The 57671-nt window shown below is 57.9% G+C and carries 49 protein-coding genes and 5 pseudogenes (2 of these 54 running past the window's edge); 34 read left to right on the forward strand and 20 right to left on the reverse strand.

What is annotated here, in order from left to right:
* A protein-coding gene (locus G6M89_RS13420) for an extracellular solute-binding protein (RefSeq protein ID WP_241175341.1) crosses the window boundary here: on the reverse strand, positions 1–861 show its 5' portion. The gene continues 708 nt to the left of window position 1, outside the view; the window shows 861 of its 1569 coding nt (coding positions 1–861); the start codon lies at positions 859–861; the stop codon falls past the left edge of the window.
* A 208-nt stretch (positions 862–1069) separates the two neighbouring features.
* Between G6M89_RS13420 and G6M89_RS13425 the strand changes: the two genes are divergently transcribed.
* Positions 1070–1261 carry a hypothetical protein gene (locus tag G6M89_RS13425; RefSeq protein ID WP_165162151.1) on the forward strand — a complete coding sequence of 64 codons (192 nt, stop codon included), beginning with the start codon at positions 1070–1072 and terminating at the stop codon, positions 1259–1261.
* Between the two features lie 47 nt (positions 1262–1308).
* Positions 1309–2970 (forward strand): TCP-1/cpn60 chaperonin family protein, encoded by a 1662-nt coding sequence (locus G6M89_RS13430; RefSeq protein ID WP_165162343.1) that lies wholly within the window; start codon positions 1309–1311, stop codon positions 2968–2970.
* On the opposite strand, the gene G6M89_RS13435 is transcribed toward G6M89_RS13430, so the two are convergent.
* Together G6M89_RS13435 and G6M89_RS13440 are read right to left on the reverse strand one after the other, a co-directional pair.
* Positions 2951–3634, reverse strand: a complete 684-nt coding sequence (locus G6M89_RS13435; RefSeq protein WP_165162344.1) for a hypothetical protein — start codon at positions 3632–3634, stop codon at positions 2951–2953. The two genes, G6M89_RS13430 and G6M89_RS13435, sit on opposite strands and share 20 nt — an antisense overlap.
* Positions 3635–3685: 51 nt before the next feature.
* Positions 3686–4894 (reverse strand): ABC transporter ATP-binding protein, encoded by a 1209-nt coding sequence (locus G6M89_RS13440; protein ID WP_165162345.1) that lies wholly within the window; start codon positions 4892–4894, stop codon positions 3686–3688.
* A gap of 218 nt (positions 4895–5112) precedes the next feature.
* Here G6M89_RS13440 and G6M89_RS13445 point away from each other — a divergent pair, with 218 nt between their 5' ends.
* Together G6M89_RS13445 and G6M89_RS13450 are read left to right on the forward strand one after the other, a co-directional pair.
* Positions 5113–6078 (forward strand): sugar phosphate isomerase/epimerase, encoded by a 966-nt coding sequence (locus G6M89_RS13445; RefSeq protein ID WP_165162346.1) that lies wholly within the window; start codon positions 5113–5115, stop codon positions 6076–6078.
* 127 nt (positions 6079–6205) lie between these two features.
* On the forward strand, positions 6206–7297 hold the full coding sequence (locus G6M89_RS13450; RefSeq protein ID WP_165162347.1) for a Gfo/Idh/MocA family protein: 1092 nt from the start codon (positions 6206–6208) through the stop codon (positions 7295–7297).
* Positions 7298–7726: 429 nt separating this feature from the next.
* Here G6M89_RS13450 and G6M89_RS13455 read toward each other — a convergent pair whose 3' ends face one another.
* Both G6M89_RS13455 and G6M89_RS13460 read right to left on the reverse strand, forming a co-directional pair.
* Positions 7727–8128: a pyridoxamine 5'-phosphate oxidase family protein gene (locus G6M89_RS13455; RefSeq protein ID WP_165162348.1), complete on the reverse strand. Its 402-nt coding sequence runs from the start codon at positions 8126–8128 to the stop codon at positions 7727–7729.
* Between the two features lie 65 nt (positions 8129–8193).
* Positions 8194–8580, reverse strand: coding sequence for a hypothetical protein (locus G6M89_RS13460; RefSeq protein ID WP_165162349.1), 387 nt, complete (start codon positions 8578–8580; stop codon positions 8194–8196).
* 1215 nt (positions 8581–9795) lie between these two features.
* Here G6M89_RS13460 and G6M89_RS13465 point away from each other — a divergent pair.
* Positions 9796–10257 carry a response regulator gene (locus G6M89_RS13465; protein WP_165162350.1) on the forward strand — a complete coding sequence of 154 codons (462 nt, stop codon included), beginning with the start codon at positions 9796–9798 and terminating at the stop codon, positions 10255–10257.
* Positions 10254–12005, forward strand: a complete 1752-nt coding sequence (locus tag G6M89_RS13470; protein WP_165162351.1) for a bacterio-opsin activator domain-containing protein — start codon at positions 10254–10256, stop codon at positions 12003–12005. Before G6M89_RS13465 ends, G6M89_RS13470 begins: the two co-directional genes overlap by 4 nt.
* Before the next feature lie 348 nt (positions 12006–12353).
* Here G6M89_RS13470 and G6M89_RS13475 read toward each other — a convergent pair whose 3' ends face one another.
* Together G6M89_RS13475 and G6M89_RS13480 are read right to left on the reverse strand one after the other, a co-directional pair.
* Positions 12354–14168, reverse strand: coding sequence for a transposase (locus tag G6M89_RS13475; RefSeq protein ID WP_165162713.1), 1815 nt, complete (start codon positions 14166–14168; stop codon positions 12354–12356).
* Between the two features lie 175 nt (positions 14169–14343).
* Positions 14344–14565, reverse strand: coding sequence for a hypothetical protein (locus tag G6M89_RS13480; protein ID WP_165162352.1), 222 nt, complete (start codon positions 14563–14565; stop codon positions 14344–14346).
* A 518-nt stretch (positions 14566–15083) separates the two neighbouring features.
* Between G6M89_RS13480 and G6M89_RS22370 the strand changes: the two are divergent.
* From G6M89_RS22370 to G6M89_RS13540, 13 genes and pseudogenes are all read left to right on the forward strand, one after another.
* A pseudogene (locus G6M89_RS22370) lies at positions 15084–15194 on the forward strand (DUF4157 domain-containing protein); the annotation flags it as partial.
* A 95-nt stretch (positions 15195–15289) separates the two neighbouring features.
* Entirely contained in the window at positions 15290–16765 is a 1476-nt protein-coding gene (locus G6M89_RS13485; protein WP_241175364.1) for a DUF4157 domain-containing protein, read from the forward strand.
* Positions 16758–17471 carry a hypothetical protein gene (locus tag G6M89_RS13490; RefSeq protein ID WP_206335558.1) on the forward strand — a complete coding sequence of 238 codons (714 nt, stop codon included), beginning with the start codon at positions 16758–16760 and terminating at the stop codon, positions 17469–17471. The genes G6M89_RS13485 and G6M89_RS13490 overlap by 8 nt, the downstream gene beginning before the upstream one ends.
* A 4-nt stretch (positions 17472–17475) precedes the next feature.
* Positions 17476–18240, forward strand: coding sequence for a hypothetical protein (locus G6M89_RS13495; RefSeq protein ID WP_165162353.1), 765 nt, complete (start codon positions 17476–17478; stop codon positions 18238–18240).
* On the forward strand, positions 18230–18874 hold the full coding sequence (locus tag G6M89_RS13500) for a hypothetical protein (RefSeq protein WP_165162354.1): 645 nt from the start codon (positions 18230–18232) through the stop codon (positions 18872–18874). The genes G6M89_RS13495 and G6M89_RS13500 overlap by 11 nt, the downstream gene beginning before the upstream one ends.
* Before the next feature lie 4 nt (positions 18875–18878).
* The gene (locus G6M89_RS13505; RefSeq protein WP_049896398.1) at positions 18879–19646 is read left to right on the forward strand and encodes a hypothetical protein; all 768 of its coding nucleotides are present in this window, start codon (positions 18879–18881) and stop codon (positions 19644–19646) included.
* A 149-nt stretch (positions 19647–19795) separates the two neighbouring features.
* A complete protein-coding gene (locus G6M89_RS13510; RefSeq protein ID WP_241175342.1) occupies positions 19796–20548 on the forward strand; it encodes a hypothetical protein in 753 nt (250 codons plus the stop codon).
* A 22-nt stretch (positions 20549–20570) separates the two neighbouring features.
* Positions 20571–21212, forward strand: a complete 642-nt coding sequence (locus G6M89_RS13515) for a hypothetical protein (protein WP_165162355.1) — start codon at positions 20571–20573, stop codon at positions 21210–21212.
* A 4-nt stretch (positions 21213–21216) separates the two neighbouring features.
* Positions 21217–21996, forward strand: coding sequence for a hypothetical protein (locus tag G6M89_RS13520; protein ID WP_165162356.1), 780 nt, complete (start codon positions 21217–21219; stop codon positions 21994–21996).
* A gap of 61 nt (positions 21997–22057) precedes the next feature.
* On the forward strand, positions 22058–22468 hold the full coding sequence (locus G6M89_RS13525) for a hypothetical protein (protein ID WP_241175343.1): 411 nt from the start codon (positions 22058–22060) through the stop codon (positions 22466–22468).
* On the forward strand, positions 22461–22733 hold the full coding sequence (locus G6M89_RS13530; protein WP_241175344.1) for a hypothetical protein: 273 nt from the start codon (positions 22461–22463) through the stop codon (positions 22731–22733). The genes G6M89_RS13525 and G6M89_RS13530 overlap by 8 nt, the downstream gene beginning before the upstream one ends.
* Before the next feature lie 285 nt (positions 22734–23018).
* Positions 23019–23669 (forward strand): annotated as a pseudogene (locus G6M89_RS13535) (IS6 family transposase).
* 266 nt (positions 23670–23935) lie between these two features.
* Positions 23936–24168 (forward strand): annotated as a pseudogene (locus G6M89_RS13540) (DDE-type integrase/transposase/recombinase); the annotation flags it as partial.
* Here the strand turns inward: G6M89_RS13540 and G6M89_RS13545 are convergent.
* Positions 24161–24307, reverse strand: a pseudogene (locus G6M89_RS13545) (IS701 family transposase); the annotation flags it as partial. The pseudogenes G6M89_RS13540 and G6M89_RS13545 overlap by 8 nt on opposite strands.
* Positions 24308–24415: 108 nt before the next feature.
* On the opposite strand from G6M89_RS13545, the gene G6M89_RS13550 reads away from it, so the two are divergent.
* Positions 24416–25522: a DUF753 domain-containing protein gene (locus G6M89_RS13550; RefSeq protein ID WP_165162358.1), complete on the forward strand. Its 1107-nt coding sequence runs from the start codon at positions 24416–24418 to the stop codon at positions 25520–25522.
* 132 nt (positions 25523–25654) lie between these two features.
* Here the strand turns inward: G6M89_RS13550 and G6M89_RS13555 are convergent, their stop codons facing one another.
* A complete protein-coding gene (locus G6M89_RS13555) occupies positions 25655–26035 on the reverse strand; it encodes a hypothetical protein (RefSeq protein ID WP_165162359.1) in 381 nt (126 codons plus the stop codon).
* 792 nt (positions 26036–26827) lie between these two features.
* On the opposite strand from G6M89_RS13555, the gene tnpA reads away from it, so the two are divergent.
* Both tnpA and G6M89_RS13565 read left to right on the forward strand, forming a co-directional pair.
* Positions 26828–27220, forward strand: a complete 393-nt coding sequence (tnpA, locus tag G6M89_RS13560) for an IS200/IS605 family transposase (protein WP_165162360.1) — start codon at positions 26828–26830, stop codon at positions 27218–27220.
* A pseudogene (locus tag G6M89_RS13565) lies at positions 27220–28450 on the forward strand (RNA-guided endonuclease InsQ/TnpB family protein). Before tnpA ends, G6M89_RS13565 begins: the two are co-directional and overlap by 1 nt.
* Before the next feature lie 65 nt (positions 28451–28515).
* Here the strand turns inward: G6M89_RS13565 and arcS are convergent.
* Positions 28516–30267 carry an archaeosine synthase subunit alpha gene (arcS, locus tag G6M89_RS13570; protein ID WP_165162362.1) on the reverse strand — a complete coding sequence of 584 codons (1752 nt, stop codon included), beginning with the start codon at positions 30265–30267 and terminating at the stop codon, positions 28516–28518.
* A 56-nt stretch (positions 30268–30323) separates the two neighbouring features.
* Positions 30324–30686, reverse strand: coding sequence for a TRAM domain-containing protein (locus G6M89_RS13575; protein ID WP_165162363.1), 363 nt, complete (start codon positions 30684–30686; stop codon positions 30324–30326).
* Between the two features lie 146 nt (positions 30687–30832).
* Between G6M89_RS13575 and G6M89_RS13580 the strand changes: the two genes are divergently transcribed.
* Positions 30833–31159, forward strand: a complete 327-nt coding sequence (locus G6M89_RS13580; RefSeq protein ID WP_165162364.1) for a HalOD1 output domain-containing protein — start codon at positions 30833–30835, stop codon at positions 31157–31159.
* Between the two features lie 51 nt (positions 31160–31210).
* Here G6M89_RS13580 and tgtA read toward each other — a convergent pair whose 3' ends face one another.
* Complete coding sequence (tgtA, locus tag G6M89_RS13585; protein WP_165162365.1) at positions 31211–32686, reverse strand: tRNA guanosine(15) transglycosylase TgtA; 1476 nt, start codon at positions 32684–32686, stop codon at positions 31211–31213.
* Positions 32687–33012: 326 nt separating this feature from the next.
* Here tgtA and G6M89_RS22150 point away from each other — a divergent pair, with 326 nt between their 5' ends.
* Together G6M89_RS22150 and G6M89_RS13595 are read left to right on the forward strand one after the other, a co-directional pair.
* Positions 33013–34470, forward strand: a complete 1458-nt coding sequence (locus tag G6M89_RS22150) for a hypothetical protein (RefSeq protein ID WP_206335559.1) — start codon at positions 33013–33015, stop codon at positions 34468–34470.
* Positions 34471–34911: 441 nt separating this feature from the next.
* Positions 34912–36207: a hypothetical protein gene (locus tag G6M89_RS13595; RefSeq protein WP_165162366.1), complete on the forward strand. Its 1296-nt coding sequence runs from the start codon at positions 34912–34914 to the stop codon at positions 36205–36207.
* Positions 36208–36368: 161 nt separating this feature from the next.
* On the opposite strand, the gene G6M89_RS13600 is transcribed toward G6M89_RS13595, so the two are convergent.
* Positions 36369–36929: an NUDIX hydrolase gene (locus G6M89_RS13600; RefSeq protein ID WP_165162367.1), complete on the reverse strand. Its 561-nt coding sequence runs from the start codon at positions 36927–36929 to the stop codon at positions 36369–36371.
* A gap of 202 nt (positions 36930–37131) precedes the next feature.
* Between G6M89_RS13600 and G6M89_RS13605 the strand changes: the two genes are divergently transcribed.
* Complete coding sequence (locus tag G6M89_RS13605; RefSeq protein WP_054862577.1) at positions 37132–37407, forward strand: PadR family transcriptional regulator; 276 nt, start codon at positions 37132–37134, stop codon at positions 37405–37407.
* A 663-nt stretch (positions 37408–38070) separates the two neighbouring features.
* Here the strand turns inward: G6M89_RS13605 and G6M89_RS13610 are convergent.
* Positions 38071–39342, reverse strand: a complete 1272-nt coding sequence (locus G6M89_RS13610; protein WP_165162368.1) for a DUF4397 domain-containing protein — start codon at positions 39340–39342, stop codon at positions 38071–38073.
* A gap of 373 nt (positions 39343–39715) precedes the next feature.
* On the opposite strand from G6M89_RS13610, the gene G6M89_RS13615 reads away from it, so the two are divergent.
* Positions 39716–40378 (forward strand): hypothetical protein, encoded by a 663-nt coding sequence (locus tag G6M89_RS13615; RefSeq protein WP_165162369.1) that lies wholly within the window; start codon positions 39716–39718, stop codon positions 40376–40378.
* 67 nt (positions 40379–40445) lie between these two features.
* On the opposite strand, the gene G6M89_RS13620 is transcribed toward G6M89_RS13615, so the two are convergent.
* A complete protein-coding gene (locus tag G6M89_RS13620; protein WP_165162370.1) occupies positions 40446–41678 on the reverse strand; it encodes a proteasome-activating nucleotidase in 1233 nt (410 codons plus the stop codon).
* Positions 41679–42075: 397 nt separating this feature from the next.
* On the opposite strand from G6M89_RS13620, the gene G6M89_RS13625 reads away from it, so the two are divergent.
* Complete coding sequence (locus G6M89_RS13625; RefSeq protein WP_165162371.1) at positions 42076–42999, forward strand: CPBP family intramembrane glutamic endopeptidase; 924 nt, start codon at positions 42076–42078, stop codon at positions 42997–42999.
* A gap of 56 nt (positions 43000–43055) precedes the next feature.
* On the opposite strand, the gene pepF is transcribed toward G6M89_RS13625, so the two are convergent.
* Positions 43056–44876, reverse strand: a complete 1821-nt coding sequence (gene pepF / locus G6M89_RS13630; RefSeq protein WP_165162372.1) for an oligoendopeptidase F — start codon at positions 44874–44876, stop codon at positions 43056–43058.
* A gap of 97 nt (positions 44877–44973) precedes the next feature.
* Between pepF and G6M89_RS13635 the strand changes: the two genes are divergently transcribed.
* A complete protein-coding gene (locus tag G6M89_RS13635; RefSeq protein WP_165162373.1) occupies positions 44974–46401 on the forward strand; it encodes a M28 family metallopeptidase in 1428 nt (475 codons plus the stop codon).
* Between the two features lie 27 nt (positions 46402–46428).
* Here G6M89_RS13635 and G6M89_RS13640 read toward each other — a convergent pair whose 3' ends face one another.
* Positions 46429–47217 (reverse strand): DNA-directed RNA polymerase subunit epsilon, encoded by a 789-nt coding sequence (locus G6M89_RS13640; protein ID WP_165162374.1) that lies wholly within the window; start codon positions 47215–47217, stop codon positions 46429–46431.
* Positions 47218–47428: 211 nt separating this feature from the next.
* On the opposite strand from G6M89_RS13640, the gene G6M89_RS13645 reads away from it, so the two are divergent.
* Complete coding sequence (locus G6M89_RS13645; RefSeq protein WP_165162153.1) at positions 47429–47671, forward strand: hypothetical protein; 243 nt, start codon at positions 47429–47431, stop codon at positions 47669–47671.
* Between the two features lie 214 nt (positions 47672–47885).
* Here G6M89_RS13645 and G6M89_RS13650 read toward each other — a convergent pair whose 3' ends face one another.
* Complete coding sequence (locus tag G6M89_RS13650) at positions 47886–48821, reverse strand: DNA polymerase beta superfamily protein (protein WP_165162718.1); 936 nt, start codon at positions 48819–48821, stop codon at positions 47886–47888.
* A 658-nt stretch (positions 48822–49479) separates the two neighbouring features.
* Here G6M89_RS13650 and G6M89_RS13655 point away from each other — a divergent pair.
* The 3 genes from G6M89_RS13655 to mptA all read left to right on the forward strand — a co-directional run bounded on the left by G6M89_RS13655 (position 49480) and on the right by mptA (position 54982).
* Positions 49480–51540 (forward strand): ABC transporter ATP-binding protein, encoded by a 2061-nt coding sequence (locus G6M89_RS13655; RefSeq protein ID WP_165162375.1) that lies wholly within the window; start codon positions 49480–49482, stop codon positions 51538–51540.
* Positions 51537–53417 carry an ABC transporter ATP-binding protein gene (locus G6M89_RS13660; protein ID WP_165162376.1) on the forward strand — a complete coding sequence of 627 codons (1881 nt, stop codon included), beginning with the start codon at positions 51537–51539 and terminating at the stop codon, positions 53415–53417. Before G6M89_RS13655 ends, G6M89_RS13660 begins: the two co-directional genes overlap by 4 nt.
* Positions 53418–54046: 629 nt before the next feature.
* Positions 54047–54982 carry a GTP cyclohydrolase MptA gene (gene mptA / locus G6M89_RS13665; protein ID WP_165162377.1) on the forward strand — a complete coding sequence of 312 codons (936 nt, stop codon included), beginning with the start codon at positions 54047–54049 and terminating at the stop codon, positions 54980–54982.
* 6 nt (positions 54983–54988) lie between these two features.
* Here the strand turns inward: mptA and G6M89_RS13670 are convergent, their stop codons facing one another.
* Together G6M89_RS13670 and G6M89_RS13675 are read right to left on the reverse strand one after the other, a co-directional pair.
* A complete protein-coding gene (locus G6M89_RS13670; RefSeq protein WP_165162378.1) occupies positions 54989–55792 on the reverse strand; it encodes a TrmB family transcriptional regulator in 804 nt (267 codons plus the stop codon).
* A 68-nt stretch (positions 55793–55860) separates the two neighbouring features.
* Complete coding sequence (locus tag G6M89_RS13675; protein ID WP_165162719.1) at positions 55861–57543, reverse strand: DUF255 domain-containing protein; 1683 nt, start codon at positions 57541–57543, stop codon at positions 55861–55863.
* A 114-nt stretch (positions 57544–57657) separates the two neighbouring features.
* Between G6M89_RS13675 and G6M89_RS13680 the strand changes: the two genes are divergently transcribed.
* On the forward strand, positions 57658–57671 hold the 5' portion of the coding sequence (locus G6M89_RS13680) for an ABC transporter substrate-binding protein (RefSeq protein ID WP_165162379.1). It continues 976 nt past the right edge of the window; 14 of the gene's 990 nt are visible here — the first part of the coding sequence; it begins with the start codon at positions 57658–57660; the stop codon falls past the right edge of the window.

Raw genomic sequence — 57671 nt, forward strand, 5'->3', positions numbered from 1 at the left:
CCAGCCGCCGGGTGCAATATCCCACTCTTCTTGGAAGCTTGCCATCCAGAGGTGGCTGAACAGCGATGTTGGACTGTCAAGTTCGACCGACCACTCGTCTCCGTCGTGGTCGAAGAACTCGCCGCCGGATTGGACGGTGGCCCCGTAGAGAATCTGTCCCGTTCCGGTGTCTTGTGCGGCACCCGAGACGAGACCGTTTTCGTCGGTTTCGTCCGTGACATCGATTGCCGCGTTGATCATCTCCTCCCACGTCTCAGGGATGCTGTCGTGGCCAGACTCCTCGAGGAGGTCCATGTTCGCGTAGAAGTTTCGCACTTCGATGAACCACGGGAAGCCCCACTTTTCGTCGTCGTACAGCCCCCAGTAGGAGGGCGTTTCGTACCAGTCGTCGTGGTCTTCGTACAGTTCGGTATTTGGCTGGACGACGCCGCTTGCACCGTAGTCGACGGCGTGCTCGTTAGCCATCTCACTGACGTTCGGCGTGTTCGCGCCCTGAATGGACGAGGTCCACTGCTCGAACACCTGGTCCCACGTGATGACGTTCGTCGTGAGATTGACTTCCTCGTCGGAATAGTCTTCGAACCCATCGGCAGTGTCTTCGATTGCCTCTGTTTCCTCTGGAATGTATCCCCGCATCGTCCACCAGAGGAAGTCACCATCGCCTGTTCCCTCAGTATCGTCGCTTCCGAACCCATCGAGACAGCCAGCAAGTCCCGCAGTGGCACCGGCAGCCCCCATTGCACCGGCCGTCTCCATGAATCCCCGCCTCGAGTAGTCCTCAGCGTCTGCATCGGAGTGAGCTGCTGATGGCTCACTCGAGTCAGCACTCTCCCCCTCGTTGGGCATGTTCGTTCCTGACATAGTTCTACTCACAAGATACCGAGGACGGTATAAATATCTTTGTGATTTATAACCTGTATTTCGACAAGGAGCAGTTGAGGTGTGTGACGTATCCGAATTCGAGGAAAACCTCATCGAGGTGGTGAGCAGAACGTTCGAGTTTCGATCGGGAAGAGGGGGTGTCGAAGGCAATCTTTTATTATGATTCGAACGAACCTATTGAACGATCATGGCGGTACGAAACCTTTCGTCGCAGACAACGAGCATAGCTGGGGGGCTGCTGGCCGGATTCATCGTCCTTGCAGCTATTGGTGTCTGGTTTATTTATCAACAGGCCTGGGGGCTCGTGTTCGAGCTTGCATACGTTCTTGGGTTATTAATCGTGTTTTTGATCGCAGCCGATCAGTTGCTCGTTCGATAATCGTCAGACGAAAGGACTTATGAGACAGATACGCCACCTCCAGAGAGATGCCGGAGCATAACGCGACGTCGATTGGCAGTTGGGAACGGCTACCCCCCGAGGAAACGAGACAGGGGATCAAAGCGGCTGCAGCCGAGATGGGTGGGCTGGTTCGGACCACACTGGGCCCAGTCGGCGTTGACAAGATGATTGTCCGCCGGATGGACGACGACCGACTCCGTACGTTCATCACCAACGACGGCGTTGCGATCATCGAAGAGTTCGAAGGCGAAACCGACCATCCGATCGCAAACCAGTTTATCCACCTCGCTGAGGCCCACGAAGACGAACTCGGCGATGGAACGACGACGATGACGCTGCTCGCTAGTGAACTCGCAACCGCCGGAATCGACCTCATAGAAGAGGGCGTCCCACCGGCTGCTGTCGTTGATGGCTTCTCGATTGGTGCCCAACGCACCCTCGAGGTCTGGGACGAAATTGGCATCCCAGTCGCCGATACACCCCAGCCAATGAGTCGCGGATCGTTTGATGAATCGAAACTCGAGCAGATCGCTCACTGCGGGATGACGAACGGCCGGCAGGGCGAGTGGCGACTTGAGGAACTATCGAGCGATGTCGTCGAAGCAGTGCTTCGCGCGTGGGAACCACAACGTGGAACGGTCCACCTCGGTTACGTCTCGATTGAGGCGATTCCCGGCGGAGACGCCGGCGCATCCGAGTTGATCCCCGGTACGCTCCACCCATACGAGCCGATGGCCGGCAACAAGCACTTACCTGTCGACGGTGGGGTTCTCGTCATCGAGGGCTCACTCGAGCCGCGTTCGATCCGAGCGAACGTCACGATCAGCGGCGACTACGACGGCTCGCTCGGTGGCCTCGGCGACGACGCCAGTACAATCGCAGACGCAGTCGCCCAGTCGAACGCCGACGCCGTGTTCGTTACTGGGGATGTGACCGCTGCGATCGGAACGGAACTCGCCACCCGTGGGATCGTCTGCTTCCGGAACGTCAAGGAATCCGACCTCGAGCGCCTCTCGCGGGTGACCGGCGCGACGATTCGCGGGCCAGTCACGCCGACGGCACCTGGGAGGCTCGACGACTGTGGACGCGGACAGGTCAGACTGCGCGACGCCGAGGGCGACAAAACCTGGCTTGAGGTTACGGCACCGGACGGCCTCGAGCCACGAAGTCTCGGATTCGTTGTCCGTGGTGGCACCGAAAGTACGGCAGCCGAGACCCGACGCCGGATCAAAGTTGGCCTCAACGCTGTTCGTGCAGCGGTCAAACGACCGGTTGCACTCCCCGGCGGCGGTGCAGCTGAACTCGAGGCTGCCCGTGCAGTCACTGATCTGGCACCGAAGTTCGACGGTCGCGAGCAGTTAGCGATTGAGCGATTCGGGGCGGTCCTCGAGTCACTGCCGCGGACGCTTGCGCGAAACGCGGCACACGATCCGATCGATGCGATGGCTGAGTTGCGTGCGCGCCATGACGCCGGGCACGGACGAGCCGGAATCGATGCGAACGGACGGCTCGTCAATGATGTCGTCGCCGAAAGTGATGCTCTCGATGCCCAACTCGTTCGAACGAGTTGTTTGACGCGCAGCGTCGAGTTTACGAATTCGCTGTTGACGATTGATGGTGTTGTGTTCAACACCGCGCCGCCGTTTGATCCCGACGAGGTGCCGACGCCTAGACGAGGAATGCGATAATCACGCCGGCAAGCGTGACCGGCAACACACTCGCAACACTTCGTTTTTCGTCGATTTCGTACAACTGCTGAACGATTGGCAACATGAGAAAGCCGGTGACGATCCACGCGCCAGCTTTCAGTATCTGGACGGCGTGCATCTGGGGGGTGTCGTGGACGTACGAGTACGCCGTCGTCGCAAACTCGGTAAACTCATCGCCGCTTTCAGTCGTCACTGCCGCACTCTCAGCGGGAGCGCTCACGGTCAGGATGATGACTGACCCGATGAGAAAGACCGGAGCGAAAATCGCTGTCAGATACCCACCGAACTTGAACGTATCGAGGGCTAGATCGTGTTTTGACGAGAAGAAACCGGCGATAACGCCGATTAGCCCGAAGTAGACGAACCACGAAAACATGACAACGAAGGTTCCAAAGAACAGACTGACGACGAACGCCAGCGGCCACCAGGCGAACACGTATCCCTCGGCAATGACAGTCGGATCGCTCAGATACTCGAAGACGCCTCGCGTGAGCGCGTGCAATGCGACCCCAAACAGCGCCGGAAGCCATCCGTACTGCCGGATAACACTGATCATGGCCGAGATGTCATCTGCATCTAACAGTTCGCGCCATGGTCGAACTATCGTCCAATCCGACGTGCTGGAACCCGCGCGCTGGCTCATACTCGCTCCTGCGCCCTATCAGCAAAAAAGATGGCGTTTACCGACTCCCAATTAGGCCGTTGGCGGCGCTTCCTGTTCTTCCTCGGCAACGTGTGCGATGTTTGCCCCGGTGTCCGCGTCAAAGAGGTGCGCCTGCTCGAGGCTAAGATCGAGGTACACCTCGTGTGCATCGGGCGAAATCGATTCGGGATCGATGAACGCCTTTCGCTCGTTCACTTCGCCTTCCGGTGAGGATTCGTCTTCCTCGAGTGCTGCAGCATCACTTGAGACCAGACTCTCGTCGTCCGTCTCAGCCTCGAGTGTGAAGTACAGCAGGTCGCGTGCACCGAGTGGTTCGATGATGTCGATGAAGGCGTTGACGTGGCCCTCGCCGCTGGTTCGGTTCACGTTGACGTGTTCGGGGCGGACACCGAGTTTGAGATTCGATGCACCGACGGTTTCGATCTGCTGTGCTCGCTCGGCGTCGATTGGGATGGTGACGTCACCGGTGAGTCGACCGCCGTTTTCGGTTGCTTCGTACTGCACATCGAAAATGTTCATCGACGGACTGCCGATGAACTGTGCGACGAACAGGTTGCGCGGGTCGTTGTAGACCTCACGCGGCGTGCCGACCTGCTGGAGTTCACCGTGGTTGAGAATCGCGATTCGATCGGACATCGTCATTGCCTCCTCTTGGTCGTGAGTGACGTAGATCGTCGTCGTATCGAGTTCTTGCTGGATGCGCTGTAGCTCCGTGCGCATGTGTTTCCGGAGTTTAGCGTCGAGGTTCGACAGCGGCTCGTCAAACAGGAACACTGCGGGTTCACGGACGATTGCGCGCCCGGTCGCGACACGCTGTTGTTGCCCGCCCGAAAGCTGTTTCGGACGATCGTCAAGCAGTTCCGGAATCCCCATCAGTGCTGCAGCCTCCTCAACGCGGTTGTAGATCTCGTCGTCTGGCAGATCGGTCGACCGTTTCAAGCCAAACGCCATGTTCTCGCGAACGCTGAGGTGTGGATACAGCGCGTAACTCTGGAACACCATTGCGATGTCGCGATGGCGAGGTGGGAGCATGTTGACTACCTCATCGCCGATCGCGATTGTTCCCCCCGAGATATCCTCGAGTCCCGCCACCATCCGGAGTAGTGTCGACTTCCCGGACCCACTCGGTCCGACCAGTGTGAGAAACTCACCGCTTCGAATTGTCAAATTGAAGTCCTCGACAGCGACAATCTCGCCACCGTACACCTTCGTCACGTTCTCGAAATCGATCGAACTCATTGGTACACACGTTCGAAAGCAAAAGATAATATTCTTTGGGGTGGGTTCTGATGGTAATCACCATGGAGAGGACTCGAGTATATTCCAGTATTCTAACTGCTCACGCAGAGAAAGCAGTCAACACGGTAGAAGAACAGCACACTTGAGGCGGCCACGACCTGCACAGATGTCGCTGTTGTATACACTTATGTGTCAGGACACCTCACCACATGGTACAGATGAACGTTGGTGTACTTACGGCGCCCCTGTATGATCAATCCGTAGAAGAAGCAATCGAGTACTTAGATAGCATCGACGTCGACGCCATCGAACTCGGCTGTGGTGGCTTCGTCGGCGATGAGCACCTGAGTACAGACGCGCTGGACGACGAAGAAACGCAGGCTGAACTGCTCGAGGCTGTCGACCAGTACGAGATGGAGATTAGCGCGCTGGCGACACACAACAACCCAATTCATCCGGATGACGAGCGAGCGGCCGAAGACGATCAGCAACTCCGAGATGCAATTGCACTCGCTGGCCAGCTTGGGGTCGATGCGGTCACCTGCTTTTCGGGTCTCCCCGGCGGAAGCCCGGATGACGAGACGCCAAACTGGATCACCGCCCCATGGCCACCGGAGCATCTGGAGGCACTCGAGTACCAGTGGGACGTTGCCATCGATTACTGGAGCGAGATTAACGACCACGCAGAAGAGCACGGCGTCGATGTCGGTATCGAGATGCACCCGAACATGCTGGTGTATGAACCTGAGGGCATGTTGAAACTCCGTGAAGAAGCCGGCGACCGTATCGGGGCGAACTTCGATCCGTCACACCTCTACTGGCAGGGAATCGACGTAACCGAAGCGATTCGCGTCCTCGGCGAAGACGATGCAATTCATCACTTCCACGCCAAAGATACCAAGGTCTACGACACCAACGCTCGAGTGAAAGGCGTACTCGATACGGCATCCTACACCGAGGAGGCCGACCGCTCGTGGCTGTTCCGCTCGATTGGCTACGGCCACGGCGAAGAACACTGGAAAGATGTCGTCTCGACGCTCCGAATGGTCGGCTACGACGGCGCGCTCTCGATTGAACACGAAGACTCGCTGACCAGCGGTCGAGAAGGTCTCGAGAAAGCAGTTGACGTCCTCTCTCGGGCCGTCTTCGAGACGGAACCTGGCGACGCGTACTGGGCCGAATAACACCATCAAGCAGCGATCGTTTTTTCGCAGTCACTGACTGACAGCAACCAGCACAGCGGTGTCGGTCGACTCCCTATTCAGAAGTCGGAATCTATTTGCGAATCGAAATAGGTGAGATAGTCAATCGATGACATACGACATTATTCAGGTTGGAACGGGTGGCCAAGGGGAACGCTGGTGCCGTGAGTATTTGCCACCAAACGTCGAGAACGGACTGCTCAACGTCGTTGCCGCAGTCGATACGGACGACTCAGCACTGGAAAATGCTAAAGACGGTCTCGGCCTAACCGACGAACAGTGTTACACGGACACAGAGACGGCCTTTCGAGAACAGGATGCCGACTGCTGTGCGATCGTTGTCCCACCGCAGTTTCACGAAGCGATTGTCGACCACGCACTCGCACACGACCTACACATCCTCTCGGAGAAGCCCATCGCAGACACGCTCGAGGCGGCCGTCCGAATCGCAAAAAAAGTCGACCGCGCGGGAAAGCGAATGGGCGTGACGATGAGTCATCGGTTCGACCAGGACAAAACAACACTGCGGCAGGAACTGCAATCCGGCGAGCACGGGCCGCTCGATTATCTGCAGCTTCGCTTTACCTGTAACTGCCGCTCGTACGGCAGTTGGGGTGCGTTCCGACACGATATCGAGGATACGCTCCTCATCGAAGGCGGCGTCCATCATCTCGATATTCTCGCTGATCTCGCAGGCGCGCGATGTGAGACGATCTACGCCCAGACGTGGCTCCCCGAGTGGGGTGAGTACGCCGGTGATGCACAGGCGCTCGTCAACATGACGTTCGAGAACGGTACCCGCGCCGTCTACGAAGGGGCGAAAACCAACGCCGTTGCCCTCAATGGCTGGGGCAACGAGTACATTCGTGCCGAATGCCGTGACTCGACACTCATCCTCGATGAACGAGCCCTCGAGCAGTACGCCTACGATCCCACTGCCGAACCGCAGTTAGGCAACGGCGTCGACGACGGTGCAGCCGAATCGATTCCACTCGCGACGGATGGGCCATGGGCGAACACCTGGCTCATCGAGCAGTTCGTTGAGTGGCTCGAGGGTGGCGATCCGATGGCAACAAACGTCCACGACAACCTCCAATCGATGGCACTCATCGAGGCCGCAATCAAGAGTAGCACCACTGGCGAACCCGTCGCAGTGCAAGAACTTCTCACAGAAACGAACCAACTTGTGTCGCTCGAGTGACTGGTCTGGAACGGTAATTCTATCATACAGCAGGTAAAATCATTGTGAACACTGGGTGAGAAAGAGTGGATCACCGTTCTTACGCAACGCCTCGGAGAAATGTTGGTAAGAGAAAATTACGAAATAACTATTATTGTACTCAACAATTCAGATAGAATGTAAGTGTGTTCTCAACAATTACGGCCATACATTCGTAAATACAGTGAACATAAATATGATGTTTTTTCACAATCAGTCGTTAGAATATGCGCATTGGTGCCGTTGTTCATGTAGCAAAGCTATTGGTAGACTAACCAGACAGAAATAATGACTCGTGCAGCGTTTTCATTACTTACACATCAGTATACATGCCTGGACACTAGCTGTGTCAGGGAAAACACCAGTGAGCATTGGACAACGCAATACAGCAGGAATACGATAGCCCGGTACTCAATCGGTGCGGGGTGCGAGAACCTCATCCGGTCGGATAGAGAGAATAACGCGTTCAGTCTCAATCGGGTTGTCGTACGCAGATCCCGTATACCGGTGGGCAAGTTCATCGATGTGCTCGCGTGCTCCGTCGGTTGTTATTTCCTCAACCTCGCCAAGCACCGAGAGGTACTCGTAGGGGTTCTCTGGATCGACCATGCTGAGCCCGACAGCGGGAGTAGCCTGTACGTTGCGTTCTTTCTGCCGACCGCGCTCTGTGTTGACCAGCAAGCGATCTGACTCGAGATCATAATCGATCCAGACGGGTGTTACATGTGGAACGCCATCTGGCGTAACCGTCCCGAAGTGAGCGAACGTTTCCTTTTCAAACAAGTCGTGAAGGGCAGCAGGGATTGATGCCATACGATGTATATCACGCTGAATCCCCTTCTGTGTACGGGTAGGTTCGGGTACCAAACTGCAGTCAGTTACAGATCGCGCAGACGAATTCCATTGTCAACTAACCGAACATTTCGCTCTCGCTCGAGATGGGGTGCCAGCTCATCATGTTCATACAGTTGCGCAATAACATCGGCGTACAGTGTTCGCCAGGTCAGTGCATACACCGGTGACTGGCCCCATGCTCGCAGTTCCGGAACGAGTTCATCGTACGTTTCGTATCGCGCTTCAAAGCGATCGATCGCCTCGAGAATGCGACCCGCTGCCTCGCGGTCGTCGTCTGCATCCGCAATCGCTTGATTGAGTCGGCGCTCCCAATCGGCGACCGCCGTCTGCATATCTGTCGCCGTAGCAGCCTCGTCATCAGGCAGTTGCTCGAGTAATGGTTCTGGGACGCCGAGTGAAATATCGTCCATATCAGCACGTAGCAGGGCCTGTGATAAGAAACCTGCTGGCAACGCGTTCCATCCGATCCACATCTATTTTGTATCGCACTATATCATTTATTGTCCGAGCTGGTAGCCAGTAGCTATGAACAGTCTCACAGCGGTTGCAACCGGCAAGAGAGAGAGCCGAACGCACCAGGTGATCAAAGAATTACATCCCCTCCACCAACGGCGGATTCGCTCGAATCAGAGTGACGTGGCGCTCACGTACCGTATTAGAATATCGGAGAAGAAGCCGACACACAGTCCACAAAGAAGTCATTGTGAAAGACGACACCATCAAAATCACAATCTAGTGGGCACAGAACGTTGGTCACCCCACAGAGCCGACGGCCTCACAGCTGTTTCACAGGATGAACCAAGGGAAACTCCGCCACTTGTCGGTTACTACACCCACGTGGGACCCATCACATTCCACCTCGCTGAACTGGCTATCAGTTATTGAGCGCCCGAGCAGTGATACTGTCGCTCGAGTGAATGCAGTGTGCGTCGCTCATGAGACCCGACGGGACGAGACAGGCATCATACAAATCACCGCAGAAACGACGTACGCGTAGCCGAACGCAAATTAATATGTGAAAGACAACGGTAAATAAGTGACTACACCTGCCCACGGGACAGTAAATAATAAATTAATATATAGAACGTAGCCATCGGGACAACGCTCTGAAGCAGCGGTGAGAAACAAACAGTAAATCACGTCTATGAAAAACACACTCAATACGCCCTGAAAGACTCGAAATAAGGAAAATCGAGCACCACATTTATAGCCGTCAGTCCAGTTGTAGATAGCAGTGAACATGGCCACCGCTGCGCCAGTGGCACGCTGTCGAATGTGCCCACCTCGAGCGCCCCGCGGTCAGCACTCCTCTCGGCTGAGAGGCGGTCGGCCGATTCGCAGACACGCGAGTCCTGTATCGAGTCGCGTGTACAAAGGAGGTGAGGGACAGTTTTTACAAGCAGCGCACGCTTGCTGTATTAGTCGCACGAACCGGAGACACACTATCGGGTACGGCGACGGGAGAGCAGGACGCCGACGCGCGAAATGGAGTGCTCTTGGTATGGACACACGGAATTCCCGAGTGACCAACCAGGTTGGTGGACAGCCACAGTGCCATAGACCGCCACAACCGGGGAGCGTGTGCGTGCAGACTGAACGGACGAACTTATACGAATGATACGATCATGACTGCAGGAGCCGGGAGTACGGATACCGCACAGATTCTCCTCGTTGAGGACAACCCCGGAGACGTTCGACTCACGAAAGAGGCGTTCAAACAGGGACGCATCGAAAACGACCTCCATGTCGTCTCTGACGGGACCGAAGCACTCGATTTTCTTGCACAGCAAAACGAGTACAGTGACGCACCGCGGCCGGATCTCATCTTGCTCGATCTCAACCTCCCGCGAACCGACGGTGAAGAGGTACTACTCGAACTGAAAGCTGATCCACAGCTTCGGTCGATTCCAGTTATCGTGCTCACGAGTTCGCGTGCGGAAGAAGACATTGCACGCTCCTACGAGTTGCACGCAAATGCCTACCTCACGAAACCCGTCGACCCAGACGAGTTTATCGAGACAGTCCGTGCGTTCGAGGAATTCTGGTTTTCCGTCGTACGGCTTCCACCAGAGGTCGAACAGCAATGAGTGAATCCGACGCATACACCCGATCCACCACAGACGAGCAGGCTGTAGACGAGGAAACCGGTGACGAAGAGACCAACCTCGAGAGAGAAAGCGACACAGCAGCCACTGAAACCTTGCGGATCCTCCTGATCGAGGATAATCCGGGCGATGCACGGCTGATCGAAGAGATGCTCAAAGACACCGAGGAACTTGCCCAGCGAGTCAGTGGTGACGGTGCCGTCACGGAAACCCCGTCAATCACCCATAAGGCACGACTTGAGGAGGGGCTGGCTGTCCTCTCGGAGACCGCCACCGATATCGTCTTGCTCGATCTGAACTTGCCCGATAGTACTGGACTCGAGACGCTCGAGTCTGTCCACGAGGAAAGTGAGGACGCACCCATTGTGGTGTTGACGGGACTCAGGGATCAACAGGTCGGCGTGCAAGCGATACAGCGCGGAGCACAGGACTTTCTGGTCAAAGATGAGGTGACGAGTGAGTTACTCATCAGGACGATCCATCACGCAATCGAACGCGCTCGCCAGGAACTCGAACGCCGACGCCAGCGCGAACAACTGGAGTCACTCAACCGCCTCAATCGAATCGCCCACGACATTACGCACGCAGTGATCACAACGGAAACCCGGGCAGAACTCGAACAGCGAGTCTGTGACCGCCTCGCAGAATCGGACGCCTATCGGTTCGCCTGGATCGGTGGCGTCAATCCCGGAAGCGACCAGGTCATGCCAAAAGCCGCGGCCGGTGTCGAAGATGGCTACCTCGAGACGGTCGATATCAGTGTTTCAGAGACTGATCCCTCGGGGCAGGGGCCATCTGGAATCGCACTCCGAACCGGTGAGGTGCAGGTCGCAAACAATATCCAGACGGATCCGACGTTCGAGCCATGGCGTAGTGCAGCCACAGATCGTGGCTACGAGTCGTCTGTTGCAGTCCCGATTGTCCACGAGGATCTCGTCTACGGCGTGTTGAACATTTACGGCGAGTCTGCAGCCGAGTTTGCCAGCCCCGAAACGACGATCCTCTCGCGGATCGGTGACACGATAGCACACGCGATTACAGCGATCGAACGCCGCGATGCGCTTGTCAGTGACGCCGTTATCGAACTCGAGTTCCGCGTCGAGCAGATGGCCGATGAACTGGTCGCGCTGTCGGCAGAAGAGTCCTGTACGATCGAACTCGAGCAACTCGTCCGCGGTGACGAGACACTGCTTGCCTATGGGTCTGCGACGGATGTCTCCAAAGACGTGTTCGAAGATGCAGTCGCTGACACTGACGGTATCGACGATGTTCGTTTCCTCGCAGCCAAGCGCGAAGCCTTTGAGTTCGAACTCGTCGCACCGGCTGCCGTCTCGCTGTTTGAGACGATTGCGACGCACGGTGGCCGGGTTGACTCGGCGACGATCAGCGACGGCGAGTTCCGTTTCGTTGTCGAACTCCCACGCGGTCGCGATACCCGCCAGATGATCGAACTCCTCAGAGAAGATCACTCAGACGTCACCTATCTCGCACAGCGGACAACCGAACGGAGCGAGTCTACGAACGGGAACTCGACGAGCGTTCTCGAGGATGATCTCACGGAAAAACAACGGGCTGCCCTCGAGACGGCGTACTTTGCGGGCTACTTTGATTGGCCACGCGAGAGCACGGGCGAGGAGATCGCCGAACGTCTCGGTATCGCGCCTGCAACTTTCAACCAGCATCTCCGAACGGCAGAGCGAAAATTCTTCGACGCGACGCTCGACGAATAACTGGTTTGGGCTGTTTTCGGCGATAATCGGTTCTCGAGTGACGACGATAGTAGCGGCGTGGCCCTTCTGGCGGTCGAATCCGATGGGTTAGCTCGAGTGCAGAGTATCGGTGACTGCGAGTATGGTAAACTTCATAGTGCGATACAAAATCACCAGCACTGATGTTGCGAAGATACCTCTATGATGCACAGGTTTCACGACTAAACAGGCTGAAAGAACTCTCCGAGAGCCGTTGAGAACGCACTTCTGAGAAACCTATCGGATAGCTCTCAGGAAACCACTGGAGAAACCGCGCTCAGGACAGCGCTGGCGCTCCCGAGCGAGGAGAGTCCAGCGGAAACGAGTGGGTTAGTCGGGTGGGTCGAGGCCGTAATTCTTCTTGGCGAACGTCAGGAACGAGTTCGCCGTGAGCGCCGGCCCGTCCCCCACTTCGCCATCCAGTTCGAGTTGGACGAGGATATCCACCAGCCGCCAGCAGTTGTATAGGACACAGGCGAACGCGAAATTGAAGTACCGGAACCGGTGGTCGGGCGACTGTGTCTCTGCGAGGAACGTCTTCAGCTTCTTGAACCCGTTTTCGATACCCCAGCGCCGCTTATACCGGACCATTACCCGCCCGATCTGGTGCTTCATCTCCCGTTCGTCAGCGGGATCGACGTCTACCCACGGCAGGTTCGTCTCGAAGGGTACCGTCGGCGCTTCGACTCGTGTCGGCTCGTCGATCTCCTCCTCGTCCGCTACTTCATCGAGAAGATTCCTCAACGGCGAGTCGCTATCACGATCCGCCGAGAGCGGTGTTGTATCGCCGATGTCCTCGAAGTCTTCGATGAGTTCCTGGCGAATCGTCACGTCCGTGCCGTCATCGGCCTCGTCTTCTCGTTCCCACTCGCGCTTCGGGAGGTAGACCGCCTTCCGCGTCGGTCCATCGTCGAGTCGCTCCTGCTCGACGACGTCGAAGTCTTTGTCCTCGCTGGCGAGCTTGGCAATCTGGTGTTCGTGGTCGCTGCTGGACCGCACCACACCCGGATTCAGGTAGTGGACACCGTGGTCCTCGCAGGCGTCTTTGACGCCATCATTGGCGAACTCGCGGTCCATCATCACGAGGTCTAAGCCGGGGACGATGTCGGTCGCACCGTCGAGGAGATCGTCCACGATGTCGGCCCGCTTTCGACCACGTTCGACCGGGATCGCATCGAGGATTAGCGGCACATCGTGGCCGACGAGTTTGATGACGGCCCACTGGAAGAACGGTCCGCTCTCGCCCTTGTACCCCAGAATCCACGGCTCCTTGTTCTTCCCGCTGCTGTCGCGCGTGACCTGGCCGCACCACGGGTTGCCCTTCGTGAGGTCCAGAGCCGTCATCTGCGTGCGCCCCATCGTGTCCGTCGATTTCGCCCGTGCAACCAGCGTCCGAGCACTCTCGCGGAGCATCGTCCGAATGCGCTCGACGCCGAGTTCTTTCGTCTGGAGTCGGTGGGAGTCGCCTGACGGTGTTCGATCCCGCGTGGAGTCTTCCGCGAACGACTGCGCACCGTCGTTCGGATGCATGTCGGTCCGCATTCCGAGGTAGGACTGCTGTTCCCAGAACGCGCCCTCGGGGATCGAAGCGTTGTCGCCGCGATCGAGGGAGAAGCAGTCCTCGACGATCGGTTTCGCGCCCTTCCAGACCTCACGCGCCTTTTCGCGTGCGAGCGTGTCTTTGCTCTTCGACCGCGTCACCGTCCCAGTCGGCTGATTCGGTAAGAACTCGGGTTCGGGGGCAGGGATGTCGTGGTAGCGGGCGATGTCCACGACTACCTCGGCAGCTGTATGGACGGCCTCTTGTACGTCGGCGAGGCGATCTTCCCACGCCCGCCAGAGAGTAGATTGGTCGGGGATGTCCTCGAAGCCCAGCTGCGTGCAGAGGAACGGCTTCTGCTTCAGGTACTTGTAGAGGGCCGTGGCGTTCTTCCAGCCCTTGACACAGCGGAGGACGTGGGCACGGAAAACGGCGTTCCAGGGCTTCGGACTGCCCTGTTCGTGGTCGTAGGTATCGTAGAAGCGCAGGTAGCAGGCTGGGATTTCCGAAACGAGGTCCTCCAGGGAGACGGAGCGGTCGTACCGGTGCTGTTGCTCGTACGGATAGCTTTTGAGAGCGCCATCGACCATCTCCCGGAACGTCATGTCGAAGGACCGCGCTTCGACAATTTCGCCAGTATCCGCGCCGTAGAGCCCTTCTACCTCGTAGTCTTTCGGCGTGGACTCGTATCCAGCGCTGTCGAGACGCATCGGTGGACCGATCCGCTTCCACCGTGACCCCGTTGGGGCCTGTCCCGCGCGTGCTGTCACTACTCAGGAATTACGCGGCTTCGTATATAAACCTCCAGAATATACCAGCAACCCAGCTCCCTTTTCTTGTACCGGGCTGAAAATATTGATGAGGGGGTTCGGGAACCGCTAAATCCCTTCTGCTTTCCAATGGTAAGTTATATAATTCCTTTCTGTATGTGTCTGTAATAGATGGGATTTCGCCGTCCTCGGAAATCCAAATCCGACTCAGGTACTTCATCATCTCGGTCATCAGTGTCTCCAACATCGAAGGCGTCAAAAACGGCTCGTCGATCCAACCGCAACGCCACCCGCACTACAACCGACTCACAGTCATCTGCTGCTCGGCGTAGCCGGTCTGCTGCTGAGACCGATACCGATCACGCGGATCGAATCTGGCTCTCAACCGATGACTGCGAAGCGTTACTTGGCCACTCGGTACCCACAGCCTCTCTCAGGCGAACGCTCGAGCAGGTAGTAAACACCGAAGGTCGTGAGACAGTCGAACAGTGGGCCGACGAAGGGATGCCAGTCGAAATAATGGGTGATTCCGAGAAGATGGCTACGTTCCGAACGCGGCAAGCGCAGTCTCCTGACGCAGTTCCGACTGATATCGAACGGCAGAACGAGCTGTCGAAACACCGAAACAGATACACTCACCTGGATGATGACCAGTCTGGAGAGACAGCCGTTCCCGACCCTGTTCGCCGAGTTCTCTCCACACCTGGCCAGTCGCTGGATACGGCGGTCCAGTCGGACTTGGCCGAACGTATGGGTGACCGCTTCGACGACGTCACGATTCATACCGGCCCGGAAGCAGCGAAAGCCTGCGAGTCGATCGACGCTCGAGCGTTCACCGTGGGCTCGCACGTCGTGTTCAATCACGGAGAGTTCGATCCGGACAGCGCCACAGGCAAGTACCTGCTTGCCCACGAACTGGTCATACTCGCCAGCAGACGGACGGACAGGTCACTCGATTGCCGGCTGCAACAGAACTCGAGGTGCGAGATTCCTCGAGTGCGTACGAGCGTGAGGCGGACGAGCTTGCCAGTGAGGCGCTCCGATCGGATGCTGGTGTGGGGTCGCTCACGCCGAGCCAAGCAGCGCTGTCCGTCCAGCGGATGCACAAACACGAACTCCTCGAGGTCCTCGACGACGAACTCGAGGAAGACCTCTCCGAGGAGTTCGAGGACGGCCTGCCCGAGGAGGTCCTCGAAAAGCTACCGGAGGCGCTGCGTGAGGGCTACGAGAACGGCCATCCAGCGTTTACGCGGGCCTACGAGCGGGAGTTCGACAACGCGACGTTTCAGGATCTCACCAAATCGTCGTTCCGAAAGAGCGAGCGTTGGGGCGGTAAAGGATCGGTCCACTGGACCTGGGAAGAGATCGCCAGTTCGATTCTGTACAACAGTCGGGACGGGATCGAGAACCTCAGCGACCGCGAGCAGCGAACGCTGGCGCTGTTCATGAACGAATCCGACGAGATCGCTGCGGAGTTCGGAAAAGCGATCGAGCGCCACTGGCAAGGTCTTTCCGGAGGCGATTATCTTAACGAGACCGTCGAGAAAGGGACTGCCGGTGCGATGGTCGATTTCTCGCTCGGTCAGCCGTTTATTGCAACCACAGTGGGAGCGATTACTGCGCCTGTCAAAGCACAACTCGAGTATCAGGTTGATAAGCGTCTGCCGAAGGATTACGAAGAGTACGACGGACTTTCAGGTAAGCGAGAATTGCTTAGTGATTCATTTGGAGCTCTTACTGGAATCGAAGATGATGAATTTGCGAAAGAGGGTGATAAAGAAACCACGCCTGAAACTAAGCAAACGGAATTTGGGGACAGTAAATACGGCGATCAGATGCAAACTGGTGCGAAGATCGGCACCGAAGACCAGTCGATGGATCCAGAACAGGTCAAAGAAAACCTCCAAGAACTCAGAGCAATACAGAGCGAGGAGTGGATTGATCTAGGCCAGAGTCAACGTGAAGAGTACATTAAGACGTTGCAGGAAGTGGGACTGATGTCGCGTGTACTCGTCGGTACGATGGCATCGATCGATCCGGAAAACGTCAATCAATCGGATCCCGTTGGGTATGCAAAAAAGGGCACGACGAGTGCCGGTGTATCAGGATCTACTAGGACAGCAAAGACAGCAGGAAGCGATGTCGCTAACTCACGTAACGTTGATCTGGCTGAGGCACTGTCAGAGGGTGCATCGAAAGGGAGTATGAAAGGGATTGCAACCATCCTCACGAAAATAGTTACCGATGGGCTTGGCACTGAAGGGACAATCAAAGCGATAGGAGACAGAATAGAGGAAGACATTCTGAAAGCTGTGAAAGGAATCAGATCCCAACGGGAACAGACGCAGGATTCGAAGGAAACGTACGACGACCTCGTCGTCGAACTAATTAGAATATTGGATGAAGAGGAGCGTTTCGAGGATTATGACTAATAACGGATACGAATCGATGGATGCACATATTATCGGAGAAGATTCGGTAGGAATCGCAGTCGAAGTAACTGACTGCAAAGGATACACGAACCACGTGTTATTCGACCGGGATGGGGAACTCATTGGTCACGTACACGAACGATTCACAGAAGCAACCCAAACTGATCCAGAACCTGCCCGAATCCTCAAGCGGGTGCAGTTCCGGGCACGAAACGAGGCTCATCGCCAGACTGAAGCCGATCTTCTCCTTCCCATCCTCGACTGGACCGTCATTGAAGACACCATCGGCGTGCTCGAGTCGTTCGATGTTCCACAGATTATGGAACACTTCGAGGACTTTTACAAAGCGATTCAGAATCCGCCCGTCGACAACGTTGCCTATACTGCTCTGTTCCTCTTCCTGAACGATGACCGTAATGAACTTGTTAGACAATCAGATCCAGTAACGTTCTATCACGAAAACGATGATCTCGCTCACACAGAATTCTCTTTCGAGCGTGACCCAGACGCTTATGTTACGATCCCGCCGCTCGAGGAGATATTCGCTTGTGATAAGCGGTTTCGGGACCTTATGGTCCACCAGCTTAAATGTAGAATAAGAGACCTCCTCTACATGCAAGGGTGTCAGCCTCCAGAGAAGTACCGGGTCAACGGGTTAGGGGTCAACGATTCTGAAATTGTTCCCTTCAACGAACAAGCAAAGTAGATTTATGAAGGCAGAAATCATCGGCACTGAAGATAGCATTATTGGTGTAAAAGTTATCGATCCACGTGGAAATCAACATCTCGTTGAGATTGACGTTGAAGACGAGGATTCCAAAGATCTCCACGCCCAAGAATCGTATCCGCTCGACGCATCGAAGCGAACCAAAGAACAGGAACGTCTCATGAATCAAGTTGCAGCTCGAGCTAGGTTCGAGGCACATACAAAAACAGAGTATGATATTCTTCGACCGAGTTGGTATCCACCGCACATTGAGCGCGGCATCGAAGCGCTTGAAAATATGCCTGCAGAGAAGTTTGACGAGGCGTTCCGTGACTATTATCATGCGCTAATCAATCCTGAGAAGGCCAGAGAAGAGTATGGGATTACCGAAGGTTCGATTGAGTTCCCTGGCGAACCTCAGATCGTGTTAATTATGAAAGGGTTCTGTATCGACGAGCAGAACGAAGTCGTGAACGTATTACCTGATATGTATATTTACTACACGAATGACCAAACCGAACAGACGTACACCGCGGGGACGTCGGCTAGCTGTTCGGATGAGACGACACAACTTACAGTGATGCTGCCACCGTTCGTGAGCATCTCTGATGATTTTAACTATCCAGAGGACTTTCGCGCCTCGGTAATCAATAATTTGGTCTGCCAAATCCGCGACATCTACCGAAATATGGGAGAGGAGCCGCCTGAAAACGTTGATATCGAAGGATTTGGAAAGCCTGCCGGTAATTTCGACCCAGATGAGTTCTGAGTTCCGTGTCTATCCCCATCACCTGTTGTTCGACTGGGATGGTGAATTCATCGGTCACGTTCAAGACCGATTTGCAGAGGAGGTCCAAACTGATCCTGAACCTGCGAAAATCCTTGATCGCGTTCGATTCCGCGCACGCAACGTCGGGCATCACGAGACTGACGCAAAACTTCTCAGCCCCATCTTTGACTGGGTCGTTCTCGAAGAAGCCATCGATGTCCTCGAGGGCCTAGACCTGTCAGCCATCATGGGTCACTTCATGGACTTTCTCGAAGCAATTCGAGATCCTCCCGTTGATAACGTGGAATTCACCGCCTTGTACCTCCATCTGGATGTCGCAAACGAGGAACTGATCGATCAGTCCGATCCCGTGACGTTCTATTTCGAGGATCAAGACCTTGTTCACACATCGGTTAGCCTCGAGCGTGAGCCCGACGTGTACGTGACGATCTCACCACTCACACGCCCATTCGCCTGTGATCATGCCTTCCGGGATCTTATCGTCCACCAGTTCAAATGCCAGATTCGAGATCTCTACTACAGACAGGGTGGTCAGCCTCCTGAACAGTATCAGGTTGACGGGGTCGGTATTCACGACACTGGAATCACACCATTTAAATGCCAATCAATATAACGCAATGAAGACTAAAATTATTGGAATTAGAGATGGTATAGTCGGGGTAAAAGTCATTGATCCCCGCGGAAACCCACATTTAGTCGAAATTGACGTCGATGACGAAAAAAAGGAGGACTTGCATGCGCAAGAATCGTACCCATATAACGAGTCCGAACGAACGGATCGAGAGGAACAGATTATGAACCAAGTCCGAGCTCGGGCACGATTTGAGGCGCATAGAAATACGGAGTACGACATCCTTCACTCTGGATGGGATCCAGCCCAACTTCGACGTGGAATCGACGCTCTAGAGAATATGTCGCTCAACGAGTTCGACGAGGCCTTCCGGGAATACTACCATGCACTCATCAATCCTGAGCGTACCAAAGACGAGTACGGCATTACCGAAGGGACGGTCGAGTTTCCCGGTGAGCCAGAGGTCGTGTTGATCATGAAGGGATTCTGTATCAATGACGACAACGAGGTCGTGAGCATCCTGCCCGACATGTACGTTTACTACTCAAACGAGCACGCAGAGAAGAACTATACTACCGGGACACCTGCAAGCTGCTCGGACGACACGACACAGATCACTCCGATGCTTCCCCCATTCAAGCTCCCCGACGATTTCGTCTATCCGGAGGACTTCCGTGGGTTTATGATCCACAATCTGATGTGCCAGATCCGAGATATCTATTGGAACATGGGGGAAGATCCGCCTGCGGCATACGAGATTGACGGATTCGGTAAAGGAACCGGGAATTTCGACTACGAGGAATACAACTACTGACCGTAACCGTATCGTCCATCAGTTCAAACGCCAGATTCGAGATCTCTACTACAGGCAGGGTGGGCAGCCACCGGAACAGTACCAAGTCAATGGGATCGGTCTTCACGATACTGAACTCGTCCCATTCGAACATCAAGCACAATAGAACCATGCAAGCAAACGTAATCGGAATTAAAGAAGGTGTTATTGGTGTGGAGATTATCGATCCACGTGGTAATTCTCATCTCATCGAATTAGCTGTGGATAACGAAGATGCGGATGACTTTCACGGCCAGGACACTTACCCACACAGCTCCGGAGAACGGGACAATGAAGAAGAGCGTTTAATGAATCAGGTCTTCGCTCGCGCTCGGTTTGAGGCCCATACACAAACGGAGTACGATATCCTCCGTTCGGGGTGGGACCCGACTAAGTTACGCCGGGGCATCGACGCTCTCGAGCGCATTTCAGACGACGAATTCGACGACCTCTTCTACGAGTATTACATGGCGTTGCACGATCCGACGGGCCTCAAAGACGAGTATGATATCGGTCCAGACACTGCCGAAGTCGAGGGAGACCCCCGGATCGCACTCGTAATCAAGAGCTTCTGTATCACCGATCAAAACGAGATTGTGAGCGATTTACCCCTGTTCGTCTTCTACTCGAGCGAACAGGCTGACAAAAATTATACGGCTGGTCCGGATCCCGACTGTCCCAGTAGTACTACTGAAATCCCGTCGATGCTTCCACCATTCAAAGATGTACCAGAAGACTTCATCTATCCTGAGGATTTCAGAGGGCTGATGATCAATAATCTCATCTGCCAAATTAGAGATATTTATCGTAATATGGGTGAGCGTCCGCCGAAGCAGTACGATATCGATGGCTTCGGGAAACCCCACGGAAACTTTGATCGATGACACTAATTGTAGTATTCATCGAATGAATGAAGCGCACACGCATCACGTGTTGTTCGATTGGGATGGGAACCTCATTGGGCACGTCCACGAACGATATACAGAGGAAACGCAGACTGATCCCGAACCGAGTCGAATTCTCAAGCGCGTCCAATTTCGTGCACGGTACGAAGCTCACCACGAGACGGATGCCCACTGTCTCGGGTCGATCGTCAATATAGACGTTATCGAGGATGCTATTACCGTCCTTGAAGCTCTCGATATTCGCCAGATAATGGACCACTTTGAGCCGTTCTTGAACACAATTCGTTCACCGCCCGTTGACAAGGAAGTCGTTGCGTTCACTGCACTGTTCCTCTCCTTAAACGATTCCAGAGACGAACTTGTTGGCCAGTCTGATCCGATTACGTTCTATCAGGAAAACGGAGAGCTCGTCAATACTGATGTAACTCTCCGGAAAGAGCCGGATGTCCACATTACTATTCCGCCTCTCGAACACTGTTTCGCCTGTGATAAACAGTTTCGCGATCTTATCGTTCGTCATCTCGAGTGTCAGGTAAGAGACCTCTACTACAAGCAAGGTCGCCAGCCTCCCGAACGATATCGAATTGAAGGACGAGGACTCGACGAACCTGGAATTGTCCCTTTCGACGAACAAGCGAAATAGACCTATGAAAGCAAAAATCATCGGAACCGAAGACGATATCATTGGCGTCCAAGTCATCGACCCGCGTGGAAATATCCACCTCGTTGAGATTGATGTTGAAAACGAGGATACTGAAGACCTCCACGCCCAGGAGTCTTACCCGTTCGATTCGTCGGAGCGAACCGACGAACAGGAACGAATTATGAACCAAGTGGCTGCCCGAGCACGGTTCGAGGCCCATACACAGACAGAGTACGAGATTCTTCGAGATGGCTGGGTTCCACGACAACTACGACGAGGGATCGATGCGCTCGAAAATATGCCAGTCAAGGAGTTTGACGAGGCATTTCGCGAGTACTATCATGCGCTGATCAACCCAGCGAAAGCCAAAGAAGAGTACGGTATCACTGAGGGCGAAGTTGAATTTCCTGGCGAACCCCAGATCGTGCTGATTATGAAAGGGTTCTGTATTAACGAGCAGAACGAGGTTGTAAACGTGCTACCTGATCTGTATCTCTATTATTCAAATGATTATGTTGACGAAACGTATACAACAGGACACGCCGCAAGCTGTTCCACCGATACAACACAAATAACGCCGATGATTCCACCCTTCAAGGAACCTCCTGCTGATTTTGTTTATCCGGAAGATTTCCGAGGCTTTCTAATCCATAATATAATATGTCAAATTAGAGATGTATATCGGAATATGGGTGAAAAACCGCCGAGTCAGTACGATATCGACGGGTTTGGCAAGCCTAAAGGAAACTTCGACCGCGACGAATATCTTCCATGGAGTAATTAAATAAAAGGCCGATATTGAAAGTGACTATCAATTTTTGATGCTGCGTGTGCTCGTCGGCACGATGGCCTCGGTCGACCCGGAACAGATCGATCGACCGGACCCCGTTGAGTATGCAAAAGAGGGTGTCTCAAGTGCCGGAGTATCAGGAACAGCGGGTACGGCACAGAGGGCAGGGGCCAATACTGTCGACTCGGGCAGCACAGATCCAATAGAGGCACTGTCAATCGGAGCAGCGAAGGGGAGCATCAAAGGCTTTGCAACAATCCTCACGAAGATCGCTGCCGATCGACTTGGCACTGAAGAAAAAATCAAAGAGACAGGCGACAGAATAGAGGAAGATATCCTAAAATCTGTGAAAGGAATCAGATCCCAACCAGAACAGACGCAGGATTCGAAGGAAGCATACGACGAACTCGTCGTCGAACTCATCAAAATACTAGATAAAGAGGAACGTTTCGAGGATTATGACTAATAACGGACACGAATCGATGGATGCACATATTATCGGAGAAGATTCGGTAGGAATCGCAGTCGAAGTAACTGACTGCAAGGGATACACGAACCACGTGTTATTCGACCGGGATGGAGAACTCATTGGTCACGTACACGAACGATTCACAGAAGCAACCCAAACTGATCCAGAACCTGCCCAAATCCTCAAACGGGTGCAGTTCCGGGCACGAAACGAGGCTCATCGCCAGACTGAAGCCGATCTTCTCCTTCCCATCCTCGACTAGACCGTCATCAACCTGTGCATTATAACTCATCTTCGGAACCCATCGGCGAGGCCTGATGTTCCGAAGATGGCACTATGATGCACAGGTTCCACGGGTAAGGATGTGAAAAAAGTCAACATCAAAGTCTGAAGGAACAGTTCTGAGGGCAGTGTCTAGATGAGAGTTTGAGGAATGAGCAGGTGGTGGCGAGAAGTGTCCATGCAACTCGCCAACTTGCTCAGAGAGACCTTAGACGTGGACTGTGATGAGGTTTAGGAGAACGAGCGTACCCCGACACCCGTCAGGGTGTTCGGGGTGCGCCTGCATTCGATGGGATTGTCAGTTCGGGAGGTCGTCGCAGTACTCGAATTACTCGGTATTGACCGTTCTCACGTCGCAATCTGGAACTGGACGCACAAATTATCAGAGGCCCAGAGCGACCCGCCGACGGCGACGCCGTCGCGGGTCGCGGTCGACGAGAAACAGATCGAGGTCGACGGCGAGAAAAAGTGGCTGTACGCCGCGATCGACACAGAATCGAAGCTACTGCTCGAAATCGACGTCGACAGCCGCCGCGGGACTGACCCCGCGACGTTCACGAGAACAGAGTTCTCGTGCAGCCCATCAGAAACGCAAAGCGTTTCTGAGGACGGCGTTTCTGCACCGACTCACCGAGAAACACGATATCGACGATACAGAGTTTCTTGTCGATGCTGGCGGCTATCTGACTGCCCTCGCGCGCCACGAATTGGGCGGTCAACTCAATACAGCGACCGAAACCACGTCGAAAAGTGGTTTCAGACCATCTCAATGCGGATTGACCGCTTTCACTCCTTCTGGCGGGGCAGTCCGGCCAGCGCAAGACGCTGGCTCAGACGCTTCAGACACCACTACAACCACGATCGACCGAATCAAGCACTCAATGGCCGAACGCCAGCCGAGGAGGTGCTGAACTAGACAGTGCCTCTCTTGTTGAGCTGTCTGGAACTATAGTAGCCACTGCAAGTCAATGCACACCTGATCGCCAGACGGGTCGGCGATCAGTGTGTAAATAGTTGCAGTTGTTACTATAGGTACGTCGGCTGGTTGCCAACGTATCAGACTCGCCGACGGCTAGAGTGATCAGCGAAACAGCTGAACCCTTCGGTCAAGAGCAAATCGATACCCAAGCGAAATACGGCTGAACGAGACCTGAACGGAGCCAGAACATATGCAGACCACTCAAGCCGTCGCGGGTCGCGGTTGATGAAACCACAATCAGGATTAACGGCGACTGGTTCTGGATCTATGCTGCAATAGAACTCGATACGAAATTCATTCTCAACGTAGCGCTCTTTGGACGACGAGGTACCGACCCAGCTGCTCCGTTTCTGCATGGACTCGCTGAGAAAGACGATCTGCCGAGGTAGAGTTTCTCGTCGATGGTGCTGGCTATCTGACTGCCCTCTCTCGATTAAGATTCCGGTCACTGTCTTGCCGCGGCCCGCAGCAAGACCTGTGACGTACGTTTTAGCGTGGTGAATCTGGTGATGTGACGGCGAGTCAAACTCGTCCAGCGGATTAGTACATGATAGGAAGCCCTTGATCGGCAGCATCAAGCATCTACCCTATCTATAGAGACTACAATTTAAATATTAGATTCAAATAATATGGGTATATGGTAATGGAAATTATTAATAGTAGTAACATTATATGTATGGTTGATGTCATCGGACGACAACCCGCGACAGGTGAACCGTAGATCAGTGCTCCGAAGCACCAGCGTCGGTGTGGTTGGAGCTACGGCTGGTGGGGCGGCGTTGAGTTCCCTGCTCGGAACCGTCTCCGCTGAGGAGCCGACACAATCGGACCGGGAACGCTTGGAAGACGTGGAGGAGATCCAAGAGATACTCGTGGAACTCGGCGTCGAACGACTTCCCGGTCCGGGTCGGATCGAAAAACGGCAGATCAAAGATGACGGCGAGATCACCGACGGAGAACTCCTCCTGTGGAAAGTGGAAATCAGGCAGTACGGCACCCTGCTGGTCACCGAGAACGGCGACGACATCGGTTCGGTGTTCATGTTCGACCCAGAACTGTCGAAGGCGCCATCGGGTTACGCGGCTGCGGAGGAGGCGAACGCGTCACTGGGCCCCACTGGCTCTGATCTCACCTTCAGCCGAAACGCGACTGATCAGGAGGAAAAAGCGATAGTGTCGGCAATCGGTGATGAGGACATCGATGGGATTCAGGCAACAGCCTCGACGTCAATTGACGGGTTCTACGTGTCGGCCGGTCCCGAGGATCCGGACGATGACGATGTGACGACGAGCGAGTACGTCGTCGAAGTCGACGACTCCTTCGACGTCGCTACGGAAACGCTCTCCGAGATTGATCGATTGGGAGAGGGCGATCTCGCCGAGCTGCTGTCGGTTCGCGAAGCGGACTTCCATATCGCTGCGATTCCGGATCCGAGGGATATCGTCGTGGACATCATCAGGGATTGGATCGTCACCTCGCTCGCGAGCGAAAGCCTTGACTATCTGGGTGTCGAGTGCAACACGACGTGTCCGGACTGCGTCATGTACATCATAGATGTCGCGACGACCTGCAGGAGTTGCCTCCCAGCCTGCAGTTCCGGCGCGTCGGGTGTCGGCGCCATCGTGTGCGTCGCTTGCTTCTACGCGTTCTGTAATGATTCGCTGGCTCAGGCGGATTGTCTCGCCTGTCTCGCCTGTGTCATTGAGGGGGAAGAACCGGACACGCCGGAGACGAATCCCCCCCGATGGGTGCTGGACCAACTTCCGAGTCCACCGTCCAATCCGCTGTGACCGGCGCCGTCGTCCCTTCGGCGGGCGGGGTGCCGGGTTCGGACCGATTGACCGGGTTTGATGATCTGATCAGCGGTACTCAAACGTACAGCCTACCATGTCAATCAGACTGTCTCGGCCGAACCGGTGGTCCTACCGACCCGACGAACGGCGGAACAACTGGAAGAGATGTGTCGCCGCGAGAACGAACCCGATCGCCAGCGCGGGTGCAAAACTGATGAGTGTGGCCCGGCCAGTGGCGACCAGAACCGATCCGGCGATCACGCCGAGGATGAATAACAGGGTGAGCCCTGCCCACGGATCCGAGAGTGCGAGATTCGAGAGTGGCCTGGCGTACGCCCACCAGACGAACAGCGCGTAACAGGCAACGATCCCGACGAGTTGCGCGAGGCCGCCACGGGTGGTGAGATCGTCGACGGATTGCACCGCGAGCGCGGCGAAAATGAGGCCGCCAACGGCGAAAGCCAAGGTCTCGATCGCGTCGGGTCGAATACGGCCGGCCTTTCCGTCCATCGTACAGTAATGCCACGAGCGGATACAAAAGTATGATGAACCGGGCCGCCGCCCGCGACTGTGGACGGGTTCATTGGGTGACGGCCCACTACGTTCAGACGGTGCGGCGGTTGTTGTGTGCACATCTCAACTACCGCACCGTCTTCCTAAGAACCTGAAATGCCCCGTCGCTTCCGCCAGCGACGCGACGACTTCTCGTTGAATCTCCCACTTAACGGGTAGAATACGTCGAAGGGCACCGTCTAGTTAGTGCAGTTTGAGAAGCGAGCAGGTCGTAAAACTATTCATTTGTAACCAGGAGAACGCGAGACCACGCAGTCCAGGGAATGGTCGCCGTCAGACCTATGCATTATTCCCTACCTTCCCAACACGTCACCAGCAGGCCGAAACGCCAACACCTCTCGAGAGCAAACGGCGTGTGTGGCCGAGGAATCAAACGAGCGAGACGAAGATGGCGCTCTCTGTGAACTCTGTGGCGAGACGGTGCCCGCAGCAATCTATCACGAGCACCTGCTCAAAGCCTGTCGAGGACGATGACTATCTTTAAACAGCGAGAGAATCCCACCGTTTACGGCGTTCGCAAGACCTGCGGTCTTGCGTGCCAACCAGAAGTCGTGACTTCTGGTGACGTCCTCAGAACGCTTTGCGTTCTGATGGGCATCGCAAACCGAAGGTTTGCTCAACGGGCGTGAATCGCGTCGGTCGATTACACTAACCACGAGTCACAACTCACCGAATACCCCACGAAACAAGGTTTAATACAATTGGCCCTCTCGTATCTGGTGAGGCCAAATGAAGTACAACCTTCAAACCGGGTCGCACACGGTCTACGCGCTCCAATATCACTTTGTGACCGTTACGAAGTACCGTGCGACCATCCTCACCGAAGAAATCGCGGAGCGTATCGGTGAGATTGCGAACGAACTCTCAGACGACTTTGGGGTAGGAATCCAGAACGTGAACGGTGGGAGCGACCACATTCACATCCTGTTCACCGCGAAACCGACCACCGACATGACGAAGTTCATCAACTCGCTAAAGGGCGTCACGTCGCGGAAGGTTCGCAGTGAGTATCCCGAAGTGAAACAGACGCTGGAAGATTCGTTCTGGCAGCCGGGGTACTTCCTCGCCAGCACCGGGCAAGTGAGCATCGACGTTCTCATGGACTACGTGGAGGATCAGTGATGTCGGCTACGGCGACTAAGACACTCCAAGCGACGCTTGCCCCGCCGACGGCTCACAAAGAGGAGAAGCTACAGGATACACTCGGGACGTACCGCGAAGCGTTGGACGATGCCTTCGAGAGTGGCGAGGACACCATGACTGGCGTCAGTGACGTTGTGACGCCCTACGACCTTCCGTATCAGGCGAAGGCTGCTCTCTGCAACTACGTTCCGAAACTCCGGAAGACGTACAACGCTCGTGAAATCGGCGACGAACACCCGCTTCGTCTAACGAACCAAGCTGCAAAGTTCGACCACTCGAGCGAACGTGAGCACGAGTTCACGTGGTGGGCACCGCGACCGGGACGCGGAACGAACTTCTGGATTCCGCTCCGAATCAATCCAGAGCAAAAATCGCTGTGGCACGATCTCCTCAGCGAGGACGCGAAGGCCGGACAGATTCGACTTCGGCGTCATCGGAAGAACTGGGTACTTCACGTCACTGTCGAGTACCCGATTAAGGAACCGACGATAGACGGTGACACCACGCCAGTCGGGCTTGATATCGGTGAGACTGCGCTAATTACGGCCTGTGGCCTTAAGCGCGGTACACCGACAAGACCCGTTCTCTGGAGTGGCAAGCGTGCGAAACACCTCCGAAAGGAAATGTCGACCACGCTTCAGCGACTACAGGAACGCGATGCTGAATGGCGCATTGACGAACGGTTCGACTACTACCAGAACGCTCTCACGGATATCCTCGAGAAGGCCAGCTGCGAGGTCGTCGAATACGCCGAGTCCTTCGAGAACCCGGTGATCGTGATGGAGGATCTGACGCACATCCGTGAGAATCTGGACTACGGGAAGTACATGAACCGTCGACTCCACGCATGGGCCTTTGCACGGCTTCAGGGTCGTGTTGAGGACAAAGCGAGAGACGCCGGTATCCCAGTCGAATACGTGAATCCAGCCTACACGTCTCAGACGTGCCACGAGTGTGGACACATCGGAAAGCGGGCTTCACAAGCAGAACTCCGATGCACGAACGACGACTGTCATATCTCGACGTTTCAGGCGGACATCAGTGCAGCAGCAAGCATCGCTAAGCGGGTTGACCCGTGGGGAGAGAGTGTTCCTTGGAAATCGGAACGCAATGACTCGCCTCGGGATGGGAGCGGTAGTGACACCGCCGTAAGACCACCCCAAGCCGAGCGCACCTACGCAAATGACGCTTGGAGCGTATGAGTTTTAAAACCTACCGGAAAGCCCGGTATTCCTACTGCGTGGGAAGCCTCGCCGTTTACGGCGAGGAGGATGTCACGTTTCTTCGACGTGACGGATTTCGCAGGCGATCCCGCGCGTGCTTTCGGCCATTTCACGGCCAAACATTTCGGCGCGACCAACGGCGAACGCCTTCGGTCCTTCAACAATGACCTCATCGCCGACGCGAATATCCTCGTCTGCGTCGACGACACCCGGCGCAAGGACGCTGCCGTGGGGGACGAAGCCGTCGATTTCAACGCGCTTCGTGGGGGCATCGCTCTCGAGCCAGCGTTTTGCGCCCTCGAGCGTAAAGGAGAGGGTGCCGTACTGGGGAACCATCGTCGCGAGTTGGGTGTCCTCGCGGTCGCGGACCTGAATCTTGGGGTAGCGACTCGTCGTCTGGATGTCTGCAAAGAGGTCGTCGCCAGCGCCGTCGCCGAGGAGGTAGTCCGCGATGGCGCGGACGGTGTTGTGCTCGCGCTCGCGTTTGGAGTACTTGAGTTCGCCCGAGAGCGCCTCGCCGAGGTTGGCGAGTGACTCGTCGTCTGTCGGGTGTTCTGCGACGGTGTATGTCACATCGAGGCCGAGTGATTCCTCGACGCGGCCCACAATGTCGCGATAGCCCTCTCCGGGGACGTGTGCGATGATTTTCGAGTACTCGTTGCGCTCGAGGTAGCGTTCCAGCACCGAACTCACGAACTGCTTTTCGTCTTCGGACCAGCGACCGGTGACGACGGTGTCGTAGTGTTGGGCTGGATACGTCGTCTCGAGTTCCTGTGGAACAACGCCGATGGGACTCGTCATCGAGACGAGGTGGGCGCGCCACTGGATGACGTCGTGGAACTGGCGGTGGCTTTGAGACTCGCTGTAGGGTTTCGCGGCCGAACACGGAACGAGCACGAGCGGGTTATCGAATCGGTTGCGGTACCGGCTCGTCACGCGGTCAGCGTAGCGCTGAATCTCGACGCGTCGAAGGGTGTCTTCGGTGGCAGCCGAAATCTGGGCATCCCGGAGGATCGGCGTTCGCTCCTCGAGATACCCCCACTGCGAATCCAGTTCGCGCATAGCCGCGGTAAGCCACTGGTCCTGACGGGCTTGGCCCTCGAGGTAGTCCCGAAGTCGGCCGTCGCGGATACGCCGACGGACAATGCCGAGTTCGGCTTCGAGCGCGTTGACGTTGTGCTCGGCGCAGTCCTCGCGGGTAAACTCCTCGCGGGGCTGCTGGCAGACTGGACACGAACAGGGCAGTTCCTCGAGATCCTCGAGGAAGTACGCCTCGTCGGTCGTGAGATACCGGCCTTCTGTGCCTTTGATGACGGCAGCAGTCTCGTCGAACAGGTCGACGCCAGCGTAGGCGAGCAAGGCGACGTTACGCGGTGTGGCGACACCGGAAAAGTAGAGGGCGGTGTCGGCGGGAATCGATTCGCGGACAGAGATGACGGTGTCGACGAGCGCCGCGCCGTGACCCATCGCGGACTGGACATTGGAGACCGCATACGCATCGGTGCCGTGGTCCTCGACTGTCTCACTCGAGATGACGGCAACGCTCGGGAACTCGACGTCAGGGTGATCGACGGCAAACGATGCTTGCACTTCCTCGGCCGTGCCACCGGGGAATCCGCGGTGGGGAAGCACGGTAAGCGTCGACTCGTCGCCCTCGGGAACGTCGCGGTCGGCGGCCCACAGCGAGCCAGCATCCTCGAGAATATCGTCGACAAGCGCAGGGGTCGTTCGCGCGTCGGCGAGGCGCAACTCACCGATGCGCGCGGCCCCATCGCGCTCGTGAACTTCGAAGTAGTCGGTCATACCAGAACTGGGTGCGGGCGCGTGAAAGAGGCTGTCGGTCGCGGGTCGGCCGACTCTTACGCACGACCCTGAAACGTCGCCGTCGCGGACGTGTGACCGCGATTGAACGAGAGAATCTTGACCTCGAGTGTGTCTCCGACCTCGAGGTCGGCGGGGATGTCTTCGACGAAGACGACGAAGCCTTCGACTTTGCAGACGGCCTGTGTCTCGCCGGTGTGGTGTTCGGTGAACTCGTGGACGGCGACGGTGTGAGTGTCGCCGATATCCACGGGCGGGTCGCGTTGTTGGGCTTCTTCGTGGCGTTTCCGAGATTCACGCTGGGCTGTACTGGATCCCGTGCCACGAGCACGCCGAAACAGCCACGTAAGGAACACAACGCCCACGATTCCACCGAGCACAATCGAGGTGGTCCCGAGCATAGTGTTCGAAACAGGTGTCGCGGCCGTCTTTGCTGTTCTGATCCACAGCGCTGGACGATCTCGGAATGAATCGGTCGCATTACCGAACACTCCTCCGGACTGAACATCGCCAACGGCCTTTTATGCACTCGAAGGATGCAACATATATGAACCAGACAGCCACCGGACTCGAGTCGATCACAGGGACGAGCGATCCACAGCTCAGTGTTGCGGTTATCACTGCCGTTGCAGACCGTCAGGAACGTGACCCAATCGACTTGCCACCGCTGTACGATGCAATCAATCCGGATGCACTCGATGCGGTCTTCGAGTCAACGCGCGCGAACGGGGAGCGACGGGGTCATCTCTCATTTACGTACGCTGGTCATGAAATCTACATCGAGTGTGGCGAACAGACGCGACTTATCATCGACGGGACCGTCGTCGGCGGGGCACAGGCGACGATTGGGGCGGATTTGCCGGCCGGTCCCTGAGAATAGGCGGCAGTCTGCGTGCGGCCACGGCATATTCGTTTTTGCAGGCGCTCACTTCGTAGTGAGATCTATCAGTGCCACGCTGTCGGGCACGTGCTCGAGCACACCCGCGGGCCAGCCACGGTGACCAAGCGTCACGTCGGTGTCGGGGTTGGCCTCAACGAGTCGGGCGACCCCCTCGGCTGCGGCCTCGAGTGCGGCGCGGTCGGTTCGATCCGGCACCTCAGCAGTGAGCGGGTAGCTCTTTGAGAGCGCTCGTGGGAACGGCCCGAACGGTGGTTCGACGCGCCAGGAGTCATCGAACTCGTCGCTGCTGGTGGGCTGGCCCTCCGTGAGAAACAGCGACTCCGGCACCGACAGCCGCTCGAGACGCTGGTGGTGGCGAATCACTTCTGGTCGGCGGGCGCTTTCCTCCGAGGTATAGAAAAAGGCCCCTTTCGAGACAGGATCTGTCTGCTCGAGTTGCTCGGCGTGGTCGAGCAGAGCGCGGTAGCCGTCGAGCATAGTCGGATGCGCTCGAGCGCGCTGTTCGACCAACTCGAGGAGGTTGCCCGCGCGAATCGCTTGCTTGATGCGCCGAATTTCCTCGAAGGTAACGTGGAGGTTGTGGGCGGCGAGTTCCGTCTCGCGTGCGTCGTCATCCAGCGCGCGCAGGTCGTCGGGCGAGTGTTCGGTACAGACTGGACACGAACAGGGCAGATAGTCCAGATCGTCGAGGTGGCGCGTGCCCCGAACGGTCAGGTAGCGGTCGTCGCGTGCATAGAGCGCGTAGGCGGCGGAGTCGAACAGGTCACAGCCTATCGCGACGCCCAGCGCAAACATCATGGGGTGGCCGGCACCGAAGAGGTGGACGGGCGCATCGGCCCCCAGTCCGCGTTTTGCGCCGGCAACAGCGTCGACCATGTCGTCGTAGCGGTAGTCGTTCATCAGCGGGACCACCGCGCCGACAGGGAACACGTCGAGGTCCGTCGCGTTCGCGTGCCGACCCGCTTCCTCGCGGAGGTCTGGATAGGTCGAGCCCTGTACCGGCGCGTTGACCAGCATGTCGCCTGTGTCGACGTCTTCGGCGCGCTCGAGTCGTTCCTGGGTCGTCGCCAGTTCGTCTTCGGCGCGAACGCGGTCGACATCCGGCGGCGTTGGAATGTCGACGGGTGTTCCGATATCCGAGCCAATCGCGTGCTGGAACTCGAGGATTTCCTCGCTTGTGACGTCGATTTCGCCGTATTCGGAGAGTTGGAACGAGCCGGAGTCGGTCATGATCGCGCCGGGGAAATCGAGCACGTCGTGGAGCCCATCCTCGAGGGCACGTTCGCGGACGTCCTCGGTGCCGTGGATGATGTAGGAGTTCGTGATGAGAATTTCAGCGCCGAACTCCTCGGCCATCCGGCGGGGACTGAGGGTGTCCAGATTCGGATTGATGACGGGTAATAGAGCAGGCGTCTCGACGGTGAGGCCGGCACGCGGAACGGTCAACTCCCCGATCCGCCCGCCAGCATCGAGATCCCGAATTTCGAAGCACTCGCGCATTAGTCGGTGATTGCGCCCACGAACGTAAGTCAGTGAAGATTCGCGCTCACAGCCCCAGAAACGTTACTGTGGCAACACGACGGTAAGACGGCGTCTGGAATAATGGCCTAATTTATCGACACATGCATATAGGGCGGCCAGCGCAAGCACAACGACCACCCACACCCGAGTACGCATTTACATGCGAGCGCCGAGACAGTCTGGAAATCGAAACTGATGAAACACGGATTAGCGACCGTTGCAAAAGTTCTAACTGTGCTTTTTGCCGAGGTAACACCGTAACAGTCTGCCCGTTTTAGTCCGGATCCCCGGCAAGGAGAGAGCGCATGGCTTCACGACCGCAGCAAATCGGTGTCGTATTCGTCGCATTGCTCGTTGCACTCTCGAGCCCCGCGCTCGCAGGTGCAACCTCACAAACAGCAGCCGACGGACCAAGCGCAACGCTTGAAGACACAGAGGTAGAGACGCTCGAACTCGAGCACGTAACAGTCGAGGACGCGACCATCGAGGAACTGAACGTCGACGAACTTGACGTCGACCAAGAGGAACTCGATGAACTCCTCGACGAACACAACGGCGCAGATGACGCTGACGATGAAGACGACGCTAACGACAACGGCGTCAACGAGGCCGACGACGATGACAATGGCCTCGATGACGAAAATGACGAGGCTGACGACAACGGCGTCGACGATGCAGATGACGCCGAAGAGGTGACCATCTCGGACATCGAGATCGAACACCTCGAACTCGAGGATGTTTCCGTCGAGGACCTCGAAATGAACGGTGACGATGTCGACGAGGCCGACGATGACGACAACGGCCTCGACGATGAAGATGAGGCTGACGATGAAGACAACGGCGTTGACGAGGCCGACGACGATGATAACGGACTTGACGATGAGAACGACGAGGCTGATGACGACGACAACGGTGTCGATGACGAGGATGACGCGAACGACGAACACGATCTGATCGACGAAGATGCTGACGAGCTCACCGTCGAAGAGCTCACCATCGAAACGATGGATGTCGATCACCTGACGCTCGAGGAACTGACCGTTGAGGACGACGAAGCTGACGACCTCGACGACGAGGACGAAGCTGACGACGACAACGGCCTCGACGATGAAGACGACGCTAACGACGACGACAATGGCGTTGACGAGGCTGACGATGACGACGAGATGAACGACGAGGATGACGAGGCTGACGACAACGGCCTCGATGACGACGAAGCCGACGAAGATGACGACTACGACGAGGCAGACGGTGAGCAGATTGACGAACTCACCATCGAACAGTTCGATGTTGAGGAACTCACCGTCGAATCGATGACTGTCGAGTCATTCGAGGAAGCTGACGATGACGAGATGGCTGACGATGACGATGAGATGGATGACGACGAGAACGGTCTCGACGATGAAGACGACGCTGACGACGAAGACAATGGCGTCGACGAGGCTGACGACGATGACAACGGCCTCGACGACGAGAATGACGAGATGAACGACGAGGACGACGAGATGGACGATGACGAGATGGCTGACGGCGAGACCGTCAGCGAAGTCTCCGCCTCCTCCATCACCGTCACTGACGCAACCGCAGAATCCCTGACCGTCGGCGACCTCGAGGACCTCGAGGACTACGACGCTGACGACGATGCGGATGCTGACGATGACGACGAAATGGACGTCGATGATGATGACGAGGACGACACGGACGAGGATGACGACGAAAACGATGACGACAACGGCATCCTCTCCGTTGGTCTCCTGAGCTAAGATCAGCGACCCACCAGCCTGACAGAGATCGGCTGCGGCCCGCAGTGTCGGCCCACCGATCAGTTCCCCCGATTGCATCGGGAGCCGACAGCGATCGACCAGCCTGCACACAGGGAAAGTGTGTCAGAGCGGGATACAGCCGATTCGGTTTCTTTTATTGCGCTCCACTCGAGCAGTGGCGACGGCACTGTCAACGCGTGTGCCCGCCGTGGACAGCAACAGCTAGTAATCTCATGTTCAGTGACGGGAGCAATAATCACGTAGCAGTCGCAGGCAACACACGAATTACACTTGGTTGTACGTACTCGAGCGACGAGGGCTACTGCGGGCGATGAAGCGGTGATTAGCAGGCTGTGGCGGCGTGCCAACTACGCTTTTCGTCATGATAATCCTGTAACAGTCTGCTCGTTTTAGCCGGGAGAGCAAAGTACCGTAGAGCGCATGGTTTCACGATCTCAGCAATTCGGAGTCGTCGTCGTGGCACTGCTGGTCGCGCTTTCCGGTGGCCCCGCACTCGCCGGTGCAACAGCGCCAGCAGCCGACGACACGAGCACAAACGCAGCACTCACAAACGTACAGGTCGATACACTCGAGCTCGATCACATCACGATCGAGAACGCGACCATCGAGGAACTGAACGTTGACAATTTCAATGTTGACGACGAGGAACTCGAGGAAGAACTCGATGAAGCGGACGATGAAGACGACGATGCAAACGATAACGGCGTCAATGACAACGACAACGACAACGATGACGCCGCGACCGACGATGATGACAACGGCGTCGACGACAACGACGCCGACAACGGCGAGCAGGTGACGCTCTCCGACATCGAGGTCGACCACCTCGAGTTCGATGACGTAACGATCGACGACCTCGAGCTCGACGAAGATGAAATGGATGATGAGATGGATGATGACGAGGCCGACGACGAGGACAACGGCCTCGACGACAACGATGACGCAGCTGCGAATGATGAGGACAACGACGAGAACGACGACGCAGACGAGGCTGACGATGACGACAACGGCGTTGACGACGAAAACGACGAGGCGGACGGACAGGACCTGATCGATGAGGACGCACAGGAACTTACCGTGCACGAACTCACCATCGAAACGATGGACGTCGATGAGATGACCATCGACGACCTCGAGATCGAAGATGATGACGGCATCGTCGACCAAGTCGGCGACTTCTTCGAGGGACTGTTCAACGGTGACGACGACAACGATAACGACGCGACCGACAACGACGAGGAGAACGACGATGCTGACGCAGATGACAACGATGAGATGAACGATGAGGACGAGAACGACGACGCGACCGCCGACGATGAAAACGGCGACACCCAGGAACTCGAGGAACTCACGATCGAGCAGTTCGACGTTGAGACGGTGACGATCAACGCGATGACCGTGGAGTCACTCGAGGAAGCGAATGACGAAGATAACGACAACGACGACGCTGCTGCGGACGACAACGATGCGAACGACGATGACGAGAACGACAACGATGAGATGAATGATGACGACGAGGCAGACACCGGCGAGACTGAAACCGTCTCACAGGCCACGGCAACGTCGATCACCATCGACGACGCAAACGCCGACACGGTGACCCTCGGTGACACGAGCGAACTCGAGGACGTTGCTGACGACGAAGACAACGACGAGGATGAGATGAACGATGACGACGCAGACGACGACCAGTCGTCCATTGCGCTCCTGTCGTAAGGTGATCCAGCGGACTGTCGTTTACACAGCTATCTTTTTTCAGCACCCAACGCGACCGACAGCGATGCGATCATTACCTCGAGACTCGAGGTGAGCGCCGAGGTTGTGGCTCACCACGACCGGGCAGAGAACTTGAGTTCGGTGTGCTGGCAGGCACGCAGTTACGTTTCCGTCTCACCAGCAAGCAACTGGTAGTGCGATACCGCAAGCACCGTGCGTCCATCACGGATCTCGCCATCGCGAACGGCGTCGAGCAACTCGTCAAACGCCATCGTCTGTGGCCGAATGCTCTCGTTGTGATCGAGTTGCTGTTGGGCAGTCGGCCGACAGCCGTGAGCAACGAAAAAGTGCATCACGGAGTCGGCAAAGCCGTTCGCGGGTTCGACAGTGACGAGGGGCTCGAGGCGCTCGGCCTCGTGGCCGGTCTCTTCGGCGAGTTCACGTCGGGCCGCGGCCTCGAGATCATCATCGTCGGGTTCGGTGCCGCCGACGGGGAGGCCACGGTTGACTCGGGAGACGGCCTGGCGCCACTCCTCGATACAGACGACATCCCCATCGGGCGTGAACGGGAGGATGCAGACACTTGCAGGTTCGGAGACGTAATCGAAGTCCGTCTCGGTGCCGTCGGGGAGTCGAACGGACTCGTTAATAACGTCGAAGCCGGGACAGGAGTAGGCTACGTCGCGATCGTGAGTTTCCCAAGCGAGCGGATCCGTTGGCATAGCGGCCTCTACGGACGGGTTTTTGAAAAGCGCCGCGGCACGGAGCCTCGAAGATGGAACACACGCGAGAGTATCGAGTGCCTCACTGTAGATATGAGCCCCTGTCGCAGCCATACGTGGTGCGTTCCGATTCCAGGGAATTTCGTACCAGCTCTATAACAAAGCCACGAATCGATGAACGTTAGTTCTCAGAGGGTGATCCATGGATCAACTAACTGGATTCCAGCGTGACTTGCTGTACGTCATCGCCGGAAAAGAACGGCCGTCCGGACAGGAAATACTCGACGACATCAATCGGTACATCGACCAGCCCGTTACACATGGGCGACTGTATCCGAATCTCGACACGCTCGTCGAAACAGAACTCGTCGAAAAAGGACAACTCGATCGACGAACAAATTACTACGCGCTGACGCCGAAAGGACGACGCGTCCTCGAGCAGCGCCAGGAGTGGGTCGACCAGTACGTCGACGTCTAACGTCGCTCCTGAGACACACTTTCGCTACGTATCTCGTCCCCACACTCCGTAGTGCACCGTCTCGCGATTGCTCCCTCGAGTGTACGAACGCCGAGCCCTGCGTGTTCGTCTCGACGAGTCAGGACAGACTGTACGTCCGTCAGTGGCCCACCTGCAGACGAATTCGCCGTGCTCGAGTTACCACTACTGGTGACCAGATGCACTGATTGCGCTGTTCAAACCGACTTCGTGGCTCCCGGCTGCTTGACCGAGATTGCAAAATCTGTGATCTCGCGCTATTCGCAGCAACGCAGTGCTCGCTCACTCCAGTAATCGGCCAACGCCTCTACGTGACTCCAACGTCCACCTCGGGACGGGCATAGCTTTCAGCCCTAACAGCGGAGAGGGTGTCGATGAGAAGTCCATCCCTACAGTTCGCCACTGGGAGGGGTATGCAGTCCTTTACTGGGCACAGGAGCCGTCTCGAGCGATGCTGTACCCTCTCGTCTCGAGTCAGTAACACTGAGATGAATAGTTGGTAGTCCGTGATAACGGCGTGCGTGGATTCCCGATCACTGGACCACTGGCACAACAAGTATCAGACTGTGACAGCGCCACGGCTGGACAAACAGGGGATCGACCAAAAAACGAGAGAACGGCGTACGCTCGAGACGCGGCTAGTGCTCAGTACTCGCCGTTGTCGTCGTTATCGTCGTAGCCATCAGCGTCGTCCTCGTCATAATCGTCGTCTGCATCTTCATCGTCTTCGTCGTAGACATCGTCATCATCGTAGTCATCGTCCTCCTCCTCGACTGGCTCCTCATCGGGTTCTTCATCTTCGTCTTCGACCGGCTCTTCGTCAATTTCGTCTTCGGCGTCGTAGTCGGCGTCGTCTTCGTGTTCGTCGTCTTCGTCAGTCACGCCATCGAGGAGGGTGACGACGTCGAAGGAGCGGTCATCATCGTCGTCAACGTCTCCCTCGGTCTCCGGCGGCTCGAGGTAGCCAATCGCGTAGACGGAGTACGCCTGCCAGGCCTCGACATCGACTTCGACGGAGGCGACCGGCTCGGCCTCATCGTCATCGTAATCGTCATCGTCGTCGTCGTCCTCGTCATCCGGTTCAATCGTTTCGCCATCCTCGGCTTCACCCTCAGGATCGAGATCTGTCCCCTCCTGTGGCTCGGGTGCCTCGCCAGCGGGGTAGATATCGAGGGTCACCGTCCCGGCCATCGCAGCAGCGTAGCCGGACGGAATCGTGAACTCGAGGTCCTCGAAGATGGGCATCAGTGAATCGCTATCGACGATGTCGACAGCCGGCGCATCCGGTGATGCGTGGACTGCTCGAATCTGTCCAGCATCCTCGCCGTCGACGTCTTCCTCGACCTCCTCCGGCGTCCGGTCAGCTAACAGGAGGATTTCGAAGGTTCCCGTCTCGAGGCCATCGTCATCATCGTCATCCTCGACGTCCTCTACATCGTCGTCGTACCCGTCAGCCTCGTCTTCGTCGTAGTCGTCGTGGTTGTCATCGTAGTTGTCGTCCGCCTCAGCATCGTCATACTCGTCTTCCTCTTCGACGGCACCGAGTTCGCCGATCGCAGCGGCCGTATAGAAGCCGTCCTCAACAGCGAACTGCTGCTGGGCGACGACTTCGTCCGGATCGCCAGCGGCCGTCACTGTCAGCGAGTAGGTACCGGGGACGATCTCGAGGTAGGGGGACACGTCATCGTACGCGACGTCAGCGAGGACTCGCTGATCGTTGATGTATACGTCGACGTTCGGTGCGTCAGGCGAGAAGTGGGCCACGCGAAGCGCGCCCATATCCTCGTCTTCAGGGACCGATTCGGCGTCACGTTCGTCGTCTTCGTGTTCGCTAACACCGAGTACTGTGCCGGATAGGGCAGTTCCCGTGCCGACGATACCGATCGTCTTGATTGTCGAGCGTCGTGAGAGAGTCATGCAGCACTCGGAAGGGAGACCGTTACCCGGAAAAACCAGATAGTAAGTTTCAGTGAGTGTCGGGTCGTTTACCCAGTCCGCTCCAGCGTAGCAGTGCCATACCAAATCGAAAGACCGTCCTACAGACGCGTAGTGACACCGAACGCCCACTCGAGTATTGCTGGCCGACCCACACTATGAACTGCGGCAAACAGCGCCAGTCAGGATTTCCGACGGTCGATTATAGTGTAAATACGTGAGCGACGAGTCGAGTGCGTCAGGTGATGGACTGTGTGAGTATCGTCTGAAATCTCAGACAGTGTCTCCACACCTAATTACGACCAATTGGAATATATACTATTCTCTATAATAATCCAAGAAACTAATGGACAAAATGGCACGTCTTCTCACTCGGCTCGAGGCGACTCTCCCTCGCGTCATCGGATTACTAGCGACTGTGGTGGGGCTGTGCTGTGTACTGGTCTATCCACTTGCGCTCCCAATCGTCTATCCCCTTGTTCCATCCGCCCTGGTCCCAGGGAACAATCTGGCTCTCTTTGGCCCTACACATCCGCTCGTCGTGCATTTTAGTGCAATCGTCGGCCCGATACTCCTCACATGGGGCCTCTTCGCTGTTCGCTACCGAACACGTGCACCGATGACGGTCCGTCGTGCCGTTCTCGCACCGCTTTTGAGCCTGTTCTCACTTGGTGGCGGCGTCGCTGTGTTCACCTATACATGGGCTCGAGGAATGCCGGTTGGCTGGTGCGCTGCTGAGCCACAAACGCAGTTCTCGGTGTCTCAAATCATGCACGTGGAAGTCGCAATCGCTCACTTCGCTGCTCTATCTGCCGTCTCGATGGTCGTCGTGGGAGCAGTCGCGGCCCGACATGAGCTGCGAATCGCTCTCGCGAGTGTTGTGGTACCAGCGGTGATCGTTGTCTTCGGGTTCGTCTGGCAGTCTTCCGTCCCACCGCTGCTCGAGTTCGCACTTCTCGTCGTGTTCGCAAGTATACCCTTCGCCATCGGCTACGTCACGACACGCACAGCATCGTAACGCGAGGCTGGAACGAGTTGCGTTTTAGAAACACGTCTCTGCCGTTGCCGACCCGCATGCCAGATGTCTACTGGTAGAAGTACCCTGCCGACGCGATGACTTCACTCGAGTCGTCGTCTTCGATCTTCTCTATGGCGTCGACAAAGTCCTGATGAGTGATCTCGTCGCGTTCGTTGCGGATGGCGAACATCCCGGCTTCAGTGGCCAGACTCTCGATTTCAGCGCCGGAGTAGCCTGCCGTGTCGTCGGCCAGATCAGCAAAGTCCACCGTGTCGGTGACGTTCATCCCGCGCGTGTGAATCTCGAGGATCTGTTCGCGGCCGTCGCGGTCGGGTTCGGGCACTTCGATAAGGCGGTCGAATCGGCCGGGACGCAGGATGGCACGATCGAGCATGTCGAAGCGGTTCGTCGCGGCGATGATGCGGATTTCACCGCGAGCCTCGAAGCCGTCCATCTCCGAAAGCAGTTGCATCATCGTCCGCTGGACCTCGGCATCGCCGGAGGTCTTGGATTCCGTCCGAGTGGTCGCGATGGCGTCGATCTCGTCGATAAAGATAATAGCGGGTTCGCGCTCGCGAGCCATCTCGAAGAGGTCACGCACGAGTCTCGAGCCCTCGCCGATGAATTTGCGGACGAGTTCCGAGCCAGCCATCTTGATGAACGTGGCGTCGGTCTTGTTCGCGACGGCCTTGGCGAGCATCGTCTTGCCCGTCCCTGGCGGGCCATAGAGGAGAACGCCACTCGGTGGCTCGATCCCAACCTCATCGAAAATTTCGGGGTCGGCCAGCGGCTGCTCGACGGCTTCGCGGACCTCGCGGATCTGCTCGTCGATGCCACCGATATCCTCGTAGCCGACTGCTGGCTTTTCGGTGATCTCCATCGACTGGGCGCGCGCGTCGGTCTCGGCGTTCAGGATGGTCTGAATCGCAAAGGAATCGTTGACCGCGACGCGGTCACCGGGTTCGACTTCTTCGGCGATCCGTGGCGAGACATCCGTGAGCACCTCCTGGTTGTTACCGTGTTGTTTGACGATAACCTCGTCATTGTCCATGATGTCTTCGACCGTCGCAATGTACAGCGAGGAGCTTTTCAGCGCCTCGTTTTCGCGTTCGACGCGGTCGACTTTCTCACGAAGACGCTGTCTGCGTTCGTCGGCGTCATCGAGTTGCGCCGAAAGCTGGTCGTTGACATCGACGATATCTTCGAAATGGCCCCGGAGCGCCTCGAGCCGTTCGTCATCGGGAAGGTCGGGGTCGATATCGCGATGTGGTCGGTCAGGGAGAGACGGGCTTCGAGACATCTTGTCGTACACGGGTAAGGCCCCGACGATAAATGTGCCTTTGGGTCGCGGATGGATTTCCACACCCTATATGTTCTGAACCCCCCGTCAGACAGGCTGTTGAGAGGTCCTCAAGGATGGAATTTCGACTGGAAAGAGCATTCTATGAAAGAATCGTCGGCACGCTGTCTACAACAGTGGACGCGCTCGAGGGCACGACTAATGCAACATACTGATAACTGTTATAACCGGTTTCAGAACTAGCAACATGTTCACAGCTATTTGTAATTGGTTTTAGGACTAGGCGTCATGAGAGAGACACGGACGTGCGGACGAACGCTGATAGTGTGTTCGAACGGGTATCGTGATCAACTCGAGTTGAAATCGATCACCCGCAGTGGTACCTGTAGCGATACCCATGACTGACATCGATCGTACTCGGCTTGGATTGTTCATCGGGACGGTAACCGTCCTCATGGCGGGATGGTTCGTCGGAACGCCACTGCTGATCGATCAGTGGGACGAAACACTGCATCCAGCGTTTTTTGGACGTATTCATATGTTCACGCCGATGGTCGCCGCACTCGTCGTCTGTTTCGTCAGCGGGATCTCGCTCTCGACGGTCGGTCTTCGACTCGGTCGCGTGCGGTGGCTCGGGATCGCTGTTGGAGTGGCCTTCTCGCTCGTTGTACTCGCGATTCCGGTGGCAGTTGCCGTCCCAGGCATCGATTTTCAGCCGACGATCTATCACTACGAGTTGCCGTTTCCGTCTCTGCTGCCAGAGATTCCACCGGACGCTCTGACAGTCGGTACTGCCGTTGGAATCGTCGTGGTCACTGGCGTTACCATCTATGCGGTATTTGGGTTTGGCGAGGAATTCGGCTGGCGAGGGTATCTCCTGTGGGAACTCGCCCCGCTTGGATTCTGGCGAGCGTCGGTCATCATTGGTATCGTCTGGGGACTGTGGCACGCACCGGTTGCGTTCTCCACGTGGGGAATGGGTGTAATCGACGGGTGGCCGCTACTCGCCTGGCTCCTCACGGGTATCGTGTTCTCACCGGTGTATACGTACGTCGTCATTCGGGCGAAGTCAGTGCTGGCTGCGGCGCTCTTTCACGGTGTCTTCAACGCGACCACATCGCTGTTCAGTGCCGTCGTCTATACAGACGAGTTTATGTTGGGAACTATCCTCCAGCCAGTCGGCGTCGCCGGACTCGTGACGTTCGGCGGAGCCGTCGCCATCATCGCCGTCCGCGGCCCGCCGGAACTCACCCGCGAGTTTGCACACTCTCCACGATCCAGTCAGAACCGGACGACGCCAACGACCGATACCGACGCGTAGTACCGTCTCGAGGATACCTGATTGTCGATTACACTTTCACAACAGTGGAGAGGATATTACTCGAGCAGTGCCTCGAGTTCGTCTAACCGATCCCCGTAGGTCGCGAGCGCGCGGTCGATTGGCTCGGACGTACTCATGTCGACGCCGGCGACCTGCAGGAGTTCGAGTGGATAGTCCCGCGAGCCCTGTCGGAGGAACTCGAGGTAGTCCTCGGCGGCGTCACGTTCGGGGTCGCTGCCGGGGCCATCGGGGAGGATACCGTCAACGATGGCGAGCGCAGCCGAAATACCGGTCGAGTACTGGTAGACGTAGAACGCCCGGTAGAAATGCGGGATACGCATCCACTCGCGGGCGATGCGGTCGTCGACGACGGCGGGTTCATAATATTGCTCCTTGAGGTCGCCGTAGAGTTCGTCCAGTCGGTCGGCAGTCAGGGGTTCGCCCTCCTCCTCGAGTTCGTGGGCCTTGTGCTCGAACTCCGCAAAGAGGGTCTGACGGTACAGCGTCGAGCGAACGCGCTCTAGGAACTCGTTCAGGACGTGTTTGCGGAACTCGGGGTCCTCGACGGTTGCGAGCAGGTGATTCGTCAGCAGGGCCTCGTTGACCGTGCTGGCGACTTCGGCCACGAAAATTTCGTACCCCGAGTAGACGTAGGGCTGTTCCTCCTTCGTCAATTCGGAGTGCATCGAGTGACCGAGTTCGTGCGCCAGCGTGTACATCGAGGAGATGTCGTCCTGATAGTTCATCAGGATGAACGGCTGGGTGTCGTAGGTGCCGCCGGAGTAGGCCCCCGACTGCTTACCCTCGTTCTCGTAGACGTCGACCCACTGAGACTCCAGTCCTTCCGCGACGCGCGATTGGTACTCTTCGCCAAGTGGCTCGAGAGCGTCGACGATGTACTCGGTCGCTTGGTCGTACTCCACGTCGGGGCCCTCATCGCCGGTCAGGGGCATGTAGAGATCCCACATCTGGAGGTCGTCGACCTCGAGCGCCTGCCGTTTGAGTTCGGCGTGATGGTGGAGTTTGTCGAGGTTGTCGTGGACGGAATCAACCAGGTTGTCGTAGACGGAGACGGGGACGTTCGGGCCGTCGAGAGCCGCCTCGCGCGCGGTGTCATAGTTGCGTGCCTGGGCCGTCTTCACGTCGGCTTTGACGCTGTTTTTGTAGGCCGCGGCGACGGTGTTTCGCATGTCCGACCACTCGTCGAAGTAGCCCTCGTAGACGCGCTGGCGGAACTCCCGATCAGGTCGCTTCAGGAGGTTCGTAAAGTTGCTCTGGGTAATTTCGATTGCGTCTTCGTCGTCCTCAGCGGGCGCTTCGACCGTGGGGAACTCCATATCCGCGTTCGAGAGCATGGTGTAGACCTCGCCGGTCCCGCCCATGACCTCGCCCAGATCCGCGAGCAACTCCTCGACTTCGGGCGAGCGCGTGTGCGGTTTCATCCGAAGCACGTCATCGACGTAGTGTTCGTAGGTCTCGAGGTCGCTCTCAGAATCAACGAACTCGTCGAACTCCTCGCGAGTCAACTCCTGCAGTTCGGGTTCGATGAACGACGCCGCAGACTGGGCGTCGGACGCAAGCGACTGTGCACGCGCGGTCAGCGCCTGATACTGCTGGTTCGTCGTATCCTCGTCGCGGCGCATTCGCGCGTAGGCGGCAACGGTCGAGACCTCGCGCATGATGTCGTTTCGCAACTCGAGGACCTCGAGCAGCGTGTCGGCGTCGTCGGTGACCTGCCCCTCGTAGCCGGCGAGTTCGTCGACGCGCTCGGCGACGGTTTCGTAGGCGGCCTCCCAGTCCTCGTCGGTCGCGTAGATGCTCTCGAGATCCCAGGTATAGTCCTCGTCGATCTCGGAGCGGTCGGGTACGGAACTCATACACACGGTTTCGGAACGTAGGTGGTAAAGCGTGTCGAAGCCCCACATATCGTACCCGGACCCGCGATTTTTGCCGCCGGCCGTCGAGAAGAGTAGTATGGACGACCACGGAGCCAACGAGCAGACGAGCGAGAACCCCACGCTCGAGTGTGCCCTCGGCCGCGCGTGGACCGACGAGCGAGCCTGGACGCTGCTAACGAACCTGACCGAACTCCCGCATCGAATGGGCGGCTCGAGCGGCGAGCGCCGCGCGGCTGAATCCGTCCAGGCAGCGCTCGAGGAAGCAGGTGTCACGGACGTGCAGGTCGACGAGTTTCCGATGCAGTACTGGGAGCGCGGGTCGACGGCGCTTACTGTTCTAGGCGGAGACGGATCTGAGACTGCCAATTCGACAGCGGATGGAACAGACACGGCGCGCCTCGAGCGCGAATTCGACGCCATCGCGTTGCCGTACTCGCCCGACGCACGCGTCGAAGGGCCGCTCGTCGACGTTGGCTACGGCACTCCCGAAGAGATTGCGGCGGCCGACCTGCAGGATGCAATCGCCGTTGCGAGCACGACGACGCCACCGGAACAGCGGTTCGTCCACCGAATGGAGAAGTTCGGCCACGCGCTCGAGGCCGGTGCGACGGCCTTTCTCTTCGCGAACCACGTCCCCGGCCAGTTACCGCCGACCGGCGCGCTGACGTTCAACGCCGAAGCCGCCGCGCCCGGTGTCGGCGTCAGCGCGGAAACGCACGACTGGCTCACGACGTACGCCGAGCGCGGAACGCGCGCACGAATTCGGGTCGACGCCGAGACGACTGCAGGGTCGAGTCAGAACGTCCACGGGACGGTCGGCCCGGACACCGACGAGGAAGTCCTGGTCGTTGCACACTACGACGGCCACGACATCTCCGAGGCCGCGCTGGACAACGGCTGTGGCATCGCGACCGTCGTCGCCGCGAGTGCGATCCTCGAGTCCATTGCGGACGACCTCGCCTGTCAGGTCCGGATCGCAGGCGTGGGCTGCGAGGAAATCGGCCTCCTTGGAGCAGAGGCACTGGCCGACCGCGCCGACCTCGAGTCGGTTCGAGCCGTGGTCAACGTCGACGGGGCAGGCCGATTCAGGAATCTTCGGGCGCTTTCACATGGCTCGGAGGCGCTGGCCGACCTCGCTGATGACGTAGCGAGCGACGCGGGCCAGCCAATCGGTCACGATCCGGACCCACATCCGTTCAGCGATCACTGGCCGTTCCTGCGCGCCGGGGTTCCGTCACTCCAACTGCACAGCGAGCCACCGGAGGGACACGAACGCGGGCGCGGGTGGGGCCACACGACAGCCGACACGCGGGATAAAGTCGACCCGCGAAACCTGCGCGAGCACGCACTGATGACGGCGTTGCTGGTCCGAGTACTCACGCGGGCCGAGATTCCACGAATCGACGATCAGGAGTTGCGAACACAGTTGCGAGAACAGGACTACGAACCGGGCATGCGAGCAGCAGATATCTGGCCGGCCGCGTGGGAGAGCAACGACGAGTAATCGAGACGTCCGACAGCGCACTCGACCCTATGCTGGCTCGCTTTCGGTCCCGTCGACACCATCTTGCGAGTCAGTAGAGTCGGTCACACTCGGCAGGTTCGGATCGCGGTACGGGTTCCGACCGTACGCAGGCAGGTCGTCCTCGAGTTGGTCTTTCAGGACCCGGCGAAGCCGGTTGAGACTCGTCGTATCGAGCCCGTAGGTCGCGGCGAGTTGCTTGAACCGCGATTCGTCGGTGATGTCGTGGGCGCGGTACTGAGCGAACAGTTCCTCCATCCGGTCGGCTGATAGTGCCTGCGCGTCGATATCGTCCAATCCGAAGTACGACTGGCGGTCGACGTCGACGACGTGGCGGATCGCTACCAGCGCAACCTTCTCAATGGCGCGCTGGCTACCGAACTCGGTCAGATCGATCTCGTCCATCACACCGAGTGCGAGGTCGCGCTGCCACGGCGTCACCTCGAGTGCGTTACACAGCGCCTGTGTCGTCCGCAGTCGGTCGAGTCGGTGGGCGCGCTCGCTGTAGCCGGGCGTCGCCGCGTGCTGTTCGTCGTGGAGGCGACGGACGTTCTCCGAGAGGTCCGCGTCGGGTGACTCCGCGCGGCCGATGACGGTCGCACTCGGCGTGACGACACCCCACTGGCGGACCGTCGAGTCGCGCTGGACATCCGCCCGCGAGAGCGACCCGGAGCCGGGCCGAGTCTCGAGACGGCGATTCTGGGTGGGTTCGGCGTCGTACTCGCCGCGTGGAGGCTGGTCGCGATTGTGCTCGCGGCCCGGACCGCGCGGACCGGGTTCGGGACCGTCGTCGTGCATCTTGGTACTCGCTCAGACAGGGAGACGGAAAAAGGCTCGCTCGTTTGCGCGCTGACTGACAACAGCCGTCGGTCGAGTGATAGCTCTCGAGGGTACTGACCAACCGCAAAAGCGCTCCGTATCTTCATCTTGTGACCAGAGGCACTTAAAGGACGATGCGATTCATCTCATCGAACCAATACGTGTATCGCACGCGTCATCAAACCGGCACATGACGACCGAGACAGAGCGCCAGCGGGACCTGCTGTCGATGCTCGTTGCCATCCAGTTCACCCTGTTCATCATCCTCATTCCGTGGGCGTGGCCGCTGCTGGCCGTCCCAGGACTCAGAACGAATTGCGTGAATCGTTCTGAGTACCATCGACGACTGACCGAACACGAATCCGGGGCCGAGATTGGAGAGTCCTCATCCGCAAAACAGGGCCTCGAGTCCGATGACTCACCGACACAATAGCAACTCGAGAAAGTATCGACTGGTCACGCACACTATCCAGAGAATATCCCGTCGTATCTATTCCTTGTGAGCAGAGGGACTTAAATGGACAACGCTTTGAATCAAATCCGAGTGCAGAGTCCCCACTGTGAAATATGAATCCAGTAGAACCCGCCTTCCTGCCATATCTCTACCTTGTAACCAGAGACACTTAAAGAAAGACCGCCACCGGGTGTCATTGCACAGCGCCAATCAGGTCATCAACGAACGCGTTCAATCGCTTCGGATTGGGGCCCTCGAGCGCGTGAACCTCGGGATCTATCCGTTTCGGTGGGTGGGCGAACTCGCGGTCGACCTGATCGCCGACGACAGCGCTTCCTTCGCCACGGCGCTTTCGCTCGAGGAGATCGCGGGCGCGGTCGATCCGGTCGGCCTCGAAGACGGTCGGGGCCTGTTCGTCCAGAAACGTCCCGAAGTCGATCACTGGCAGCTCGTGCGCGCCGTCGTCGCCCGTTGCCGTGAGATAGTAGGCGGACATCGCCGCGCGGGTGATCGTGAGATTACGCTTGACCGTTGGCTTCGTCTGTGTCTCGGTAAATCGCTCGTCGTCAGCACCGACAGTCATCGTCTCCTCGCCGGTTTCGTCACTGTCGCAAGCGACGACGTAGCCCTCAGCCGTGCGCTCGAGAATGGGAAAAATTTCGTCGTCGGACCGAACCAGATGGTCAGACAGGTACTTTCGGTAGTTGGTCGACGCAATGGCGCGCCAGTCGTGATAGAGGTCGATTGGGTTGTACGCGCGCGTCATGTATTCCACGAGGTCAGTCGGATCGAACTGCATCCGATACTGGACTGGGCTGCGAAGAAGATCGAGCGCGCTCTCGTTCGAATCTGCGAGCAAGGAGGCGAAGTTCCGGACGCTCAGCCCCTGTAGTTCGATCTCGGCGCGGCTGTCGTCGATGGTCTCGATGGTGCCACCGAGATGGGCGTATTGGCGGAGGTCGTCGGGAACGAAGACGAACCCAACGTCGTAGTCGCTGTCGGCACTCGCCCCACCCCACGACCGACTGCCGCGGGCGACAGCCAGCGGAATTGCGATTTCGTGTGTCGCCTCGAGATCTGCGAGACAGGCCTCAATTCGGCTACGGACGGCTGGTGGAACGGTAGGGATCACGCTAATCAGGTAAGACAACCGGCCAGAATATCCCGTCGTATCTACTCCTTGTGACGAGAATGACTTAAAGGAAGCCGAGGACTCGAGTCAGCGCACGCGAACAGTTTGGAGACAGCGACCGCTGAGTAAAATGTGATATCGGTAGAACCCGTCTTCCTGCTATATCTCTACCTTGTGGGCAGAAGCACTTAAAGAAAGAGTGGAACGAGGGGACTCGTTCGCTCGAGTGAGCGCAAGTGACGCCGCTCTCAGGGACAGAGAGCACAGAGAATGTCCGACGTATCTGTTTCTTGTGGCGAGTGTGACTTAAATGGGGTCGAGCTGGCGGCCAGTGGATGGGATAGGACTCGTAGCCACTGAAGTCAGAACGACACAGCTGGTACTGCAATGTTTTGAACGAAGATACCAGAGAATCCGTCTTCCTGCTATATCCTTACCTTGTGACCAGAAGCACTTAAACGAACGCCAATTTCGGCCAGCCCATGGGACAGCGAACCACACGACCGGTATATTAATTGACAACCCGAGACCACACAATCGTATGTTCTCTTTGGGGGGTCGATTCACGGCACGGTTGTCCCAATGGCAGCGACAAAGGGTTCTCACCCCATGGGTCGCTCGTAGTAGTTCGCATACCGTTTGGAGTGGTTGAAACGTGACGGAGAACCAGTTCGAGCCACCCGATCATATCGACAACTCGCTGTGGCTGCTGGTCCGTCGGTACGCCCGGCCCCACACGCTCCGGTACGTCCTCGCGGCAATCGGGACGCTACTCGCCCAGATTCCCCAGCGGCTGCCGGCGCTCGTCATCGGCGTCGCGCTGGATGCGATCCTCCTGCAGGACACGCCGTATTCGCTCCCGTTGCTTCCTGACGCCTGGATTCCCGAGACGACGACCGGTCAGGTCCAGTTCACTATCGGGTTGCTCGTTGCGGCTTACATCCTCGACGGGACGATGACCTGGTTCGCCGGTCGACTCGAGGGGACGGCGCGGTTGCAGACGCTCCACGAGATCCGGGTTGACGCCTTCGATGCAGTCGTCGGCCACGAGCGGTCCTTTTTCGACCGCCACCAGACGGGCGATGTCATGAGCGTCCTGAACAATGATGTCTCGAACATGAACCGCTTCGGGAGCAACGCCTACGAGGGGATCAGGCTCTCGGCGCAGATCCTCGTCGCCTTCGCGTTCATGCTCACGATCCACGTCCCGCTGGCCGCGCTACTGGCGCTCATGCCGCTGCTGCTGATCGCGCTGTGTCAGTGGTACACGACTCGCGTCGGGCCTCGCTACGAGAACGTCCGCGAAAGCGTTGGCCGGGTGAATTCGCGGCTCGAGGACAGCATCGAGGGTATCGCGACGGTCAAAGCCTTCGCGCGCGAGGATGCAGAACGGGATCGACTCGAATCCGCCTCGCGGTCGTACCTTGATCGCAACTGGTCGGTGATCCGGCTGCGGCTCGTCTTCAGTCTCGCGAGTTGGGTAATCGTCTCGTCTGCGTTCATCGGTCTCCTCGCTCTCGGCGCGTATCTGGTCCTCGAAGGGGCGCCAGCGTGGTTCGGGGGTTCGCTGACTGCTGGTGCGCTGTTGACGTTCCTGATGTACAGCCAGTCGTTCTACGCGCCGATCCGCCAGCTGATGCTCGACGTGCTGGACAGCTACGAGGACGCGCTGGCCTCGAGCAAGCGAATCACCTCGGTACTGGAAGGCGACCACCCCGACCGAAACGAAGGCCGGGAACTGACGGTCCTCGAGGGCCGCGTTGAGTACGAGGACGTCTCCTTCACCTATGAGGGGGCCGATGAGGAGACGCTGACTGGTGTCACCGTTACCGCGGAACCGGGCTCGCTTATCGGCGTCGTCGGGCCGACGGGTGCAGGCAAGTCGACACTGACGAAGCTACTCTTCCGGTTCTACGAGCCGGATCGGGGTTCGATCCGGATCGATGGGACCGACATCAGCGATGTCTCCCGCCGAAGCCTGCGCGAGCACCTTGGCTACGTCTCGCAGGATCCGTTCCTCTTCTATGGAACCGTCCGGGAGAATATTACGTACGGGCTTCACGAGACCGACTATCAGGAGGTCTCGGATAGAGCGAGCGGAGAGGAACGATCCGCGAGCCGCGAGGTCGACCGAAGGGAGACCTCGAATAGTGCGAGCGGGGAGCACGAGGCGCGACGCGCCTCGAAAACCGTCGACCACGCAGCTGTCGTTGACGCCGCGACACTCGCGGGGGCCCACGAGTTCATCACCGACCTCGAGAATGGGTACGACACCCAGGTCGGCGAGCGTGGCGCGAGCCTCTCGGGGGGCCAGCGCCAGCGAATCGCCATCGCGCGGGCGATTCTCAAGGAGCCCGATGTCCTCATCTTGGACGAGGCGACGAGTCATGTCGACAACGAGACCGAACGCCAGATCCAGCGCAGTATCGACGCGACGGCGGGCGAGCAGACGACAATCGCGATTGCCCACCGACTGTCGACGATTCGCAACGCCGACCAGATCCTCGTCGTCGACGACGGCGAGGTCGTCGAGCGCGGCACGCACGACGAGTTACTCGAGCAGGACGGACTCTACGCCGATCTCTGGCGGGTGCAGGTCGGCGACCTCGAGGCCGTCTCGGACGCGTTCCTCGAGCGGGCCCGCGCCCGCCTCGGCGAGTCTGCGCGGCGACGCGGCGCAGCAGAGACCGAGCGACCTGAGGAGGTGTCACGATGAGCGACGACCCCGGTCGCGAGGGTGAGGGTGAAATCGCGGCCGCCGCCGACGAACGGTGGCCGCTGGTCGCCCTGTTGCGCGAACACGGCCGGGGCGACCTGAAGTGGCTCGGCCTCGGTAGCGCCAGCTCAGCCGGCTCGCAGTTCCTCTCGAACATCGACATGCTGATCATCGGGTTGGCGTTCGATGCGATGTTCAACGACGAGCCGTACGCGCTGTTTCTGGTGCCTGACGTCTGGATCCCGGCCGACCCGACCGGACAACTCCTGTTTACAGTCGCGCTGCTGGCGGGAATAAAGGTGATCGACATGGGCCTGGCCATCTTCTCGCTGTGGGCGCTGTTCCTGTTCGGCCAGCGAACCATACACCGCGTCCGGGTCGCCGTCTACGATGACGTCCAGCGCTTGGACGCCGGCTTCTTCGACGACCAGCGGACCGGCGAGGTGATGAGCGTGCTCAACAACGACGTCAACTCCTTAGAGGAGTCGCTGACGCAGGGCCCGAACCTCGCGGTCTTCGCGACGACGACTGTCGTCAGTTCACTGCTGTACATGCTGATCCTGAACTGGCAGTTGGCGCTACTCCCGCTGACGCTCGTCCCAATCGTTGCTATCGTCAACTGGTGGTTCAGCCGCAAACACGAGCAGCGCAACGACGAGGTTCGCGAGGAGACTGGCGTCGTCAACGCCTTGCTTGAGACGAACGTCAGCGGCGTCTCGACGGTCAAAGCTTTCGGCGGTGAGCGATACGAGACCGGCCGCGTCAGGGAGGCGTCCGACGCCTATCGGGAGGCCTCTTGGTACGCCCACATAGTCGGCGTCCTCCACCAACCGTCGATGCGGCTGCTCGCTGGTGTTGCGTTCGTCCTCACCCTGTTCGTCGGCACCGAGTGGGTCCTCGACGAACGGTTCTGGATCTTCGCCGGCACGATCACCGCCGGCGAACTCATCCCGTTTCTCTACTACACCCAGCAACTCGCGCAGCCGATGCGGTTTCTCGCCTGGGTGACCGGCCTCTACAAGGCCGGGAAGGCCGCCGCCAAGCGCGTCCTCGGGCTCCGGCAGCTCTCCCCGCCCCGCGATGACGGAGATCACGTCCTCAAGGACCCGCGTGGCGCGGTCCAATTCGACGACGTCACGTTCGGGTATGACGCCGAAGACGCCGACCCGGTCCTCCGAGACATCTCCGTCGATGTCGAACCTGGCGAGACGGTCGGGCTGGTCGGTCACACGGGCGCGGGGAAATCGACGCTGCTGAAGCTCTTGCTGGCGTACTACGAGCCCGGCAAGGGCCGAATTACGGTCGACGGTCACGACCTGCAGGACGTTTCGCGGTCGTCGCTACGCCAGTCGATTGGCTACGTGCGACAGGACCCGTTCCTGTTTTCGGGGACGGTTCGAGAGAACATCGCCTACGGGCTGGATGATCCCGCAGACGGCGACAGCACGGTCTCCGACAACGACATCGTGGCCGCCGCGCGAGAGGCTGGTGCACACGAGTTCATCACCGAACTGGACGATGGCTACGACACCGAGGTCGGCCAGCGCGGCGTCCGCCTGTCGGGCGGCCAGCGCCAGCGGATCGCCCTCGCTCGCGTCCTGCTGACTGACCCCGCGATGTTCGTCTTCGACGAAGCGACGAGCCACGTCGATAACCGGACCGAAGTCCTGATCCAACGGAGTCTCGACCGACTCACGGCCGAGAAGACGACGTTCATCGTCGCCCATCGGCTTTCGACGGTGCGAAACGCAGATCGGATTCTCGTCCTCGATGACGGCGAAATCGTCGAACGCGGCACGCACGATGACCTCCTCGAGTGCGATGGAACCTACGCCGACCTCTGGAAGGTACAGGTTGGCGAACTCGACGCCGACTGAGGCAAGTGAAAAGCGCAGCCGCTCGAGAAAAGTGAGGACGGTGTAGAACCGGTCTTCCTACTATATCTCCACCTTGTGACCAGAAGCACTTAAAGGAAGAACGGGACCCTTGCTCGAGGAACGGACTCACCTCTCGGGTGAAGACGCGAAACGCAGCGCTGACGGGTATAGGTCGCAGAGAATGTCCGTCGTATCTACTCCTTGTGACGAGAGTTACTTAAAGCGGTACGCAGTTTAGGTGAAAACGAGTGAAATCCACTGCAGTGCTTCCGCTCTGAGCGAAGATGTCGTAGAATCCGTCTTCCTGCTATATCTCTACCTTGTGACCAGAGACACTTAAAGGACGGACGACTATGCGGAGCGCTCGAGTGAAACTAATACCTAAGTCAGTCAGGAAAACGCTGTGGCTGAGCACAGAAACTCTCAGGAGAACCGGCTACGTCTCGTCATAGGTCTACCTTGTGACCAGAGATAGTTAAAGGGCTTCGAGCAGGCCTACACTCGAGCAGTGGGCCGTCACCCCCACGTCAGCCGGAAAGACAGTGACTTGCAGCTTGCGAGGCCAGTTCACTGCGTCCGAAATTGTGTGTTCCGAAAGGCCTAATCGGACGCTGTCCTGAGTATCGCCAATGAGTCATCAGCTTCCGGACGTGCAGGCAACGTCGCCAGACGTGACCGTCGGCCTGAGCCAGGTCGGCGTCACCGGCGTCGAAAAGCTCGTCAAGATCGCCCGCGAAGACGACCGCCCAATCGTCCTCACCGCCGAATTCGAGGTCTTCGTCGACCTGCCCGCCTGGCGCAAGGGTGCAGACATGAGCCGCAACATGGAGGTCATCGACGAAATCCTCGAGGATGCGACCCGCGAGGAGGCCTACCGCGTCGAGGACGTCTGTGGCGACGCCGCCGAACGACTGCTCGAAAAACACGATTACACCTCCACGGCGAAGGTGTCGATGCAAGCGGAGTTCATGCGTCGTGAGCAAACACCTGCAAGCGACCGCGAGACCCAGCACACGGTCGACATCATCGCCTCCGCGACGGCGACCGAGGAGGGCACACGCGAAGAGATCGGCGCGGAAGTGACGGGAATGACTGTCTGTCCATGCTCGCAAGGAATGTCTGCCTCGCGCGCGAAACAGACACTCGAGGATCTGGGTGTCGAAGAAGAGACGATTACCGAGTTCTTAGACGAAGTCCCACAGCCGGGTCACTCCCAGCGCGGGCACGCGACGCTGACGGTCGAAGCGGGCGGCGACCCCGAGGTCGATCTGAACGACGTCATCGACATCGCACGCGATTCGATGAGCGCACGGATCTACAACCTCGCAAAGCGCCCGGACGAAGATCACATGACCTACGCGGCCCACGCGGACGCAAAGTTCGTCGAAGACTGCGTGCGCGCACTCGCCGAGGGCGTAATCGATGAGTTCGACCATCTCGCAGATGATGCAGTCATTACGATGAAACAATCTAACGACGAGTCGATCCACCAGCACAACGCGCACGCCGAACGCAAAGTCGAGATGGGCACGTTGCGCGAGGAAGTCAACGGCGGCAGCGAATAGCACCGGTCAAAACTGTAGCGGGTCGGCCGCTTCCCACCGCGGAACGAACTCCTGATTGACGCTCGCAGCGAACTCTGGATCTTTCAAGTCAATCATGCCGAACGCCTCGCCTGAGGAGAGCGGGTTCGGAACCTGAATACAGATCTCGAGATCGTCGAGGATGTTGAACGACCCAGTTACGTCGTCGTTCGTCCGCACGTCGAAGTCGTCTCGAGCCTGCAACGTGTCGCGATACCGCCGCCCCACCTTCTCCGAGATCGACGACACCATTTCCCGAGTCATCAGCACGTCGACTGAGACGCCGCGGTCGAGTGCGTCCTCGAGGTGTGCCAGCACTTCCTCACTGACAGCCTGAATATCACGTTCTGGGACTGGGTCCGCTGCAACCATTACGATATGATCGTCCGCGGCTGCCAGTCGCTCCAAGAGGAGATCCGTCGTCTCCTCGGGACCGACGGCGGCGGTCCAGAACTGATCCTCGACAGGATCGGCCGCGTCGAGTTCGTCCGAGAGATCATCGACGATGGATTCGTACTGGTCTGCCTTTTCGTCGAGTTCGCGTTTCTTATCCTCGAGCAATCGATCCAGTGCGGTCGATGGTTCGACCGCAACGTACTTTTTTGGACGGCTCGCGGTCTGGCTCCGCACGAGGTTGTACTGTTCGATGCTGTTGAGCACGTCATAAATCCGGCCCATCGGCACGTCGCTCGCTCGCGACAACTCCTTGGCCGTTGTCGGGCCCGTATTTAGCAGTGCACGATACGCTCGAGCCTCGTACTCTGAAAGCCCGAGGTCCCTGAGACTGGCCATACTCAAAGCAACCGACTATAGAAACATAAACGCTGTGGTGGTTTGCCGAGAAACCTGAGTGACGTCGTTCAGGCCTGTGAGTGCTCGAGAACGGATTGGACGCGCTTGCTCAACTCGCCGGGAGTTTCAGCGGGAGCGGACTGGTCGTCGCCGCGCTTGACACAGGCCGTACCGTTGTCGAGACTGGTCGCGTTCGGAACGACGACTTTCTCGTGGTCGGCCATCCGAAGCGCGGCGCGGTGAAGGTCCGAACCGGGGTCGGCGGCGACGGTGATCGTCAATGGCCCCTCGAGCAACCTCGAGACTGCCGTCGCGTAGTGGGCGATCTGGACGCCGAAACGGTCGCTCGCACCGGCGAAGGCCGAAAGTGTCTCACGGGCGTAACGACGGTATCGATCGGCGTCGATATCGACATCGCCGCCAACGTCTGCGTCCGCGAGCGCCGCGAGATTAATCAGCGCGTCCGCGAACGCGACGTTCGCATCGAGTGGACGAAGTGGCCGCTCGAGCAAGCCTGCGCCGGTCCGGGGACCGTCGATGAACGACTCGCCATCGTGGAGTTCGTCGAGTGTCGTCTCGGCGACGGCAACTGCATCCTCAAGGACAGCGGGATCGAGGACGTTCCCAGCAGCCGTGAGCGCGGTGAGCGTACGAGCCTGTGTCAGAAGCAGCGGCGTCGATTCGCTGTCATCGGTTGCAGTCTCGTACTGATGAGCAACGACGCCGTCTGCGAGCAAATCCTCGCGGAGAACGGCGAGTGCGCGTTCGGCGTAGCGGCGAGCGCGTTCGTCGTCGGTGTAGGCGTAGTACGTGAGCAGGCCATCGATTGCGAGCGCGTTCGGTCCGGCGAAGACGCCGTCGTCGACCGGCGGGTCGTCAACCGCAGCGCGTTCAGTTGCATCGATGCTGTGTGCGCCGGGCTGACCGGGTGCTTGACTGTTCGCGAAGGCGTCGACCTCGTCGTTCCAGAGCGTTGTCGTCAGGTACTCGAGTGTCCGTTCGGCGGGTTCGCGGTACTCCTCCTTGCCCGTATGGAGATAGGCATTGGCGAACGCTCGGATGAGTGCGGCGTTCGAATCAAGCAGTTTCTCGTGTTGGACGTTCGACCAGTCACGTTCGCCCGCGAATCGATAGAACCCACCATCGTAGGTATCCAGCAGGTTCGCGCCGACGGCGTCGAACGAGCGCAAGGCCATCTGCCGGTCGCGTTTCAGCGCGAACTCGAGGGCGTCGGGCAACGGGAACTTTGGTTCGGTGCCCCAGCCACCAGCAGTCTCGTCGTACGTTTCGGTTAGCTGGCCGAGCATTGCGGCCTCGATATCGCCGGTCAGCTCGCCTGCTGGCGGGTTGTCCTCTCGGAGCGAGCGCGGGACACTGGCCGCGTCGGTGCCTTTCGTCTGCCACATGGAGCGGACGCTGTCGAGTACCTGGCGCATGCCGTCCTCGCCGAGATAGCCCGCGCCCGTCAGGACGGTCCCGTCGGGGGCGAGAAAGACCGTCGACGGAAAGCCGCCCATGTTGTACCGATCACGCACGCGCGGGTGGCGGTCGACATCGACGCGAACCGGGACGAAGCTATCGTTGATGTTCGCCGCAATCCGTGGCTCGGCGTAGGTTTCTGCATCCATTTCGTGACAGTGATCACACCACGTCGCCGTCAGCGAGAGCAAAACGGGGATCTCAGCCTCTGCCGCCTCGGCGAAGGCATCCTGTCCCCACTCGCGCCACTCGACGCGCGTTACGTCGTCCATTGTCATACCGGAACGTGGGTTGTCCCAAGCGTAAGCCCTTCGCTCGCGGACGAGGGGAGCCGATTCGAGGACGCGACGCCGGTGTTTTTGACAACGGAGTGCGTACGTCGGCCTATGCAAATCGTCAC

Source organism: Natronolimnobius sp. AArcel1, assembly GCF_011043775.1.
GTDB lineage: Archaea > Halobacteriota > Halobacteria > Halobacteriales > Natrialbaceae > Natronolimnobius.

Bases quoted from the DNA above. Each gene is read 5' to 3' on its own strand.
- tgtA (WP_165162365.1), bottom strand. From the start codon at position 32,686: ATGCGCGAGTGCTTCGAAATTCGGGATCTCGATGCTGGCGGGCGGATC.
- G6M89_RS13635 (WP_165162373.1), top strand. From the start codon at position 44,974: ATGGACGACCACGGAGCCAACGAGCAGACGAGCGAGAACCCCACGCTC.
- G6M89_RS13580 (WP_165162364.1), top strand. From the start codon at position 30,833: ATGAACCAGACAGCCACCGGACTCGAGTCGATCACAGGGACGAGCGAT.
- G6M89_RS13660 (WP_165162376.1), top strand. From the start codon at position 51,537: ATGAGCGACGACCCCGGTCGCGAGGGTGAGGGTGAAATCGCGGCCGCC.
- G6M89_RS13470 (WP_165162351.1), top strand. From the start codon at position 10,254: ATGAGTGAATCCGACGCATACACCCGATCCACCACAGACGAGCAGGCT.
- G6M89_RS13480 (WP_165162352.1), bottom strand. From the start codon at position 14,565: ATGACCGAGATGATGAAGTACCTGAGTCGGATTTGGATTTCCGAGGAC.
- G6M89_RS13600 (WP_165162367.1), bottom strand. From the start codon at position 36,929: ATGCCAACGGATCCGCTCGCTTGGGAAACTCACGATCGCGACGTAGCC.
- G6M89_RS13495 (WP_165162353.1), top strand. From the start codon at position 17,476: ATGAAGGCAGAAATCATCGGCACTGAAGATAGCATTATTGGTGTAAAA.
- G6M89_RS13625 (WP_165162371.1), top strand. From the start codon at position 42,076: ATGACTGACATCGATCGTACTCGGCTTGGATTGTTCATCGGGACGGTA.
- G6M89_RS13640 (WP_165162374.1), bottom strand. From the start codon at position 47,217: ATGCACGACGACGGTCCCGAACCCGGTCCGCGCGGTCCGGGCCGCGAG.
- G6M89_RS13490 (WP_206335558.1), top strand. From the start codon at position 16,758: ATGACTAATAACGGATACGAATCGATGGATGCACATATTATCGGAGAA.
- G6M89_RS13500 (WP_165162354.1), top strand. From the start codon at position 18,230: ATGAGTTCTGAGTTCCGTGTCTATCCCCATCACCTGTTGTTCGACTGG.
- G6M89_RS13645 (WP_165162153.1), top strand. From the start codon at position 47,429: ATGACGACCGAGACAGAGCGCCAGCGGGACCTGCTGTCGATGCTCGTT.
- arcS (WP_165162362.1), bottom strand. From the start codon at position 30,267: ATGACCGACTACTTCGAAGTTCACGAGCGCGATGGGGCCGCGCGCATC.
- G6M89_RS13510 (WP_241175342.1), top strand. From the start codon at position 19,796: ATGCAAGCAAACGTAATCGGAATTAAAGAAGGTGTTATTGGTGTGGAG.
- G6M89_RS13460 (WP_165162349.1), bottom strand. From the start codon at position 8,580: ATGGACGATATTTCACTCGGCGTCCCAGAACCATTACTCGAGCAACTG.
- pepF (WP_165162372.1), bottom strand. From the start codon at position 44,876: ATGAGTTCCGTACCCGACCGCTCCGAGATCGACGAGGACTATACCTGG.
- G6M89_RS13445 (WP_165162346.1), top strand. From the start codon at position 5,113: ATGAACGTTGGTGTACTTACGGCGCCCCTGTATGATCAATCCGTAGAA.
- G6M89_RS13505 (WP_049896398.1), top strand. From the start codon at position 18,879: ATGAAGACTAAAATTATTGGAATTAGAGATGGTATAGTCGGGGTAAAA.
- G6M89_RS13605 (WP_054862577.1), top strand. From the start codon at position 37,132: ATGGATCAACTAACTGGATTCCAGCGTGACTTGCTGTACGTCATCGCC.
- G6M89_RS13555 (WP_165162359.1), bottom strand. From the start codon at position 26,035: ATGGACGGAAAGGCCGGCCGTATTCGACCCGACGCGATCGAGACCTTG.
- G6M89_RS13475 (WP_165162713.1), bottom strand. From the start codon at position 14,168: ATGACGTTCCGGGAGATGGTCGATGGCGCTCTCAAAAGCTATCCGTAC.
- G6M89_RS13670 (WP_165162378.1), bottom strand. From the start codon at position 55,792: ATGGCCAGTCTCAGGGACCTCGGGCTTTCAGAGTACGAGGCTCGAGCG.
- G6M89_RS13610 (WP_165162368.1), bottom strand. From the start codon at position 39,342: ATGACTCTCTCACGACGCTCGACAATCAAGACGATCGGTATCGTCGGC.
- G6M89_RS13525 (WP_241175343.1), top strand. From the start codon at position 22,058: ATGGCCTCGGTCGACCCGGAACAGATCGATCGACCGGACCCCGTTGAG.
- G6M89_RS13615 (WP_165162369.1), top strand. From the start codon at position 39,716: ATGGCACGTCTTCTCACTCGGCTCGAGGCGACTCTCCCTCGCGTCATC.
- G6M89_RS13675 (WP_165162719.1), bottom strand. From the start codon at position 57,543: ATGGACGACGTAACGCGCGTCGAGTGGCGCGAGTGGGGACAGGATGCC.
- G6M89_RS13595 (WP_165162366.1), top strand. From the start codon at position 34,912: ATGGTTTCACGATCTCAGCAATTCGGAGTCGTCGTCGTGGCACTGCTG.
- G6M89_RS13550 (WP_165162358.1), top strand. From the start codon at position 24,416: ATGTCATCGGACGACAACCCGCGACAGGTGAACCGTAGATCAGTGCTC.
- G6M89_RS13430 (WP_165162343.1), top strand. From the start codon at position 1,309: ATGCCGGAGCATAACGCGACGTCGATTGGCAGTTGGGAACGGCTACCC.
- G6M89_RS13435 (WP_165162344.1), bottom strand. From the start codon at position 3,634: ATGAGCCAGCGCGCGGGTTCCAGCACGTCGGATTGGACGATAGTTCGA.
- G6M89_RS13440 (WP_165162345.1), bottom strand. From the start codon at position 4,894: ATGAGTTCGATCGATTTCGAGAACGTGACGAAGGTGTACGGTGGCGAG.
- G6M89_RS13465 (WP_165162350.1), top strand. From the start codon at position 9,796: ATGACTGCAGGAGCCGGGAGTACGGATACCGCACAGATTCTCCTCGTT.
- mptA (WP_165162377.1), top strand. From the start codon at position 54,047: ATGAGTCATCAGCTTCCGGACGTGCAGGCAACGTCGCCAGACGTGACC.
- G6M89_RS13455 (WP_165162348.1), bottom strand. From the start codon at position 8,128: ATGGCATCAATCCCTGCTGCCCTTCACGACTTGTTTGAAAAGGAAACG.
- G6M89_RS13450 (WP_165162347.1), top strand. From the start codon at position 6,206: ATGACATACGACATTATTCAGGTTGGAACGGGTGGCCAAGGGGAACGC.
- G6M89_RS13520 (WP_165162356.1), top strand. From the start codon at position 21,217: ATGAAAGCAAAAATCATCGGAACCGAAGACGATATCATTGGCGTCCAA.
- G6M89_RS13425 (WP_165162151.1), top strand. From the start codon at position 1,070: ATGGCGGTACGAAACCTTTCGTCGCAGACAACGAGCATAGCTGGGGGG.
- G6M89_RS13620 (WP_165162370.1), bottom strand. From the start codon at position 41,678: ATGTCTCGAAGCCCGTCTCTCCCTGACCGACCACATCGCGATATCGAC.
- G6M89_RS13575 (WP_165162363.1), bottom strand. From the start codon at position 30,686: ATGCTCGGGACCACCTCGATTGTGCTCGGTGGAATCGTGGGCGTTGTG.
- G6M89_RS22150 (WP_206335559.1), top strand. From the start codon at position 33,013: ATGGCTTCACGACCGCAGCAAATCGGTGTCGTATTCGTCGCATTGCTC.
- tnpA (WP_165162360.1), top strand. From the start codon at position 26,828: ATGAAGTACAACCTTCAAACCGGGTCGCACACGGTCTACGCGCTCCAA.
- G6M89_RS13515 (WP_165162355.1), top strand. From the start codon at position 20,571: ATGAATGAAGCGCACACGCATCACGTGTTGTTCGATTGGGATGGGAAC.
- G6M89_RS13530 (WP_241175344.1), top strand. From the start codon at position 22,461: ATGACTAATAACGGACACGAATCGATGGATGCACATATTATCGGAGAA.